Origin of the sequence: Iningainema tapete BLCC-T55 (assembly GCF_014698965.1) — a bacterium.
Lineage (GTDB): Bacteria > Cyanobacteriota > Cyanobacteriia > Cyanobacteriales > Nostocaceae > Iningainema > Iningainema tapete.
Genome location: NZ_JACXAE010000117.1, coordinates 1 through 56,986 on the forward strand (window position 1 = coordinate 1; position 56,986 = coordinate 56,986).

51 protein-coding genes, 1 tRNA gene and 2 pseudogenes are annotated in these 56,986 nt (G+C 41.9%); 29 read left to right on the top strand and 25 right to left on the bottom strand.

Features of this window, described 5'->3' with window-relative positions:
• The first annotated feature begins 46 nt into the window (after window positions 1-46).
• Window positions 47-331: a PIN domain-containing protein gene (locus tag ICL16_RS37990; protein ID WP_202895921.1), complete on the top strand. Its 285-nt coding sequence runs from the start codon at window positions 47-49 to the stop codon at window positions 329-331.
• 101 nt (window positions 332-432) lie between these two features.
• On the opposite strand, the pseudogene ICL16_RS37995 reads toward ICL16_RS37990, so the two are convergent.
• Window positions 433-1,709 (bottom strand): annotated as a pseudogene (locus tag ICL16_RS37995) (ISAs1 family transposase).
• Window positions 1,710-1,891: 182 nt separating this feature from the next.
• Window positions 1,892-2,344 carry an Hsp20/alpha crystallin family protein gene (locus tag ICL16_RS38000; RefSeq protein ID WP_190836754.1) on the bottom strand — a complete coding sequence of 151 codons (453 nt, stop codon included), beginning with the start codon at window positions 2,342-2,344 and terminating at the stop codon, window positions 1,892-1,894.
• Between the two features lie 371 nt (window positions 2,345-2,715).
• Between ICL16_RS38000 and mgtE the strand changes: the two are divergent.
• Window positions 2,716-3,689: pseudogene (gene mgtE / locus ICL16_RS38005) on the top strand (magnesium transporter); the annotation flags it as partial.
• Between the two features lie 85 nt (window positions 3,690-3,774).
• On the opposite strand, the gene ICL16_RS38010 reads toward mgtE, so the two are convergent.
• The 3 genes from ICL16_RS38010 to ICL16_RS38020 form a co-directional block, all read right to left on the bottom strand.
• Window positions 3,775-4,032 (bottom strand): hypothetical protein, encoded by a 258-nt coding sequence (locus tag ICL16_RS38010; RefSeq protein WP_190836755.1) that lies wholly within the window; start codon window positions 4,030-4,032, stop codon window positions 3,775-3,777.
• A gap of 119 nt (window positions 4,033-4,151) precedes the next feature.
• Window positions 4,152-5,432 (bottom strand): aminotransferase class I/II-fold pyridoxal phosphate-dependent enzyme, encoded by a 1,281-nt coding sequence (locus ICL16_RS38015; RefSeq protein ID WP_190836756.1) that lies wholly within the window; start codon window positions 5,430-5,432, stop codon window positions 4,152-4,154.
• A 13-nt stretch (window positions 5,433-5,445) separates the two neighbouring features.
• A complete protein-coding gene (locus tag ICL16_RS38020; RefSeq protein WP_190836757.1) occupies window positions 5,446-6,528 on the bottom strand; it encodes an aromatic ring-hydroxylating dioxygenase subunit alpha in 1,083 nt (360 codons plus the stop codon).
• Window positions 6,529-6,693: 165 nt separating this feature from the next.
• On the opposite strand from ICL16_RS38020, the gene ICL16_RS38025 reads away from it, so the two are divergent.
• Complete coding sequence (locus ICL16_RS38025; protein ID WP_190836758.1) at window positions 6,694-7,842, top strand: MFS transporter; 1,149 nt, start codon at window positions 6,694-6,696, stop codon at window positions 7,840-7,842.
• Window positions 7,843-7,863: 21 nt separating this feature from the next.
• On the opposite strand, the gene ICL16_RS38030 is transcribed toward ICL16_RS38025, so the two are convergent.
• Both ICL16_RS38030 and ICL16_RS38035 read right to left on the bottom strand, forming a co-directional pair.
• Window positions 7,864-8,802 (bottom strand): cupin-like domain-containing protein, encoded by a 939-nt coding sequence (locus ICL16_RS38030; protein ID WP_190836759.1) that lies wholly within the window; start codon window positions 8,800-8,802, stop codon window positions 7,864-7,866.
• A 171-nt stretch (window positions 8,803-8,973) separates the two neighbouring features.
• A complete protein-coding gene (locus tag ICL16_RS38035) occupies window positions 8,974-9,273 on the bottom strand; it encodes a 30S ribosomal protein PSRP-3 (RefSeq protein WP_190836760.1) in 300 nt (99 codons plus the stop codon).
• Between the two features lie 151 nt (window positions 9,274-9,424).
• Here ICL16_RS38035 and ICL16_RS38040 point away from each other — a divergent pair, with 151 nt between their 5' ends.
• On the top strand, window positions 9,425-10,258 hold the full coding sequence (locus ICL16_RS38040; RefSeq protein WP_190836761.1) for a TIGR01548 family HAD-type hydrolase: 834 nt from the start codon (window positions 9,425-9,427) through the stop codon (window positions 10,256-10,258).
• A 56-nt stretch (window positions 10,259-10,314) separates the two neighbouring features.
• Window positions 10,315-11,715 carry a cytochrome P450 gene (locus ICL16_RS38045; protein WP_190836762.1) on the top strand — a complete coding sequence of 467 codons (1,401 nt, stop codon included), beginning with the start codon at window positions 10,315-10,317 and terminating at the stop codon, window positions 11,713-11,715.
• Window positions 11,716-11,784: 69 nt separating this feature from the next.
• Here ICL16_RS38045 and ICL16_RS38050 read toward each other — a convergent pair whose 3' ends face one another.
• Complete coding sequence (locus tag ICL16_RS38050; RefSeq protein WP_190836763.1) at window positions 11,785-13,077, bottom strand: glycosyltransferase; 1,293 nt, start codon at window positions 13,075-13,077, stop codon at window positions 11,785-11,787.
• A 214-nt stretch (window positions 13,078-13,291) separates the two neighbouring features.
• Between ICL16_RS38050 and ICL16_RS38055 the strand changes: the two genes are divergently transcribed.
• Window positions 13,292-14,113 carry an FkbM family methyltransferase gene (locus tag ICL16_RS38055; RefSeq protein ID WP_190836764.1) on the top strand — a complete coding sequence of 274 codons (822 nt, stop codon included), beginning with the start codon at window positions 13,292-13,294 and terminating at the stop codon, window positions 14,111-14,113.
• 24 nt (window positions 14,114-14,137) lie between these two features.
• On the opposite strand, the gene ICL16_RS38060 is transcribed toward ICL16_RS38055, so the two are convergent.
• The 3 genes from ICL16_RS38060 to ruvB all read right to left on the bottom strand — a co-directional run bounded on the left by ICL16_RS38060 (window position 14,138) and on the right by ruvB (window position 17,457).
• Window positions 14,138-15,418 carry a glycosyltransferase gene (locus ICL16_RS38060; protein WP_190836765.1) on the bottom strand — a complete coding sequence of 427 codons (1,281 nt, stop codon included), beginning with the start codon at window positions 15,416-15,418 and terminating at the stop codon, window positions 14,138-14,140.
• Between the two features lie 73 nt (window positions 15,419-15,491).
• Window positions 15,492-16,295 (bottom strand): tetratricopeptide repeat protein, encoded by an 804-nt coding sequence (locus ICL16_RS38065; RefSeq protein WP_190836766.1) that lies wholly within the window; start codon window positions 16,293-16,295, stop codon window positions 15,492-15,494.
• 64 nt (window positions 16,296-16,359) lie between these two features.
• Window positions 16,360-17,457, bottom strand: a complete 1,098-nt coding sequence (ruvB, locus tag ICL16_RS38070; protein WP_190836767.1) for a Holliday junction branch migration DNA helicase RuvB — start codon at window positions 17,455-17,457, stop codon at window positions 16,360-16,362.
• A 187-nt stretch (window positions 17,458-17,644) separates the two neighbouring features.
• On the opposite strand from ruvB, the gene hisF reads away from it, so the two are divergent.
• From hisF to ICL16_RS38085, 3 genes are all read left to right on the top strand, one after another.
• A complete protein-coding gene (gene hisF / locus ICL16_RS38075) occupies window positions 17,645-18,418 on the top strand; it encodes an imidazole glycerol phosphate synthase subunit HisF (RefSeq protein WP_190836768.1) in 774 nt (257 codons plus the stop codon).
• A gap of 97 nt (window positions 18,419-18,515) precedes the next feature.
• On the top strand, window positions 18,516-18,707 hold the full coding sequence (locus ICL16_RS38080; RefSeq protein ID WP_190836769.1) for a hypothetical protein: 192 nt from the start codon (window positions 18,516-18,518) through the stop codon (window positions 18,705-18,707).
• 105 nt (window positions 18,708-18,812) lie between these two features.
• Window positions 18,813-18,885 (top strand) — tRNA-Ala (locus ICL16_RS38085).
• Window positions 18,886-18,956: 71 nt separating this feature from the next.
• Here the strand turns inward: ICL16_RS38085 and ICL16_RS38090 are convergent.
• Both ICL16_RS38090 and ICL16_RS38095 read right to left on the bottom strand, forming a co-directional pair.
• Entirely contained in the window at window positions 18,957-19,256 is a 300-nt protein-coding gene (locus ICL16_RS38090) for a hypothetical protein (RefSeq protein WP_190836770.1), read from the bottom strand.
• A gap of 95 nt (window positions 19,257-19,351) precedes the next feature.
• Window positions 19,352-19,663 carry a type II toxin-antitoxin system TacA family antitoxin gene (locus tag ICL16_RS38095; RefSeq protein WP_190836771.1) on the bottom strand — a complete coding sequence of 104 codons (312 nt, stop codon included), beginning with the start codon at window positions 19,661-19,663 and terminating at the stop codon, window positions 19,352-19,354.
• 108 nt (window positions 19,664-19,771) lie between these two features.
• Between ICL16_RS38095 and ICL16_RS38100 the strand changes: the two genes are divergently transcribed.
• Complete coding sequence (locus ICL16_RS38100; RefSeq protein ID WP_190836772.1) at window positions 19,772-20,032, top strand: hypothetical protein; 261 nt, start codon at window positions 19,772-19,774, stop codon at window positions 20,030-20,032.
• 180 nt (window positions 20,033-20,212) lie between these two features.
• Here the strand turns inward: ICL16_RS38100 and ICL16_RS38105 are convergent, their stop codons facing one another.
• Entirely contained in the window at window positions 20,213-23,125 is a 2,913-nt protein-coding gene (locus ICL16_RS38105) for a cation-translocating P-type ATPase (RefSeq protein ID WP_190836773.1), read from the bottom strand.
• A gap of 173 nt (window positions 23,126-23,298) precedes the next feature.
• On the opposite strand from ICL16_RS38105, the gene ICL16_RS38110 reads away from it, so the two are divergent.
• Complete coding sequence (locus ICL16_RS38110) at window positions 23,299-24,969, top strand: transglutaminase domain-containing protein (RefSeq protein ID WP_190836774.1); 1,671 nt, start codon at window positions 23,299-23,301, stop codon at window positions 24,967-24,969.
• A 42-nt stretch (window positions 24,970-25,011) separates the two neighbouring features.
• On the opposite strand, the gene ICL16_RS38115 is transcribed toward ICL16_RS38110, so the two are convergent.
• Window positions 25,012-25,827, bottom strand: a complete 816-nt coding sequence (locus ICL16_RS38115; RefSeq protein WP_190836775.1) for a PD-(D/E)XK nuclease family protein — start codon at window positions 25,825-25,827, stop codon at window positions 25,012-25,014.
• Between the two features lie 267 nt (window positions 25,828-26,094).
• Here ICL16_RS38115 and ICL16_RS38120 point away from each other — a divergent pair, with 267 nt between their 5' ends.
• Window positions 26,095-26,370 carry a LapA family protein gene (locus ICL16_RS38120; protein WP_190836776.1) on the top strand — a complete coding sequence of 92 codons (276 nt, stop codon included), beginning with the start codon at window positions 26,095-26,097 and terminating at the stop codon, window positions 26,368-26,370.
• A 90-nt stretch (window positions 26,371-26,460) separates the two neighbouring features.
• Entirely contained in the window at window positions 26,461-27,078 is a 618-nt protein-coding gene (locus ICL16_RS38125) for a methyltransferase domain-containing protein (protein WP_190836777.1), read from the top strand.
• 53 nt (window positions 27,079-27,131) lie between these two features.
• Here ICL16_RS38125 and polA read toward each other — a convergent pair whose 3' ends face one another.
• Both polA and ICL16_RS38135 read right to left on the bottom strand, forming a co-directional pair.
• Window positions 27,132-30,143: a DNA polymerase I gene (gene polA, locus ICL16_RS38130; protein ID WP_190836778.1), complete on the bottom strand. Its 3,012-nt coding sequence runs from the start codon at window positions 30,141-30,143 to the stop codon at window positions 27,132-27,134.
• Between the two features lie 51 nt (window positions 30,144-30,194).
• The gene (locus ICL16_RS38135) at window positions 30,195-31,058 is read right to left on the bottom strand and encodes a DUF4114 domain-containing protein (protein ID WP_190836779.1); all 864 of its coding nucleotides are present in this window, start codon (window positions 31,056-31,058) and stop codon (window positions 30,195-30,197) included.
• A gap of 527 nt (window positions 31,059-31,585) precedes the next feature.
• On the opposite strand from ICL16_RS38135, the gene ICL16_RS38140 reads away from it, so the two are divergent.
• Window positions 31,586-32,455, top strand: a complete 870-nt coding sequence (locus ICL16_RS38140) for a Cof-type HAD-IIB family hydrolase (protein ID WP_190836780.1) — start codon at window positions 31,586-31,588, stop codon at window positions 32,453-32,455.
• A 253-nt stretch (window positions 32,456-32,708) separates the two neighbouring features.
• Here the strand turns inward: ICL16_RS38140 and ICL16_RS38145 are convergent, their stop codons facing one another.
• Window positions 32,709-33,401, bottom strand: coding sequence for a DALR anticodon-binding domain-containing protein (locus tag ICL16_RS38145; protein ID WP_337907201.1), 693 nt, complete (start codon window positions 33,399-33,401; stop codon window positions 32,709-32,711).
• 479 nt (window positions 33,402-33,880) lie between these two features.
• Here ICL16_RS38145 and ICL16_RS38150 point away from each other — a divergent pair, with 479 nt between their 5' ends.
• Complete coding sequence (locus tag ICL16_RS38150) at window positions 33,881-34,600, top strand: Crp/Fnr family transcriptional regulator (RefSeq protein WP_190836803.1); 720 nt, start codon at window positions 33,881-33,883, stop codon at window positions 34,598-34,600.
• Between the two features lie 22 nt (window positions 34,601-34,622).
• On the opposite strand, the gene ICL16_RS38155 is transcribed toward ICL16_RS38150, so the two are convergent.
• From ICL16_RS38155 to ICL16_RS38175, 5 genes are all read right to left on the bottom strand, one after another.
• Entirely contained in the window at window positions 34,623-35,690 is a 1,068-nt protein-coding gene (locus tag ICL16_RS38155) for a PstS family phosphate ABC transporter substrate-binding protein (RefSeq protein WP_190836781.1), read from the bottom strand.
• 108 nt (window positions 35,691-35,798) lie between these two features.
• Window positions 35,799-36,833, bottom strand: a complete 1,035-nt coding sequence (locus ICL16_RS38160; protein ID WP_190836782.1) for a substrate-binding domain-containing protein — start codon at window positions 36,831-36,833, stop codon at window positions 35,799-35,801.
• A gap of 113 nt (window positions 36,834-36,946) precedes the next feature.
• A complete protein-coding gene (locus ICL16_RS38165) occupies window positions 36,947-38,341 on the bottom strand; it encodes a serine/threonine-protein kinase (protein WP_190836783.1) in 1,395 nt (464 codons plus the stop codon).
• A gap of 96 nt (window positions 38,342-38,437) precedes the next feature.
• A complete protein-coding gene (locus ICL16_RS38170; RefSeq protein ID WP_190836784.1) occupies window positions 38,438-39,448 on the bottom strand; it encodes a LysR family transcriptional regulator in 1,011 nt (336 codons plus the stop codon).
• A gap of 30 nt (window positions 39,449-39,478) precedes the next feature.
• On the bottom strand, window positions 39,479-39,649 hold the full coding sequence (locus tag ICL16_RS38175) for a hypothetical protein (protein ID WP_190836785.1): 171 nt from the start codon (window positions 39,647-39,649) through the stop codon (window positions 39,479-39,481).
• 160 nt (window positions 39,650-39,809) lie between these two features.
• On the opposite strand from ICL16_RS38175, the gene ICL16_RS38180 reads away from it, so the two are divergent.
• From ICL16_RS38180 to ICL16_RS38230, 11 genes are all read left to right on the top strand, one after another.
• Window positions 39,810-40,526: an NnrU family protein gene (locus ICL16_RS38180; protein ID WP_190836786.1), complete on the top strand. Its 717-nt coding sequence runs from the start codon at window positions 39,810-39,812 to the stop codon at window positions 40,524-40,526.
• Between the two features lie 177 nt (window positions 40,527-40,703).
• The gene (locus ICL16_RS38185; protein WP_190836787.1) at window positions 40,704-40,994 is read left to right on the top strand and encodes a hypothetical protein; all 291 of its coding nucleotides are present in this window, start codon (window positions 40,704-40,706) and stop codon (window positions 40,992-40,994) included.
• 48 nt (window positions 40,995-41,042) lie between these two features.
• Complete coding sequence (locus ICL16_RS38190) at window positions 41,043-41,411, top strand: thioredoxin family protein (protein WP_190836788.1); 369 nt, start codon at window positions 41,043-41,045, stop codon at window positions 41,409-41,411.
• Window positions 41,412-41,590: 179 nt separating this feature from the next.
• Window positions 41,591-43,690 (top strand): NAD(P)H-quinone oxidoreductase subunit 5, encoded by a 2,100-nt coding sequence (locus ICL16_RS38195; RefSeq protein WP_190836789.1) that lies wholly within the window; start codon window positions 41,591-41,593, stop codon window positions 43,688-43,690.
• A gap of 27 nt (window positions 43,691-43,717) precedes the next feature.
• Window positions 43,718-43,900, top strand: coding sequence for a hypothetical protein (locus tag ICL16_RS38200; protein WP_190836790.1), 183 nt, complete (start codon window positions 43,718-43,720; stop codon window positions 43,898-43,900).
• 42 nt (window positions 43,901-43,942) lie between these two features.
• Window positions 43,943-45,514 (top strand): photosynthetic/respiratory NAD(P)H-quinone oxidoreductase subunit D1, encoded by a 1,572-nt coding sequence (ndhD1, locus tag ICL16_RS38205; RefSeq protein WP_190836791.1) that lies wholly within the window; start codon window positions 43,943-43,945, stop codon window positions 45,512-45,514.
• A gap of 238 nt (window positions 45,515-45,752) precedes the next feature.
• Window positions 45,753-45,911 carry a hypothetical protein gene (locus ICL16_RS38210; RefSeq protein WP_190836792.1) on the top strand — a complete coding sequence of 53 codons (159 nt, stop codon included), beginning with the start codon at window positions 45,753-45,755 and terminating at the stop codon, window positions 45,909-45,911.
• A 123-nt stretch (window positions 45,912-46,034) separates the two neighbouring features.
• Window positions 46,035-46,817 (top strand): Uma2 family endonuclease, encoded by a 783-nt coding sequence (locus ICL16_RS38215; RefSeq protein ID WP_190836793.1) that lies wholly within the window; start codon window positions 46,035-46,037, stop codon window positions 46,815-46,817.
• 75 nt (window positions 46,818-46,892) lie between these two features.
• Complete coding sequence (locus ICL16_RS38220) at window positions 46,893-47,030, top strand: ATP-binding cassette domain-containing protein (RefSeq protein ID WP_273039909.1); 138 nt, start codon at window positions 46,893-46,895, stop codon at window positions 47,028-47,030.
• A 75-nt stretch (window positions 47,031-47,105) separates the two neighbouring features.
• Window positions 47,106-47,378 carry a hypothetical protein gene (locus ICL16_RS38225; RefSeq protein WP_190836794.1) on the top strand — a complete coding sequence of 91 codons (273 nt, stop codon included), beginning with the start codon at window positions 47,106-47,108 and terminating at the stop codon, window positions 47,376-47,378.
• Window positions 47,375-47,749: a clan AA aspartic protease gene (locus ICL16_RS38230; protein WP_190836795.1), complete on the top strand. Its 375-nt coding sequence runs from the start codon at window positions 47,375-47,377 to the stop codon at window positions 47,747-47,749. Before ICL16_RS38225 ends, ICL16_RS38230 begins: the two co-directional genes overlap by 4 nt.
• 149 nt (window positions 47,750-47,898) lie before the next feature.
• Here the strand turns inward: ICL16_RS38230 and ICL16_RS38235 are convergent, their stop codons facing one another.
• On the bottom strand, window positions 47,899-49,485 hold the full coding sequence (locus ICL16_RS38235) for an NB-ARC domain-containing protein (protein ID WP_190836796.1): 1,587 nt from the start codon (window positions 49,483-49,485) through the stop codon (window positions 47,899-47,901).
• Between the two features lie 814 nt (window positions 49,486-50,299).
• Between ICL16_RS38235 and ICL16_RS38240 the strand changes: the two genes are divergently transcribed.
• The gene (locus ICL16_RS38240) at window positions 50,300-50,836 is read left to right on the top strand and encodes a COP23 domain-containing protein (RefSeq protein WP_190836797.1); all 537 of its coding nucleotides are present in this window, start codon (window positions 50,300-50,302) and stop codon (window positions 50,834-50,836) included.
• 135 nt (window positions 50,837-50,971) lie between these two features.
• Window positions 50,972-54,184, top strand: coding sequence for a serine protease (locus ICL16_RS38245; RefSeq protein ID WP_190836798.1), 3,213 nt, complete (start codon window positions 50,972-50,974; stop codon window positions 54,182-54,184).
• 84 nt (window positions 54,185-54,268) lie between these two features.
• On the opposite strand, the gene ICL16_RS38250 is transcribed toward ICL16_RS38245, so the two are convergent.
• Window positions 54,269-56,176, bottom strand: coding sequence for a serine/threonine-protein kinase (locus tag ICL16_RS38250; protein ID WP_190836799.1), 1,908 nt, complete (start codon window positions 56,174-56,176; stop codon window positions 54,269-54,271).
• A 442-nt stretch (window positions 56,177-56,618) separates the two neighbouring features.
• Here ICL16_RS38250 and ICL16_RS38255 point away from each other — a divergent pair, with 442 nt between their 5' ends.
• Complete coding sequence (locus ICL16_RS38255) at window positions 56,619-56,927, top strand: helix-turn-helix domain-containing protein (protein ID WP_190836800.1); 309 nt, start codon at window positions 56,619-56,621, stop codon at window positions 56,925-56,927.
• The last annotated feature ends 59 nt before the right edge of the window (window positions 56,928-56,986 follow it).

Here is a 56,986-nt window from a genome sequence, read left to right on the forward strand (position 1 = left end):
TTTATCCTGACTCAGTACTAACATTAGCTGTGTTTGTCCTGACTATTTGAATGTTTCTGCCAAAACTGGATGCTCCCAATTGCTATCTTATCCAACCCTGACTTCAGATGAAGAAATACAAATCCGTGATTTCTTAACTAAGATTATAGTGTTGGAAATTAATAGTAACATCAAGACATTAGCCATTGCACTTCGCAAACAATATAAACTTAGGCTTCCTGACGCAATAATTGCCGCAACTGCAAAATCCCTAAATGCAACGTTGTTTACAAATGATGTCAAATTTGCAAATTTAACAGAAATTAATACTCAGTCAGTGCAAATTGTGTAACAAAGGGCATTGATTGCTTACTTTTTACCTATGCTAATTCTGTTTTGGCTAGAAAGGGCTTAAGATAGAAAAGCCCAGTTGCCAGGGTAAGAGCATCTCAATTAGGCTTGACACAAGGAGTCAGAAGAGTTTAATGTAGTGTCAAGAAAACAGGTTTGAAGAATTTGAAGCATATAGTCATTGTCCATAGCAGCGCGTTTACTTTTTTGACGAAGACTACGTTTGTAAGTTTGTTCGCGATTGAGAACGTTGAGAGCAAGGCGTCGGAGGAGAGAAAAATTACGAGGGCTGTGGAAAGAACGAATACGACAAGCATCTTCAAAAAAAGTACAATCGAGGGTCCAATGTGCTTCATTTTCAATCGCCCAATGTTTACGGATAGCCCGACCAATCAGTTGAGCATCACTGTGTAAAGAAGTCAAATAGAACTGAACTTCGCTCCTTTGTTTTATTCCAGAGATGACGCACACGAACAACCATAACTAGGCTTTGTAAGCCTGCCCATAATTTAGGTTGATAAAGCTGAGGAATAGAAGTTGCAGGTACAGTCCAACCGAAGCGAATTTCCGTGCGATGATGTCCTTACGAAGATGCGTTTGTCATAACTGAAATCAATCCCGGTAAAATTATCAGCTAATCGCATTTCAAACCATTGCTTAATTTGAGAGTAGAGAGTTGGATGATTGGCTTTAAGTGTCAGGACATAATCGGCTTTCTTGTCAATAATTTTTCTGGCAATTTCAGTTTGGGTTCCCATTGCATCAATAGTGATAATGGAACCAGCAATATCTAGTAACTCTAGTAATGCAGGAATAGCAGTGATTTCATTGGATTTATCATCCACTTTCAACTGTGCCAAAACCAAACGTTGTTCACTTGCCCAAGCACTAATGACATGAAGGGCTGATTTACCTTGATTACGATCATAGGAACCTCTAATTGTCTTGCCATCTATGGGGATAACCTCTCCTCCCATCTTTGTGACCAGAGTTTCTACCCATCGCAAAAAACATTGATTCAATGCCTCTGGGTCAATGAACTCAAACACCCGACGAAAAGTATCATCTGAGGGAATACCGTTTGGTAATTCCAAAAACTCTTCTCACCAAGTTTGCTTGCTAATACCGTAGTTCTCAATGTCTTCCCATCCTTGCGCTCCCCCAATTATTGCCAAAATCGCAATTACTAAAATATCTGTAAGTAGATGTTTTTTAGTTCGCTCTACTCTTGGGTCTTTGATGTCTCCAAAGTGCTTAACTAAACTCTGCTGAATAGCTTCAATTTCTGCGACTACATTTGGCTTCCGCTGATGACGAGAATTTTTGTTGGCAGAACTTTTGTTGGTATGAGCAGATTGACTTTCAAAGCCCTGAGACATTTGAGTATTCCTTGAGATTTTTCAAGTGGCATTGCTATCTGTCATCTCAATTACCATTTTAATTCTTATTTGTCAAGTACACATTATACTAAATTAGATGAGCTTACCCTGGCCCAGTTGCTAATTATAGCAACTGGGCTTTTCGTTAAATTACAGTTTTTGCATTAAAGAATAGGTTAATCTTATGCAGCGTTTTGCTCAAGATTAACTTTGACGACTTTGTTTTTTTCTTCAACAGTCTTGGGCAGTGTCAAATTCAAGATACCGTCTTTGTAATCGGCTGTAACATTGGTATTTTGAATCCGAGCAGGTAAAGGAATTACGCGCTGAAATTTACCATAGTGAAACTCACTCTTAGTAACGCCTTTTTCTTCAGTCTTTGTTTCAGACTTGCGCTCACCGCTAACGGCAACAGCTTTTTCTGTTACTTGGATATCTAAGTCTTTTGCTTCGATACCGGGAATTTCTAGCTTGAGATGAATGGCATCGTCTGTTTCAGATAGTTCAGCAGCAGGAACTCTATTGAAGCTTTTTGCTAATAATGTAGATGGCATAATTTCTTGATCTAACAAGCGATTGATTTGAGTGTGTAGGGTGTTAAATTCTTGCCAAGGATTTCTGCGAGCTAGTAACATAGTTGTTAGTTCCTCTGGGAATTGTTTTTAGTTGTTTCACTTACCTTATGTTTTTATATTATTAAAACTTAAATTAGTCTTTTGTTCGGTTCTTATCACATAAGTAGTTACAGATACCCGACTTCTTTAAGAAGTCGGGTATCTAACACTTAGCCTAAGCCTAAAGTATGAAAAATAGCTTTTTTGCGGTTTTGCTTTCCACTTTCTTTTAAACTAAGAGCAGCAACTCGATTCATGATCGCAAACCCCGCCCGATAAGAGTGGGGTTGTACATTTTTGCATCTCCCTCATTGTTATTTATGCATTCAATCAAAACAACCGCTACACCCCAGAATGTGTCATCTCAGGAATTGCGAGAAAGCGAGCTAACTCAACTACCAAGTTATGGTGCTGATACTGCAGGGAGGATCATGAAGCCGGAGTTGATTTCTCTCAAAGAAAATTTGACTGTGGCTGAAACTCTGGAGCAAATTCGCCGCTTAGTCAATGCTTGCGATATTTATTACCTTTACGTCACAGATGAGACTCGGCGCTTGACGGGAATTTTGTCTTTGCGCGAGTTAGTGACGGCTCAACCAGAGCAGATGATTGGCGTAATCATGACACAAGATGTGGTATTTGTCAAGACAGATACAGAGCAAGAAGAAGTAGCAAGATGTATACATATAACTTCTTGGCTGTACCTGTGGTAGACACAGAACAGCGTCTTGTCGGGATTGTTACAGTTGATGAGGTGATTGATATATTGGAAAAGGAAACTACTGCGGATATCTATGCTGTTGGTGGTGGTGTGCAGTCGGATGGTGACAACTACTTTCAGTTAGATTTATTTACTATTGCCCGCAAGCGAGTTGTGTGGTTGTTTGTATTACTGGTGACTAACACTGTCACGGGTACAATTATTAAATCGCAAGAAGATATTTTACAACAGGTGGTGTCGCTGGCAGCGTTTATCCCTTTGCTAACTGGTACTGGCGGTAATGTTGGTGCGCAATCTTCTACGGTGGTGATTCGTGGGATGAATACTGAAGAAATTCAGACAATGGGACCATTTCAAGTTATTGTCAAAGAAGCAATTGCGGGTGCAATACTGGGAGGAGTGTTAGGGATCGTTGCTACCGCGTGGGCAATATTTCTGCAAGGTAATATATCTGTGGCGATCGCCGTTGGATGCAGTCTTGTTGCTATTTCTATTTTAGCTTCTATCTCTGGTTCGGCACTACCATTTTTGTTTCGCTTACTCAAATTAGATCCAGCGTTGATGTCAGCACCATTTATCACCACAACAGTGGATGTACTTGGCGTGTTGATTTACTTCAATTTGGCACGATTAATTTTGATTTAGTAGAGACGTTCCGGCGGAACGTCTCGACAATGATTATAAATAATGCACGTTTAAATTCGGTCGATGTCAATTGAATCCAAAATCCTTACAGTTCTGATGCTGAGTCTGGGGCAACGATTTCGCCAGTACCCAAGTTCAATATCATATCTTGATCGGTAATTAGATCTGTGAGTTCTTTAGCTTGTAAATTCATTTGCTCACAAGCGAGGCGTAATTCTTTGGCAAAAGTATTAAGATCTTCTCCATAACCACATTGAAGAGCAGCGGTTTCAATTCCCTGTGGGGCGTTTGCTCTTGCACAATCTACTAATTCAGTACCTTTCAATGGTGTAGGGGATGCCATATCCGTGATGTTTTTATAAAATTGTTTGTTGTCAGATTATCAACTAAGAGGAAGGATCTCATCTTTCCAATGGTGTACAAAAAAAGAATTCGGAATTTGCAAATTCCGAATTCCGACTTCTAAGCACTAATTGTCGTTTTGTACAACAAGTTGCGAGTTGCTACCATGCCTGTAACTAACCTATCCATTTCCTCTTGGGTATGAAGGGCGTTAGCAGTAATCCGAATCCGAGGTTTGGCAATAAACCAAATTGGCGATACCCATATACCGTAATCTTTCATAATTTGTCTGCCAAAAATCTTCGGATTAATTTCTGGCGGTAAAATTACTGGTATAACATTGGTTTCGCCAATTGCCATAAAACCTTGTTCAACCAAGCGCGATCGCAAGTACTGAGTATTTTCCTGAAGTTTTTTTACTCGTTCTGGAAATTTGCGTACTTGACGAATACTTTCTAAAGCTGCTGCAGTTGCTGGTGGCGGTAAAGAAATTGTGCCTATTGAAGTAGGAGAAACATTTAACAGTGGTATTAACTCGGCAACATGGCTGCTAATTGCTGCTCCTGCTGAAGCGGCAAATTTAGAAAAAGTTGTCATTATTAGAGGCACAACACCTTGCTCAATTGCTTGCTGCGGTAATATCCCGAAATGTTCATAAATTCCTCTCCCCGTAGCCCCAATTGCTCCACTGGCATGAGCCTCATCCATAACTAGCACGCTGCCTTCGTATTTACGCATCACACTAAGCATATCTGGCAAAGGTGCAATATCGCCATCCATAGAGAATACTGCATCAGATATCACCATAATCCGCTCATCGGCGCGTGCATAGCGATACAGTTTGCGAGCCAAATCTTCCATATCGCAATGGCGGTAAGCCTTGACTCTCACACGAGGACTATGACTAAACACCTTACCAGAACGAGTTCCTGCATTGACAACTGCTGAGACAATACAGCCATGATTGAGAACATCAGTGAGAATCAAAGTCTCTCTGGTATTCTGAAAACCTGGTACAGGAATTGCCAAGTGACAGAAAGCGTCCATCAAAGCTTGCATTGCCATCCAGGCATTCATAAATAGCTGCGTGTGCGGCAGATGTTTAAAAGCGGAAATTTCCTCTTCTAGCTGTTTGTGTAGTTCAATCCGACCACTTAAAACGGAGGCAGAACTATTAGACGTTCCGTATTGTAGAATAGCATCAATAGCAGCTTGCTTGACGGCTTCTTCTTGAACTAGCCCCAAGACATCATTTGTGCAGAAAGTCAGAACGGTTTGACGTTTACCTGTCGCCGCTTCTGTAATCTCAACCAAATTACCCTGCTTTTGATGACAAATATACTCATCAGGCTCTAGTCCACTTTCGTACCAGCGCTGGACATACTCTTTGACAATTTGCACAAGTTTAGCCCTCTCACCTTATACCATTTCCCGTAGGGTTTTGGTTACTACATTTTTGCATGAATTGTTCGTATTGACGGATAACCAGTCGCTGGACGGCAATAATTGCCGGGTTAATTTCGACATAGCGCCGTTGGGGATTTTTTAGATAAGTTTGCTGCTCACTCTCCATCATTTCAATATCTTGGGCTAAAAATCTCAGCAGCACAAAGCGCTGGAGAAATATTCGCATTAGTGGTGCCATTGGTTTAAGTAACCATTTGGGCAGGCGGAGTTTGAAAAAGAAGAAGGCAACAGAGCGAGTTTCTGTTTGATTGATTGGTAGCCGCATTAAGTATAAAGTAGAAATTCCCTGTAGGGAACTGTAAAAGTTAGGATAGCGGTATTCGGTGGCAACAGGTAGAGTTGTCACTTGATCGGCTCTTTCGCTTAATCCCAAAAACTTAGCCATGTAACCTTTATAGGAAACTAAGTATTCGGTACGGACTGATGTTTCCGTTTCCTTTAAACTAATTAGCACAGGATCGAACCAGCCCTGCAACTTTTCGTGCAGAAAACCATGAAACACGTCCATCGAATTTTCGTTGCAGATGGTAAAGTGTGCCTTAATCCGGGCAGGGACTGGTACCATAAACCAATCGGGATGGTCAAATTCTGGGATGTCTGGTGGTTGTTGAGTAGAAGCTAAGGTAGGATCTCCGGGGAAAATCCAGATCAAATTGTATTTTTCTTGAACTGGATAACTGCGCACGGAGGCACGGGGAAGTTTTTGTTCTTCGGGAAGGTAAGGAATGCTGACGCAATTTCCTTCACCGTTAAACTCCCAGCCATGATAAGCACAAGCTAAGTTACACCCAAGTACTTTACCTTTATCCAAGGCTACTCCTTTGTGAGGGCAAACGTTCTCTAATGCATGTAGACTCCCTTGATCATCACGGTAAACAGCGATCGCTTCTCGCCAAATTATCACTGACTTAATCTCACCTACCTTAACTTGGTTTGCCCACCCCACCGCATACCAGTAATTTGGGTTAATCCCTACCTCGCGGACAAGGTTCTGAACTGTCTGACTTTTTAGGGTCGTGGCTAGTTCCATTTGATCGTACCTTTACCTGTTTCTGTTATAATACTTAAACTTATCGTATTTCTTAAGTCAATCATTTTATAGCTAGTGAATGCTCCCCACTACGCCCTACCAGTGCAACTTAATTGAATTTGTACGTCTACGTAATAGTAGACTAAAATTTCAGGTGTTTTATTGATGTTACGCGATCCTAAGCTGTTAGTGCTGCTCGTAGTAGGTTCCCTGACAACAATGGCAGGCGGAATTTTTGCGCCAATTTTGCCAGAAATGGTACAACAACTCCAAATCAATCCAGAGTTAGCAGGCATCCTCGTCAGTATGCATTGCTTAACCATTGCTCTGTTTAGCCCACTGCTGGGAATTTTAGCAGACTGGATTGGGCGGTTACGTGTTCTTTACCCCTCTCTGCTCATCTATGCTCTTGCCGGAACTTCAGGAGCTTTTTTACAAAGTTTTTGGCCTTTACTCTTGACACGTGGTTTACTTGGTGCTGCAAGTGGTGGAATTGCTGCCGCAAGTCTAGGTTTGCTGGGAAGTATGTATGAAGGAAAAAAGCGATCGCAGGCTTTAGCCTTAGCCACCACTACTTTGACAATCACTGGCATTACCGATCCCCTGCTTGGTGGTTGGGTGGGAAATAGTAGTTGGCAAAATACCTTCTACCTTTACGGACTAGCTCTACCTTATGCAATCTTACTAGCATTAATTTTCAAGGAACAATCACTACCAGCAAATAGTAACGGAAATGAAATAGGTGATAAACTATTTCACGTTTTAAGCTCTCGTCATGCCATCAAGTTACTTATCGCTCTAGGATTGACATCTGTGGCAATGTATGCTGTGGTAATTTATGCTCCTATCTATTTAAAAGCGACAATTGGCGCAGGACCGGTTTTAAATGGTATTGTTCTGGCATCACGAGCGATTGGTGCAGCATTTGTATCAGCCTTTGGGGCAAGCAAGTTGGCACAACGCTGTGGCGCAATGCAAGCAACAGCCCTGGGATTTGGATTAATGGCTGTAACATTGGCAACAATTCCCCTGTTAAAAGTACTAAGTTGGATTTTGTTGAGTGCAATTCTCTTTGGTGCTGGCTTTGGCATTGTTTTACCCAGTATATACAATGCCCTCGCCAATCTTGCTCCCTCTCAATTACGCTCTAGCGTGCTGTCAGCCGGAATAGGGGTAGGCTTTTTAGGACAGTTTACGTCTCCAATTTTACTAGGACCAGTACTTGGTCATATAGGTTTGTCAGCAGTTTTTTATACAGCAGCAGGAATTGTGGCGCTCGCCGGATTATTTCTGGTTGCGCCAAAACGCACGTAGAGACGTTCCGGCGGAACGTCTCTACAGCATCTGCCAAATTTTCCGGATTTTTTGTTTTCTGTCGCGGCTGAAAATGGCGATCGCTAAACTAAACAAAATATACGGTACTGCTAATAAAAATCCTAGTAATGTACGCCATTTACTCCAAGAAAACACAAATCGAGACACAGGACGTATACGCCAAAATCTATTTACAGAACATACCATTTCATCACCCAAAGCGGTTACCTCATGCCACCATCCTGAAGGAATATAAAGAATTTCGCCGCGATTCAGTATTACTTCAATTTTATATTTTAGTGCTTTTTCTAACTTAGGAAAAGATTGAAAATTTGGTTTTTCTGGGTAGACTTGACTAAACCAAGAACGTAACTTTAAGCCGTGACGCAAATGAATGTAAATCGGAAATGGGTAGAGATTAGACAATTGAGACGGAGGAAAAAGCACAACTTTTTTTGCTCCATGCAGTTGCATTAGTGTGCCATCCACGGGATCATAGTGTAAAGACTCAACATGACCAGATGGTCCGATCCAGATGTTCAAGTCACTCACAGGCTCATTCAAACCCAGTTTAGCTCCAAGATGGAAAGATTGTGTTTGAGCAAGAGGCGTATTTTGAATTGAACATTTGGCTAAATAGATATCCTTTTCATGAGCCTGACGGTTACGCAACATTTTTGCAAACTCAGTAAATGGTAGATTTTGCGCATCAACACCACTGCCAATATTTACCCATTGGCGTTTATCCTGCTGATACCTTTCCTTTCCGTAACTCCGTAAGAGAAACCTTTGCTCCCCTAAATTTTCACATAAATATTCTAAATCCCAATCACACTCCTGAATTAATCCCGTAATTACAACTGGTACTCCAGTTTTCTGATAGTCATGAAAAAATACTTCAGGCGTTAAAGATGCACCGTCTACACGCTGTATTTGAAAGTTCATTTCAAGGGCAGGCATGGAAAGTACCTTCATCCTCTAAACAAGAATTGAAAAACCGCCCATATAGTAACATTTCCTGTCATATATAGGCGGTTTCAACAGTTGTCTTTAGCGCTGATGGTAGAATCCTAGCAAGCAGTTCGTGAAGACAAAATTATTAAATTTTGGGATGTTGCTAAAAGAGCAACTTTATGCACTACCTGTAAAGGTAACTTCAGGAAATTTCAGCTGAGCTTCTCCCATTGGGCGGTTTCTGCCTTCTTCTTGCCAGTAGTTAATAACTTCTGTAGCTTTATTGAGCAACTCCACCCGATCCACTTCAGTAATCCAGTGTTTGGATTCTAACTCCTTTTTTAATTCTTCCCAGGCATCATTCCTGGGCCAGAAAAAGTACTTAGTCAAAGGACTTGTGCCTTTGCCTACTACTTGATCCACCGCTAAAGCGACGTTCTCATCTAACCACAGAATTTTCAGAATAAACTTGGTCAATCACACCTCCGGGAAATATCCGGGCAATACTTACTGTCTTTGCGATCGCTTATTCTAACGCAATACTCCCCTACTGACCAAACGCTTATTGCTAATTGCTCATGACTAATTGGACAATTATCTATAAGCCATGAGCAAAATCTAAAATTCCATGAGAGCAATTGTCGTTTTCGATATTGATGGTGTAGTGCGCGATGTCAGTGGTTCCTATCGGCGTGCGATCGCAGATACTGTAGAGCATTTTACTTTTTTAGAGTATCGCCCCACATCTGTGGAGATTGACCAACTCAAATCTGAAGGCATTTGGAATAACGATTGGGAAGCATCCCAAGAATTAATTTACCGCTACAAAGAAAACCAAACATCCCGCGAACAACTACAACTTAACTACAACTCCATTGTCGCCTTTTTTCAATCCCGTTACCGAGGAACAGATCCCCAAAATATGACAGGATATATTTGTGATGAACCATTATTGTTACAGCCAAGCTACCTAGAAGAACTAACACTAGCTGGAATTCCTTGGGGATTTTTCAGTGGTGCTACTCGCGCTTCTGCTAATTACGTTTTAGAAAAACGCCTGGGCTTAAAATCACCAGTGCTGATTGCAATGGAAGACGCACCCAGTAAGCCAGATCCCACCGGACTTTTTGCCACCGTTCGCCTCTTAGAATCTCCTCCTCGTCCCACTCGTTCCCAGGTTCCACCTGGGAATGCCTACACACCGGCTCCGCCGCTTGAAGGAATTGACAAACCACCCATAGTAGTATACGTAGGAGACACAGTAGCTGACATGTACACAGTAGAAAAAGCGCGACAACTCGAACCCAAGCGTACCTGGATTGGCGTAGGCGTATTACCCCCACACGTTCAAGAAACAGCAGCGCGTCGTGATGCCTATGCCGAGACACTGCTAAAAGCAGGAGCAGCAGTAGTTTTGAGTAATGTAGAAGAATTGACGATCGCCAAGATTCAAGAATGGTAGCATACACAAAAAGCTAGCGTAGTCTAATCTGATTTCCAATGATTGGGAGATGAAAAATGTCTGCACGGAAATTGCCTGAAGGACCCCAAACACTATCATCAATCCAGACGCTTCAGTGGCTAACTCATCCGCTAGAATATATGGAAGACTGTGCTAAACGCTATGGTGAGATCTTTACATTACGGATTGGTCCAGTTTTTACAAATCAAGTATTTGTTAGTAATCCTGAGGCGATCGCTCAGATTTTTACCACCGATCCAAAACAGTTGGACTCTGGTGAACCTGCGGGGATTAAATCACCTTTATTAGGGCGGCAATCAATGCTGGCGCTGGAGGGCAAACCTCACCAACGGCAAAGAAAGCTGTTAACACCCCCCTTGCATGGAGAACGGATGCTAGCTTATGGTGAGCTAATCCGCGACATCACCAAGCAAGTGACTAGTCAATGGAAGGTTGGCGAACCTTTTTCAATCCAGCCATCCATGCAAGAAATCTCTTTCCAAGTAATTTTAAAAGCTGTATTTGGTCTAGAGGACGGACCACGTTACAATCAACTAAAGCAGATGTTGATTGGGCTGCTGAATCCAAAAAGACCTTTATTGAGGTCATTGATATTTCTTTTCCCTTTAATGCGAAAAGATTTTGGTTCGTGGAGTCCTTGGGGAATATTCATACGCCAAATAAAACTTCTTGACGAACTCATCTACGCCGAGATTCAAGAACGTAAACAGCAACTAGATCCATCGCGCAATGATATCCTCTCATTAATGATGGCAACTCGCGATGAACAAGGGCAGCCGATGACGGATGTGGAAATACGTGATGAGTTAATGACTATGTTGGTGGCGGGTCACGAAACCACTGCAACTGCTTTATCATGGGCTTTGTACTGGATTCATCATCTGCCCCAAGTGCATGAGAAACTGCTCCAAGAATTGGATAGTTTGGGTGAAAAAGCAGATCTGAACCTTGTGTTGCGCTCGCCATATTTAAATGCCGTGTGTAGCGAAACACTCCGCCTCAACCCAGTGGCAATGTTAGCATTAAATCGAGTCGTCAAATCACCATTAGAAATTATGGGCTACCAGTTAGAGCCTGGTACATTAGTAGTTCCCTGTATTTATTTGACCCATCATCGAGAAGATTTATACCCTAATTCAAAGCAGTTTAAACCAGAGCGTTTTTTAGAGCGGCAATTTGCCCCCTATGAATATTTGCCCTTTGGTGGTGGGAACCGTCGCTGTATTGGGATGGCATTTGCCCTATTTGAGATGAAAATGGTTTTAGCGACAGTGCTGTCTGGTTGGCAAATGGAACTAGTTGACAGCAAACCAGTGCAGCCAGTACGTAGAGGTGCTTTACTGGGACCATCAGAAGGTGTGCGGATGGTGGTGACAAGTATACGCCATCAAAATCAGCCAATCTTGGAGACTAGCTCTAGTTCAGTTTCAAGCTAAAGAGTGTGGGGGCGATCGCGTCGCATCCCATTCGAGTTGTCTAATTTACCCTGCACTGCCTGGTACTAATTAGCTAATTCCTTCAGTGAGGGTAGATTCGACAATATCGGCAGCCCTATCCAGTCCTCCGGTGCTTTTAAATAGAACCGACATTCGACGAGCTGCATCAATGTAGTTTGGTTTACTAAGCAAGGCGTCCATTTTGCGGCGCACCTCAGTACTGTCAAAATGTTTCTTGTTCAGCTTTAAAGCAGCCCCTAAGTCCACAATACGTGCCGCATTGTAGTGCTGATCTCCAAAGAAAGGCAATGCTAGGATCGGTTTTTCCCAATGTAGAGCCTCGTTAATGCTGTTCATACCACAATGACTGATAAAGGCACGAACTATTGGATGAGAAAGGACTGCTTGTTGCGGAACAAAGTCTTCGATCCGGAACGAGGATGGTAGCGCAGGCAGAATATGTTGCTGACTCTTAGGTAAAGACCACAGTACCCGAAATTTAGGATCGCTAAGTCCGTCCACTAATGCTTGAGCTTGCCATGATTCGATAGTAGCAAGGGTACCAAAAGCGATATACACAATGGTCACTTCTGCGATCTCTTCCAACCATTTCCTTAAAGAAGGACTGAGAGGTTCAATTGTTTTTGGAAAAATCGGTCCAACCATTTGCACATGAGGAGGTAGTGGGCGTGGAATTTCAATGCCAAAAGCTGTGCCGACGATGATGGGACGTTGGCTAAAAGGATCTTTGATTTTTTTGCAGTTAGAACACTCACTGCGAACCTGATTGAGCTTTCTCATCACAGGCAAAAAATGAGGCATCAGCAAATAAGGTCGAAGGAAATTCACCAAGCGTTGCCATATATTCATTTCTACAGAATAGGATGTACCGAAGCGAGGGTACTTAGAACTGCTAGGGACAAAATTACCCAAGAATCGAGTTTGAATAATGTAGGGAATCTTCATTTGCTGGGCTAAGTCCATCGCTGGAATAACCGCACGATCAATCACTAATATATCTGGATTGTATTGCTGAAAAATAGCGAGCAGCGTTTTGTACATAGGAACATACAAATCAATCAGCCCATTCAACATCATTTTTTCACCACGCCAGATACTTTGTTCCTGAGAAGCTCTTTGCCACACACTCTTGTTTTTGTCATTAATACCTTCATCAGTTGTTTCCTGTCTTGGCTCCCATTGAATAAAATTAGCTCCGGTATTAGCAAGCCACTCCCTAGCCTCTTCAGCAATGGCAAAACTTACTTGGTAGCCTCTGCAAACCAACTCTTGAGCTAGGGCAATCATTTGATTTGTATGACCACGCAGAGGAAGTGAAACAAACATAATATGTTTTTTCATTTTTATTCATCCAAATTCGATATTCTTATGAGCGTCGCTAGATTGACCTGTTTTTGTGTACTCCGTTTACCCCTTGCTAGAAATATAATCTTTTCATTTGATATACCTGTAGAATGTATGTTAGGAGTTAGTAGATACTTGTGTGATTATTTCTCTGTAATTCTCAATTCTTCTGCTTTTCTCTGTTAATTACTATTTAGTTTATGGCAGAACTATGCAAATTACTCTTGCAGAAACTGTGTTGCCCAATGGGATGAAGATATTTTGTCTTCAAAAGAAGTTAGTACCAATAATTTATCAACAAGTTCAAGAGTACCTTAAGAATGGTATTGAGTTGCAAAAAGGCGACACTGTATTTGATATTGGGGCGAATATTGGTTTATTCTCTCTGTATTTGTATCAGTTATATCATAAAAATGTGAGCATCTATGCTTTTGAACCCATCCCAGCAATCTTTGAAGTGCTGCACCGCAACGCCCAACGCTTTGACCCAGAAACTATAAAGGTATTTTGCTGTGGGCTTTCTCAGGAGTCTAAAACCTTAAATTTCGGATATTATCCCAACGCTCCAGTGTTATCAACTGCCTATCCAGAGGATTCAAAAGAAGTAAGAGACAGATTAAAAAAAACTACACTTGACAATCTCAAAGACTTACCTTCAGCCTTTCGTTGGATTTCTTGGCTTCCTCCGTTTCTGAGGTCGCTAATTTTAGATCGGATATTAGAAAAAGCTTTTCAACAAGAGCAAGTTACCTGTCAAGTAAAAACAGTATCAGAGATTATACGCGAACACGATATTCAGCGGATCGACTTGCTCAAAGTAGATGTGGAAAAAAGCGAACTAGATGTGCTTTTGGGCATCGAAGAGCAAGACTGGTTAAAGATTAAGCAAATAGTTGTTGAAGTACACGATTTGGATCATCGAGTCGAGAAAATCACGTCTTTGCTTAAAAAAAACAGATTTAATGAGATGAAAGTGGAGCAAGAACAGGCGCGAAAAGGGACTAATGTTTTTAATATATATGCTGTGCAGTAGAAGCCCACGCAGCAAAAACCCTTATTACTGTGTTGGAGCCAGGACAGGCTTGCCTGTGGATACAGCTTGCTCGATAATATCACTGGCTCGACTCACTCCCCCTGCTCTACTAATGGCTTCTTGTAATCTAAGTGCATTCTTTTTGTAAGAATCTTCTTTCAGTACACGCTGTATGGCATCTCGCAGTTTGGGAACATTCACGCGGGCTACAGGTACAGCCTCACCACAACCAGTCCAAGCTATACGTGCAGCCACTCCTGGCTGATCGTTGGCAACCGGAATTGCTACCATCGGCACACCATTACTTAAAGATTCCAAAGTGGTATTCAAGCCCGCATGGGTGATGGTGAGTGTAGCTTTTTTCAGCAGTTTTAGTTGAGGCGCATAACCTACCACAAGGGGCGAACCTGGCAAATCTGAAAAAGTTTCTGGACTAGCCGAACCACCAAGAGAAATTACTAGCTGAGCATCCAAACCTACACAAGCTGAGGCAATATCACGGAAAATGTACTGTAGGCGATTTTGTACAGTTCCCATCGAAGCGTAAATCAGTGGTTGCCCTGTCAACTTTTCCAAAGGGAAATCAACTCTTGGTCGCCCTGTGAAATCATGATACGGTCCTGTAAAATGGAACCACTGGGGTAAATTTTGTCGAGGAAATTCAAATTCAGCTGGTTGTTGACTAATAATCGCTAGTTTGGAGTAAGACTCTCTAGGATGAGAGTGTATGGGCAATTTCCTCTCTTGACGATACTCATTGATCACCTGCTGGATTGGTTTGCGGATTCGACGCAGCTGAGAGTAAGCCACTTGATTGCGTAGACGCGCCCACCAAGCAGGATTATAGCTCCAATTGGTGAAAAATGGGGGAACGCTGTTTTCCTGATTCAGCACCACAGCACTGCACACGGTAACGAAGGGAATTTGCAAAAATTCTGCTACCGTACCTCCGCCTGATATAGTTTGGTCTACCAGCAATGCTTCTATACCAGCATCTTTGATTGCATCTGGGGCATATAGAAGTAATAGAGCAGTTGCCTGTGTAAAAAAAGTAATAGTATACCGTAATGCCGCCTGCCCATTGAGTTCCCCAAGCTGAGCTAATGATTGCGCTGTCGTTCCCACTGGAGACTCCGATTCAGCGATCGCTCGAAATTCAAAACCTGCCTCTAGTGCCTTAGATTGGACATCAAGTACTCCCACAAGTGTAACTCGATGACCACGTTTTTGTAGTTCACGTCCGATGGGAAACATCGTATTTAAGTGACCAGTTGAGGCAGGACAGATAATGCCAAAATGAGTCATGGTGTCGTTTCCTTCACTACCTGAACCTTACTAGTTGCAACTAAATGTGACTTATGCAGTTAAAAGTCCGCTGTTACTTTAGTGTCAAAAACTTATCCAAAGCTGTTACCATGCTAGGAGGCCAGCGACGGGTATTTTTTACCCAATTGATATCTTTATAGCGTCCATCCAATCCCACTGCTGATACCCAGTTACTTTCGGCTTCACCGATTTTTCCCTGTACCCAGTAAGCAGCAGTGAGGGCGGCACGTACATCGGCAAAGTTGGGATATTTACGGGTAATATTCCGCATCTGACGAATAGCTTCGTCTGTTTTGCCAATTTGATAAAGGGCTAAAGCGTAGTTAGCACGAGCAAAGGCAAAATTCGGCGCAGTATCAGCAGATTTTTTGTAATCAGCGATCGCCTCCTCCCATTTTCCCAAACCCGCCTGAGCATTACCCCGATTATTGTACGCCATAGCATCCTTGGGATCGAGTTCGAGAACGTGATTGTAATCTGCTATAGCATCTTCCCATCTTCCCAAACCTTCCAATGCCGTACCGCGATTCAAATAAGGGTCAGTGACATTTGGCGCAAGTTCTACAGCTTTGTTATAATCAGCCAACGCCTCAACCAACTTATTTTGACTAACTCTGGAATTTCCCCGATTACTCCAAACTGCGGCATTATCAGGAAATTGTTCGAGAATCTCCGTCCATAATTGCTCCGCTGTAGCAAAATCACCCTTATTCGTAGCCGCAAAAGCCTGAGTCGCCAACTCATCCCTTTGTCTTAACTGTTCTGGAGTAATATTAGATGACTCCGCAGCCATCACCGCCTTACCCCAGCCAAACAGCAACAACAAACTTAAAATAATCCCAATTAACTTCTTCATCTGTGTTTATCTGTGGTTCTAATCTAAAACGCGGTTGTAGAGACGCCCCACCGGGGCGTCTCTACTATTCAGGTAAAAAAGACAACTGTTGATTGGGTGCTTTAAAACCCATATGCTTATACGCTGCGGGTGTCGCCATCCTACCACGGTTCGTCCGCTGCAAATAACCAATTTGCATCAGATAAGGTTCGTAAACTTCCTCAATTGTTTGTGTATCTTCACCTGTTGCCGCCGCAATCGTCTCCAATCCCACCGGACCGCCATTAAACTGTTCAATAATTACACTTAACACGCGACGATCTGTCCAATCCAAACCGCAAGGATCTACTTGAAATAGTTGCAGTGCCTCTGCTGCAACTACTTCTGTGATTTCACCTGATTTTTTTACTTCAGTGTAATCACGTACACGCCTGAGTAATCTATTTGCTATTCTTGGTGTTCCCCTAGCTCGACGTGCTATTTCTGTTGCACCATCTTTATTAATGGGTGTTTGAAGTAACTCGGCACTGCGCAGTACGATCTGACTGAGTTCATCTACTTCATAAAATCTGAGTTTTTGAATTAAGCCAAAGCGATCGCGTAGTGGAGAAGAGAGCGCTCCCGCACGAGTTGTGGCTCCGACTAAAGTATACTTTGATAGTGGTAGACTGCGCGTTCGAGCGTGAGAACCTTTACCAATAGTAATATCTAAGCGATAATCCTCCATTGCCGGGTATAATAGTTCTTCCGTCATCCGGGACAGACGATGAATTTCATCGATAAACAGAACATCCCCAGGCTTGAGGTTTACCAGTAGTCCGACAATATCTCTAGGACGTTCTAAAGCTGGCGCACTAGTAATTTTGCAACTGACCCCCATTTCAGATGCTAAAATCATTGCCATTGTGGTTTTCCCCAAGCCAGGAGGACCATACAACAATAAGTGATCTAGTACTTCACCCCTCGACTTAGCTGCTTGAATGGCGATTTCCAGTACGTCTTTTAAATCTTTTTGCCCAATGTAATCAGCAAATCGCTGGGGACGAATACTCTCATCTTTCCCTTCATCAATGGTGGCTTCGGGTTGTAAAAGATTTTGCTTTTCTTCTTGGGTTGCTTCCTCCCGTTCTTGTTGTGGTTTATTTGGTTCTGGAGGCTGTTTTTTCGAGGAGATAATCGCCATATGCCGATTTTAGTTGTGGGATGAGTGGATTTTGAATTAGAGATTGAGAATCAATCTTGTGGTGGTAACGCTGTTACACACGACAGTAGTGAGCATAAATACGGATAAAAAAATTTTCGGTTCGGAATAACACTCTCCACTTTAAAATTTAAGTTCCGGACGTTTACTAAGGGGTGTAAAAGTTCTTATGTTGGCTAAAAGAATCTTACCTTGTCTAGATGTGAAGGCGGGACGAGTTGTAAAAGGAGTTAACTTTGTCAACCTCCAAGATGCGGGTGATCCGGTGGAATTGGCAAATGTTTACAATTGTGCCGGTGCAGATGAGTTAGTATTTCTTGATATTACAGCTACTCATGAAGACAGGGACACGATTATTGACGTGGTTTACCGTACTGCAGAGCAGGTGTTCATTCCGTTGACTGTGGGTGGTGGGATTCAATCCTTAGAAAATGTTAAAAATCTTTTACGAGCAGGGGCAGACAAGGTTAGTATTAATTCGGCGGCGGTACGCGATCCAGATTTTATTAATCGGGCAAGCGATCGCTTTGGTAATCAGTGCATAGTTGTGGCAATTGACGCCAGACGCAGAAACGATCCCAACAATCCAGGTTGGGACGTGTATGTGCGGGGTGGACGAGAAAATACTGGTTTGGATGCCTTAAATTGGGCGCAAGAAGTATCCAAGCGCGGCGCAGGAGAACTGTTAGTGACGAGTATGGATGCCGATGGAACTAAAGCAGGCTATGACTTAGAGCTAACGCGAGCGATCGCTGAGTTAGTAGAAGTTCCTGTGATTGCCTCTGGCGGTGCAGGAAATTGCGAACACATCCACGCTGCCCTTACCTCTGGTAAAGCCGAAGCTGCTCTACTCGCATCGCTTTTACATTTTGGTCAGTTAAGTGTAGCAGAAATCAAAAATTATTTGGGAGAACGTCAAGTTCCAGTGCGAATGTCTTCATGAGCAACAAATTTAGTCTTCTCCACAACTAGAGTAGTTATACACAGATTACAAAATAATGTTACGATTAGTTAAATACAATTAATAAATATAAAAAAATATGTTGATTCCTATTTTAGTTTTTGATGTAGCACTGGTAGCATGGTCGCTCCACTTAATGGAAAAAGCTGTTGCGAATAAAGAATTTTCTCTCATGTTGGCAGGTGCGCTAGTGGCGATCGCTGCTGCTGCCATGTTAGTAGTATACTTCCTCATGGGACACTGCATGAGCTATTTGCTACAAGTATCGTGAATTGCTAATTGTTTTCAGCTATTAGCCATCAACCATTAGCAATTAGCAGTCTTTAGTATTGACAAACTTCTACCTTGTAAGGTATGATAGAAAACGCATAATATCGGGGTTATAGCTCAGTTGGTAGAGCACCTCAATGGCATTGAGGGGGTCAGCGGTTCGAATCCGCTTAGCTCCATAAACTTTCTGTTTGCTCTAAATTAGCTAAAGTATCCCTAGCTTCAGTTGAATATTGCAGGCTGAATTGCATTAATCATCAATCTCCAAGTCTGCATATTGAGCAAAAGAACCTAAGTCGTGAACTTCTCCTGCAGCAGCTTGTTGTAAACCTCTTTGTACCATCGCCATCGCTTCAGAATTTTGCCACAGCCATCGTTGGTCTTCAGGAATTTTTTCGATATCCACAGGGTCTAGCAGAATTTGTCCTGCATCATTGATCAGTACTCGATAAACTTTTGCCTTGGCTGCTTCTCCTAATGTTAAGTCACCTTGCTCATTTGTTATGATAGCTTTTTTAATTACATAAAAATTTTGATTGGTAATTATCATTATTAAATTGTCAAAAACATACAACTTCTGATTATAAATTAAAATCTAAATTATCATTTCCACAAGCAAATATTGAGCGATTATGCCTTTTACTATCAAGCAACTCCATCGTTAACACCATTCTTTTGTATCACTTGTTTGTAACGTAAAGCAGCTGCGATGAGAGCATCATTTGGCTTTTGTGGGTGCTTCAAAGCTTCTACAAAAGCTTCAGCGTCTTCTAAACTAAGCTTAAGTGTTTGATGCCGCTCTATAACTTTGTAAGCTGCTTCCTGAAGGCTTGCAATGACAAAATCTATTAAGGTGACTCCCTGTAAGTCAGCCGCTTTTTGCCATAAAGCTTTGCTTTCAGAATTAACACGAGCTTCTAATCTAGTTATTTGTTTCGAGGTGTTGGTGTCACTCATAAAACACAAACGTAACTCTACATTTCAATTCTAAACGGTAATATGCCGGATAGCTCAAGAAATCATCAATTTGTGAGCTAAAATCAAAAAAAAGGAGAATAAATTTAAATGCATCAACTCCCTAAAGAACTGCAGGAATTAATGAAGCAAGCAGACAGACTGGCACCTGAAGACCAATTGAGGTTGGCTTCCTATCTCCTAGAAAAAATTAGCCATTGCGAGATAAAACCCAAGCCTCGCTACAATGTCAAAGAATTTCGTGGCATTGCTCCTAATCATATGTCTGGAATGGATGCTCAAGAGTATGTCAATCGCATCAGACGAGGAGAATTCCCAGAATTGGAAATTGAATATAGGAATGAAGTGTGAATATTGAAGAAAGCTCCAAATTGCTGTTGCTCTAGCAACAAATTGTGAGGCATTTTTGACTAATGATGCTAAGCTGTTGCGCATTACAGAAATACAAGTTTTGGTATTGGATGATTTTGATTCAGATATCTAAATGTAGAGACGTTACATGTAACGTCTCTACAAAATTGTACGGTGGTATTAAACGCTCTTCTTGCCCATCAAACGGAGGAACAACTTCTCCAATTCAATCCAAACAAACATGAGGGCGCTGAAGCCAAAACAAATTCCTAACTCTTGGAGACTGAGGAAATGAGTACCAAAGAAAGCTCGCAGAGGTGGAACGTAAACTAGCATTAACTGTAAAATTGTTGTTAAGACAACAGCACCAAGTACAAAGGGATTGGAAAAGGGATTCATTTCAATCGTTAAGCGGGTGTTGGAACGAATAGCGATCGCATGTCCCATTTGGGCTAAACATAAGGTAGTGAATACCATAGTCTGCCACCTTTGTGGATCAAGTCCTGCACCTGTAACCACTTTCACATGATTGTAAGCCCACACCATGAGAATAATGGAAATGATGGCGAAGATAATCCCAATCCGAATCATATAGGAACCTAAACCACGAGCAAAAATACTTTCGCGGGGACTAAAAGGTGGACGTTTCATCACATCTGGTTCAGGAGGTTCTACAGCTAATGCCAACGCGGGTAAACCATCTGTAACCAAGTTCATCCACAAAATTTGCAGTGGCGTGAGGGGAACACCGCCCAAACCCAATATAGGCGCAGCAGCGATCGTAATTACTTCACCAATGTTACTACCGAGAATGTACTTAATAAAACGGCGAATATTTGTATAAACTACTCTACCCTCTTTTGTAGCGGTAACAATTGTAGCAAAGTTGTCATCTAATAACACCATATCGCTGGCTTCTTTACTTACATCCGTGCCAGTGATACCCATCGCAATACCAATGTCAGCTTGTTTAAGGGCTGGTGCATCGTTTACACCATCACCTGTCATGGCAACAAATCTACCCCGGCGTTGTAGTGCTTGAACAATTCGCAGTTTGTGTTCTGGGGCAACCCTAGCGTAAATGCTCACCAAGTCTACATTTTGTTCTAGTTCTTGGTCACTCATGCGCTGCAATTCTTGACCTACTAGCACGCGATCGCCTGCTTGCGCAATACCTAAATCAGTAGCGATCGCTCTTGCTGTCAACTGGTGATCTCCAGTAATCATGACTGGGCGAATACCTGCTTCTCGGCACTCTTGCACAGCTGCCCTGACTTCTGGGCGGGGTGCATCTAACATTGCTACCAATCCCAGCCACACCATGTCTTGCTCATAGATTTCATCCGATCCTTCGGGCGGAAGTTCTGTGAGAGGTTTGTAGGCAAAACCTAGCACGCGCAAGCCATTACCTGCCATCTGATCGTTTTGTGCAAGAATTTGCTTACGTTGTTCATCGCTTAAAGAAATTGAACCACTACCTACATAAATGCGAGTACAACGTGCCAAGATTAACTCTGGGGAACCTTTAGAGAACATTAAGTAACTTTCAGATTTTACCAAGTTACTGATTACAGGATCGACAGATGACAAAGGCGAGACACCCGTCTGTACTTGCTCCACCTTACAGATTACGCTCATCCGCTTACGTTCTGAGGAGAAAGGGAACTCACCAACCCTTGGTAACTTACTATTCCATTGGTCTTTTTCAATTCCTCCCTTTGCCGCCACTGTTACCAATGCGCCTTCTGTCGGATCTCCCAAAATTCGCCATTCACCTTGTTGCTGTTGCAACTCCGAATCATTACAAAGGGCGCAAGCGACTAGAATTGCTTGGAGTTCTGGACTTTCTTGGGGTTCAATTTTGTTGCCTTGGAGTTCAAAATCGCCGGATGGTGCGTAACCAGTACCTGTAACACTCAAAGATTGATTATTAGTACTTTGTTGAGATTGATGTACATTATTAACATTTTGTGAAGTAGAAACATTTGTATAAACAGATTGCACCACCATCTTATTTTGAGTTAGGGTGCCAGTTTTATCTGAGCAAATGGTAGTTACGGAACCCAAAGTTTCTACTGCGGGTAGTTTGCGAATCAAGGCATTTTGCCGTACCATGCGTTGGGTTCCTAATGCCAAGGTAACGGTAATAACTGCGGGTAAGCCTTCTGGTACAACAGCCACTGCCATACTCAAAGAAACTTCGACGAGATCTTTTAAATTGCTAAAACCTCTGGCTTGGATTACCCCAGCGATAATGACAAGTGCGACTAAAACTAAAGAACCCGATACAAGCACGTTGCCAAGTTGAGTCATCCGTTGCTGCAAGGGGGTAGGTTCATTTTCCACCGACTGCAACAAAGCGGCAATTTTGCCTAGTTCTGTTTTCATCCCAGTGTTGGTTACCAGAACTTTGCCTCTTCCTTGAACAACTTCTGTACCTTGAAATACCAGATTAATGCGATCGCCCAAGGAAGTTTCTTCTGGCAATGCCATTTTTGCCCGCTTGTTGACAGCTTCCGCTTCACCTGTCAATGCCGACTCTCGTATTTGTAGGTTTGACTCTTCAAGCAAGCGTCCATCTGCTGCCACCTGTACCCCTGCTTCTAGCAGCATCACATCTCCAGGAACCAGCTCTTTTGCTGCTACTTCCTCCAGTCTGCCACTGCGCATAACTCGCACATTGGGAGATGATAGTTTTTTCAGGGCGGCAAGAGCTTTTTCTGCACGACTTTCTTGGACGTAGCCCAGGATGCCGTTAAGGATGACAATTGCTAAGATGGCGATCGTATCTTTAAAAGGCATTTCGCCAGCTTGTAACTTTTCTCGCCAATCTAGCAGATCGATACCCCCAGAAATTAGGGCAACGGCAATCAGCATCAACAACATAATGTTCTTGAACTGATCTACCAGAATCTCCCAAGCACTGCGTCCACTGGTTTCCTCTAGTTCGTTAGGACCGTATTTTTGCAATCGCTGTTCTACTTCTTGAGGAGATATGCCAGTGTCTGCATTACTGGAAAGCAGTTCTAGAGCTTTATCAACTTCTAAACTATGCCAAACGGTAGCTGAATCAGGAAGAGAATTAGCAGACATTATATAGCTCACAGGAAACGGTTACAGAATTCGATCATAATTGAGTGATGGCTGGAAAAGCACGTTTCTGTAGATATTGGTTATCATGCGTAATAAAATTAAAAGTTATACCACTTAGGATATTTTAAAATTACCTCCAGGTGTGCTAAACCATTGAGTAAATTTAGCTTAATATGACATATGCACTCCCCAGTTTGACGACTAGCCAGATGTTTGGGCAAAGGACAATTCGACCGCTGGGTGCTGCCTCCCTATGTGGCATCGCCTTTATTCAAGATCATCTCATTGCTATTGACAGTGACAAAGGGCATCTGCTAGAAATTGACCCTTTATCTGACAACACCAAAATTCTGAATCCTCACCAAGTGAGGGAGTTTACAGATGTCACTGGTTTGGCAGTCTGGGAAGATACTCTCTGGGTTACGCGAGGTAATAGTGTTTATTTATGCAAACTAGGTTCTTTAGGTCTAGAGCATTTTGTCACCTTACCCTGCACGGCTGATGGCATTGCTGTATGGAATTCTACCATATATATCAGTTGTGAACGACTAGGAAATATACTAATTTTTGATCGGGATACACGCAAAGAAATTACCAAGTTCTATGCCCCAGGAGTAGGGTTAGAAAATTTGACAGTAAGCGAGGAAACTCTTTGGGTTTGCGACAAAGTTGAACAAACAGTGTACTGCATTGACAGAGCTACAGGAGAAGTTCAATTTAGCTTATTAACACCGTTTGACTCTCCTTCAGGCATAGCAATACACAAAAATGCCACAACTGGCAAAGAAACAATCTATGTCGCTTATGCTTCAGAAGAACCTTACATCCGGGATAACCCAAACGCTGACCCCAATTATGAGTTATCATACCGCGACAGAACTTTTATTCACCCACTACAATATCATTACGACCCAGAAAAACGCTACGCTCTTTCTAACGGCTATCTCGTGGAAATGTCCTATGCTGAAGAAATTTCACCCTTAGAAGAGGCCTATTTACCAGAAGTAGAATGGCGTATTGCCCTACCCTCAGAAACTTATCGCCAGAAGGTAAGGCACGTTGAACCAATTGGGTTACCTTTTACAGAAGAAATCATTGATGGGCAACGTGTGGCAGTATTTAAATTTGATGCCCTCGCCCCCGGCGAAAGACACCTGTTTGGATGGAAAGCAATTTTGGAAGTGAGGGGAATTAAGTATCGCCTCACCCCAAAAGATGTGGAAGACATAGAAGAAGTACCATCAGAATACCAAGCTCGCTACTTAGTTGATGATGACGACTTGGCAATGGATAGTAACATTGTCCGCCGTGCTGGTAGAGAAGCAGTGGGTACAGAAACTAATCTGTTGCGGAAAATGTACAACATCCGTAATTATGTTTATGATGAGTTATCTTATGGAATTAAACCTCACATAGACACTCCAGATGTGGTGTTAGAACGTGGTGTTGGTTCCTGCGGAGAATATGTAGGCGTCTTGCTAGCTTTATGCCGTTTAAATGGTATCCCATGTCGCACTGTTGGGCGTTATAAATGTCCCCCCTATGGCGAACATCAGCGTGTTCCTCTACAGCCAGATTACAACCATGTTTGGTTAGAATTTTATATCCCAGGTTTTGGCTGGTTGCCAATGGAATCAAATCCTGATGATATAGGTAAAGATGGACCATATCCTACTCGGTTTTTTATGGGCTTAAGCTGGTTTCATATTGAAATTGGCAAAGGACTCCCTTTTGAAACTTTGACTAGTAAAGGTTCACGCCTAACAAAAGAAGATCTCTCAATTGGTGAGTTAGCTATTAATCACATTCGGTTTACGATTCTTGAAGAGTTACCACCGTTTTAGGAAAACAATATCGTAGAGACGTTCCGCCGGAACGTCTCTACTTTACGGTTGATATGCAGAAAACTCGCAAATTGAATGAAATGGGCAAAAACGACAGTTGCTTCCTGGATTAGGGGGAAAGATTTTGCTAAAATTACTATTGTGTTGTTGATATTTTTGTAAATCTTGCTGGTGCTTTTGCGCAATATTTGCTAAGTCGAATTCTATTGAATCTAATTCGTTTTTAGTTACACTAATTAGTTCAGATTCTTTGCGCAATTCTAAATTATAAAATGAAGCTACTGCTTGGTATCGAGGGTAAAGATATCTAGCTGCTAACAAATAGACTAATGCTTGTCTTCTGTCAAAAGCAGATTTTCCTGTTTTGAAATCTAAAATATGCAATCTGCTATCAGAATCAACAAAAACACAATCCATTGCTGCGTATAAACGGAAGCAGTAATCGTTATGTTCAATCAAAATAGGTTTGGGAAAACCTTCATCACCTCTGCTTAATAAAATAATGCGTTTGTCTGACAGCAATGGCGCATTGTGGTAGTTTGTTAAAATTTGTAGTACGCGGTGCTGAACTTCTGTAGTTGAATTGTGTAATTTCAGCAGTTGTGCAACTTTTTCTACACCATCTGATTGGTTTAATAAGTGTCGATTGTAATGAAACTCGTAAACGCCTTTTTGTGCCAGCAAGCCAATGCGCTGGGATGCATTAATTTTTGTCGAAAGCGCCCTGACTTGTGGTTCATTCTGCCGCGCCTTTACAAACCCCCTTCTCATTTGGCAATGCCAGCGCTGCTGCCAGGGAGCTGGGGCAATTAAAGACCAAAGGTGATAACTGGCAAAAGGTGAGTCGGGGGTTGACATTGCTGAAAATCAGTGCGAAAAATACGATGGGGACAAGTATCCGCTTCGGAGCGATCGCCACCACTTGGCTCAGGCTTTGAGATTAACTATATAGTTATGATCTAGCATCATACTATGGGCTGAAATATATCCCTAACGTCTTTGACTGCGCTACTCCTGAGATACTGATACTATTGTGGCAAATATTTTCGGTAATTCGGACACTCAAGCAAAGAGCAAAAACGCCAAAATAAAGAAAAACGATCTTTTGGTGTCAAGATAAAACAAATGAAAACACTTGCTACTCTACTTACATCCATTGTTGTAGCTGTCTGGGTATTGGCGATCGCTATCCTCTCTGTGCAAAATGCTGAACCTGTATCTTTAAAATTTCTCACCTTCGTATCAATTCAAATCCCAGTAGGTTTACTACTAGCTTTTTGCGCCTGTGTAGGGATAATTGGTACAGCACTTCTTGTGCCTATGTGGGGTATAGCTGGTTCTACACAGCGTAATCCTCGTTCAAATGAGGATGCTGAGTTTTTTGTTGATGAAGATTTTTAAAAGATAATCTCTTCTTAAACTTTTGTTAATTTAATTAGACTATGGTGAGGATGTGTTGAAAAATACAACTGACCAAAGTAATAAGCAAACATGCTCGCAACCAAAGAGATTCTTAACAATTTAAAAAACCCAGACATGATTGCTAGGGGTTTAAAAGTAATAACATACACAATTTTGGGCAAGGATATGCCCTTAGAAACACATGACCGATATATATTAGAGAAAAAAATTATTCCTTACTTTGTTCATCAACAAGAATTTACTAAAGTCCTATTTGTAGGATGTGGATCATATACAAAACACTATGAAAAATGGTTTAAACACAAAAAGTATTGGACTATAGATATCAATCCAATGAAAAAGATTTATGGAGCTAAAGACCACATTATTGGCTCCATGAGTGATTTAAACCTTCACTTCCAAGAAAATTATTTAGATTTAATCATCTGCAACGGCGTCTTTGGGTGGGGATTAAACGACAGGAATGATGTGGAAAAAGCATTTGGGACATGCTATCAATGCTTGCGCACTGGTGGTGTCTTAGTAATTGGATGGGATGATGTTCCCGAAAAGAAACCTTTTCCACTAGAAGCATGTGAAAGTTTAAATCAATTTAAACCCTACTTTTTCCCACCTTTATCAACTTCACAATACACTAACCCTACAGATAAATCTGACAAACATACATTTAATTTTTATGTGAAGTAAGAAACCCGACTTCTTTAAGAAGTCGGGTTTCTAAAAAGTCTGGTTTCTGATTGTTATTTCGTATCCATCCAATTTTCACCTACACGCACATCAACTACCAAAGGGACAGTCAAAGATACTGCGTCTTCCATTACTAACTTAATTTGCGGTTGTAATTCTTCCCACTCTTGTGGGGGAACTTCCAACACCAATTCATCGTGAACCTGTAACAATAATTTAGCTTGATAATTCTGCAAAACTGATTGCAGTTTTACCATCGCAACTTTAATAATATCCGCACTAGAACCTTGTATTGGTGCATTAGCCGCAGCCCTTAGTAACCCAGCATCAAAAGCACCGATATTTTTGAGTTTACTCAGATCGATATCGGCTGGTTTATTACCCTTAAACCTTCTCAAGGAGTCAGTTGTAAATTCAAAATAGCGCCGCCGCCCAAGGATAGTTTCTACATAGCCAAAAGCGATCGCTTGTTTCTTCACCGACTCTAAATATTCAAACACTTTTGGATAGCGTTGGTTAAAACGTTTAATAAACTCCGATGCATCAGCTTTATCTACACCAGTGGAGCGGGAAAACCTGAGAGAACCCATCCCATAAATCACGCCAAAATTGATTGTTTTCGCGAGTCGGCGCTCCTCTGATGTTACCTGCTCTTTTTCAAAAATTAATCGTGCCGTTACCGTGTGAATATCCTCGTTATTCTGGTATGCTTCAACCAACACTGGCTCTTGACTCAAGTGAGCTAAAATCCGCAACTCAATTTGAGAGTAATCAGCAGCCACCATCAACCAACCTGGTTCTGGTAAAAAAGCTTTGCGAATTTGGCGACTAAAAGCAGTACGTATAGGAATATTTTGTAAATTTGGTTCAGAAGAAGACAACCTACCAGTTGATGTCGCCGTCTGATTAAAATTAGTATGCACCCGCCCTGTATCTGGACGTACCAATGTTGGTAATGAGTCCACATATGTAGACTTCAACTTAGACAAAGTACGATACTCAATAATTGCTTCAATTACACCAGTTTCATCAACTTCTCGCAACTTTTCTAATGTTGCAGCATCTGTAGAATAACCAGTTTGGATTTTCCGAGAATATTTTTTTTCTAACTTCAACTTTTCAAACAATATATTGCTCAATTGTTTGGGAGAACCCAGGTTAAATTTTTCTCCTGCATTTTCATAAACCTGCTGTTCATGCTTAGCTAAATCTATTTCTAACTGTTGAGAAAGTTGTTGCAGGTAAGCTGTATCTATGCGAATTCCCTGGAATTCCATCTCCGCTAAAACAGGTTCTAGAGGTTGTTCCACTTCCACTAAAAGCTGATGTAAATTGGGAATTTTATTCAATTCCTCACGTACTTTTGGTACAAGTTGGAACGTGGCATAGACATCCATACCACAGTAATCCGCTACGATGGGAATATCCAAGTCGCCGATGGTTTTACCTTTAGGAACTAAATCGGCATAATTCTTCATTGTCAATTCCAAGTAACGCTGAGCCAAGCTACTCAAACTATGATTCCCATCTGGATTAAGTAAGTAACTTGCCAGCATGGGGTCAAACACTACCCCATCTAGCTTAATTCCTTGACACCTGAGCATCAAGCGGTCAAACTTAGCATTTTGTAAAGTTTTAGGATACTTAGGACTTTCTAAAATTGGGCGTAGCGCAGTCAAAGCATCTTCTAAATTTAGATTATCCCCTACTTTATGACCCAAAGGAATATATGCTATTTCATCTAAGTCAGTTCCCCAACAGCAACCAATTCCTACCAAATAAGCGTCCCTTGGTTCTAAATCACTAGTTTCCGTATCCCAAGCAACAGGTGTCTCTGGATTAGTAAATTTCTCCAAAAGCTCAACTAATTCAGTTAGTTTAGCTTGCGTATCAATAATACGTGGTTGAATTGAAGAAGTAGATTGCTGTTGAAATGCGGCTGTATCAGCAGCACTGAAAAACCACAAATCCTCACCTTGATTTAATGGATTAATTACATCATCCGTTTCATTCGTTCCGGCATTAATTGCCTCATCCGTTGCCGTAATATTAATTGCGTCATCTGTAGAGACGCCCCGGTGGGGCGTCTCCACCTCAACCGTGCCACCCAACAATTGCTGAATCTCGTTGATTTTACCCAAAAAAGATTTAAATTCTAATTTCTCCAGTATCGGCACAATATCACTAGTATTAAAACCTTTCAATTGACAATCTTCTAAATCAACTTCTAATGGTACATCTGTAACTAAAGAAGCTAGATAACGAGAGTTTTCAGCGTCTTCTTTCCCAGCTTCAAGTTTTTTCTGAGTTGCTCCTTTAATCTCACCTAATGAGGCGTAAATTTGTGCAAGAGAACCGTAATCATTAAGCAACTGTACTGCTGTTTTGTCGCCTATACCTTTGACACCAGGAATATTATCTGATTTATCACCGCAAAGAGCTTTATAATCAACAACTTGAGATGGCAAAATACCAAGTTTTTCTTTTACTTGTTCTACACCAATTTCCGCGATACTATTTGTAGAACGCTTCAGCGCTTCTGGACTAAAATACAAAACACCAATTTCTTTTTCTGGGTCGATTAGTTGAAATAAATCGCGATCGCCTGTGAGAATTCTCACTCTATACCCAGCGCTATTTGCTTTTTGTGCTAAAGTTCCTAAAACATCGTCTGCTTCATAACCTGGAGCCGTGACAACTTTTATATTTAACGCATCTAGCAACTCTTGCAAATTTTTGAGATCGGGAACGAAATCTTCTGGTGTCCCAGGACGATCCGCTTTATAGGTATCATCTGCTTCATGACGAAAAGTTGGCAATCCTAAATCAAAAGCGATCGCCATAGAAGAAGGTTGTTGAGTAGCGATGACTTCAAGTAAAGATTTGAGAAAGCCAAAACAAACACTTGTGGGAATTCCTGTTTTTGTACGAAGTCCCCCGTCTCGTCCTTTAGCTAAAGCGAAGTAAGAACGAAAGGCGAGGGAATGTCCATCTACTAGGATGAAAGTGGGGTGTGTTGTTAAGGAATCGGAAGCCAACTGAGTTATACTAATATCTTGGGACATAGTACTATTTTAGCCAGAAGCTTCCGTCTTGCCATCAGTCAGTAGGATAAATTAAGCTGTTTCTTCGATTTTGGTTTGGCGACGACGACGCGATTTCACCATCCCAAATGCACCTACGCCCAGTAGAGCAGCTACAGTAGCAGGTTCTGGTACAGAAGCGATGTTGTCTTTACCAACATCAACCACAAAAACTAAGTCGTTAAAGTCACGATCTGATCCAATACCGTTGTTTCCATTACCTGTCCAACCTTTTGTGCCAAACAAATCCTCGAAACCTATCAATAAATAACCGTCAAAATCATAAGCAGCAATTACGTGTTCCATTGTATCGGGGTTTTGCGTGGCGTCAGCACCGTAAATATTTTTAGTGTTGGTTGTCGGATCAGTTCCATCCACCGCTTTTGGGCTAGCTCCATTCGCTTTCAACCAGAAGTTTAGTAGCGTGCCTGCGGATAGATTACCCAGGTCAACATAATCACCAACATTCAATTTACCATCGCTACTGGGTTTCTCGCATTGATTTCCATCTTGACAAGAAGCATCTTTAAAAATCATTCCTTTTTGATAACTAGAACCATTAATCGCTTCAAAAGCTAATTGGTTTTTATAGGCAGCACCTTCGTTAAGGAACCAAACGCGAACATTGTGATCGCTTTTTAGCTGTAGCTTGGTGGGGTCTAACTTTGTTAATTTGTTCTCTGGAATAGCAATTCCTTCTTTTTGTACGTATTGTTGAAAGTTGGGAATCAAAGCTTGAAATCCGGAATTGTCAGTTGATTTGCTGTTTACTTGGTGTTGGGTGAGATTGTTCCACTCATCGGCATTTTTTAGTGAAGCTGCATTTGCCGAACCCATTACAGATATACCAGTTAAAGTAACAGCAGCAAATAGTCCGCTTAAGAGTTTCTTATTCATCAATTTCCTTTTAATTTCTTGTACTCAACGGATGGTGTTATTCACCCCATGTACTTGGTTACTGGTTTGTAACGAAGTGTTTCATGTGTGCATATTTACTTGATATCTCAGTAATCAGTTTAGTGTCTACATTTACAAGCTATCTTTTTCAATGCTTCAAATAATTTGTATTTTTTTATACTTAAATTATTTAAAATAATACTGTTTTGACCTATCGAGTTTTTTTTGTAAACCCTCTCTATTCAAGAAATTAGTAGGATTACTGAATAAATTACTAAAGGAGCCTGAACTAAAAATCTACAACTGTATTTATCGTTAAAAATTATTTTTTGAGTAGTTATTTATACATTAAATCATTAATAATATAAATGTGATTTCCTGTGAGTAGACTGTTAATAACAATTCTCCTTGTCGAGGCAACAAATTGATCGCCCCGATGAATTTGGGAGGTTGGGGGGATCTTATGTAGCCAGTTTTTAGCGAAACGGTATAACCTTTGATGTGGGACTTGATTGAAGTGGAAATTTATGCAAGAATCTACAGTTCAACAGAGATCAACAGTCGCTCCAAAAACTACCTTGGACATTCGACTGCTGGTAGTAGATATTGACGGTACGATCGCTGGAGAATCCAACAGTATTAGCCCCGCAGTAAAACAGGCAATTACCGCAGCACAACAAAAGGGTATTAGAGTGGCGATTGCCACAGGCAGGATGTATCGTTCCGCGTTGCGCTTTCATCAGGAAATTGGTGCTAATTTACCGTTGTTAGCTTATCAAGGCGCTTGGATTCAAGATCCGGCAACTGACACAATCCATCGCCATTTAACTGTTTCTTTTGAAATGGCACACAAGCTACTTGATTATTTTGAACAACCAGAACTGCGTAAGCTGTTATCCGTCCACTTCTACATCAATGACGATCTTTATGTTCGGGAGTTAACCACAGAAACAGAAATTTATGCTCAACGTTCTGGCATTACCCCCATTCCTGTTGGCGACTTACGCCAGATGACAGATAATGAACCAACAAAAGTTTTGGCGTTGTGTGATGACAAAGATGTGATCGATCAGTTACTGGGGAACTTACGCCGCCAATACACTCCGGCGGATCTGTACCTTACCAAATCTGTTGCTACTTTTTTTGAAGCAACTAATCCCTTTGTTAACAAAGGAGCTGGAGTGCGTTACCTCGCTGAAGAACTGCTAGGACTACAACCAACTAATGTCATGACTATTGGTGATAACTTTAATGATGTAGAAATGTTAGAGTATGCTGGCTTGGGTGTGGCTATGGGCAACGCACCACCACAAGTTCAAGCGATCGCCCAATGGGTAGCTCCCAATGTTGAGCAAGATGGAGTGGCTGTGGCAATTGAAAAATTTTTGCTATGCTAGGGTAGTAAAGGCGTTTTCTCGAACGTCTCTAATCTAATGCGATTATTAATTGTTTAGTAATCATGCTTTGAAATACAAATAATGTAGAGACGTTCCAACGGAACATCTCTACTAATCAAATCAGAAAGGACACCGACGACTGGCCGTGTTTCGTCTCGGTGTCCTTGCTGGTTCGCTCCTCACACACTTGATAATATACTCGAAGTTTTTTGGTTAGTCAACAACTGATACAAAACTTAATTATTTGTGGGGATCATAATTCATTCAAGGCAGAAATGCCTAGTTTTTCTTCTAGTAGAAAACTTAATACAGATTGAGTAGCCATAACTAAGCCTAGTCGGGATTGGGCTAATTCTGGGAACTCAGTTCTGGTTTCGCCCCAAATACGACAATTATCCCAGAAACAAAGAAAAGCTTGAGCCAAGCTCAGAGTTACCTTTTCCCACGCCGTTGGAGAACGAGGGCAAGAAAACTCTAAGTCCACAACTTCTACTAATTTTGAAATCAAACCCCAACTAGCCGGGTGATTAAATCGAAGGTGCTCTTCACAAAGCCAAGGAATAGGCTGGAGTCGGCTTTTAATTAATCCCTCTTGATGTGCTAGCCGCAGTAATGAACAACAACGGGCATGAGCGTATTGGGCGGTGAAGAGAGTTTGTGAGTTTGTGAGTGAGGGAGAAAGGGAGTCAGGGAGTGGGGGAGAATTTAAATTCATCATCTCCCCTGCTCCCCTATTCCCCTGCTCAAGAGTTCGCCTACCCCCCTGCTCCCCGACTTCTTCAACAAGTCCTTGTAACCAAGCGGCTAAGAAAGGGTGAGTTAATTCAAAATGAATCCAACCTGGGGAAACAATTTGGAGTTGGAATTCTTTGTTAAAGTTTCTTGATATATGAGAAGCGATAGCGTTAGCTATCTCTAAAGCCAAAATTTTTTCAGATTTTGCCAATCGCAGTGCAATTCCCGAAATATATAGAATTCGCTCAATATCTCTACCTTTGTGTAGAGGAATTTCTTCATTTACTATGCATATCGCTTGTTTTAGCTCAGTATTTATGCTGGTTGCTGGAATGATATAACTGTATATTAGCTGTCTAATTGCTGTATACTTACTTAAAAGTATTTTTTTTTACACATTTATCACTAGATTTTTTTTCTTCATGCAAACTAAGGGTTTTAGCACATCTATCTTAAGAGATAAAATATTCTATACAGAGGAAAAATGAGAATTTTGCAAATTTTTCTTGAAACTGAGTAAATTTTACTACCATCATTGTACAGTAAGAGTATAACAATGATAGTAGGACTTTAGTTTCTACCTTTGGATGGCTGGCAGTGTTGGGTGTTGAGCCTAACTTGCCAACACAAAGACACTCCTTGCACCCAATTATTACGTCTTTGTCTTCAGCCGAACGCTCTTTGTTACCTATGCAATCTCCATCCTCCTTTTCTGAGGCCTCACGTCCTTTTCTAACTTGGCAACGCATTATCGATTGGGCACAGGAACACTACCGGTGCCGCACTTTCAGCAAAGATGAGCGCATTCCAGCAAGACCTGGATTGCTATATCTGGTGCAAAGGGGTGCGATCCGCATGGTAGGAACAGCCCAAGTGAGTGCCACCGCCAGTCAACTAACGTCTCGACGCATTAACAGAACACCCGAAGAAGCTTTCTTAGGGTTTGTTGGCGCTGGACAACCATTTGAAATTGTGGCTCAGTCACCATTCACACTTCAGGCATACGCCCACGTTGATCAAACAGCGGTGTTGTGGATGTACTGGCACGACCTAGATAACTGGCCTCACTTCCGCCGCGAAGTAATGGACGCCTTTAGATACCAGCACCAGCGCAAGCTGCTGTGGCTGAGTGCTCTAGGACAACGGCGCACAATTGACCGACTCTTAGGATTCCTCACATTATTGATTGAGGAATATGGAGAGCCGGCAATGAGCGAAACCGATCCAGACGTAATTCGCGGTTATTGTCTACCCTTCCCTCTCACTCATGCCCAAATCGGCAGTGCGATCGGTTCGACTCGTGTCACCGTCACCCGTCTAATGGGTAAGCTACGTCAACGCGGCTTAATCCTAACTCAGGGGGATAATTTGATTTGCTTGCCCGCCGAGTCGATTAACAGAGCCAGCTAAACTATAAGGCGATCGCCATTCGTCAGCGAATTTTGACAAACCCGGCTTGGGAAATCATTTCCTGTCCTTGTTCAGTTAAAAGAAAGTTGGCGTAAGCAGAACCTGCAAGTTGTTCGCTTTGACCATTCTGTTTGACCACCACAAACAGATTGCGAGTAATTGGGTAATTTCCAGATTGGAAAGCCTCGATGTTCAGTTTGTTCCGTTTACCAGGGCATAAATTCGGGAGGACAAATGGTTCTTGGTAGGGAGCAACATACTGCCCTTGTGTCCGCCCCAACGGCAAGGGCTTGATTGAACATTGGGGAACAACCTCCGGGGCAGAAGCGAAATAGATACCACCAGGACTACCAGCCACTTTTTTTAGTGCTTGGGTGGTAGTGGAAACAAATTCCACATTGGGCGAGAAAGCTTGACCACCCAATATGTCTTGGACAAAAAGTTCTACAGTGCCACCGTCACTAAGGCGGCGCGAATATGCTTGGATCGGAACATCTGGACCACCCAGTTGATTCCAATTTGTCGTCTTACCCGTATAAATCGACCGTAACTGCTCGATAGTTAGTCCGGGAATATTTAGGTTAGGGTTAACTGCTACCCCTAAGCCATCAATTGCTACGGGAATTTGTTGAAGAGTAAACCCACGTTGCCTTGCACGGCTTAACTCTTGGTCTTGGATGGGTCGTGAAGATTGAGCAAACGCTAGTTGACCATCAATTAAAGACTGTATACCAGTACCAGAACCAGGACTACTGCTACTAGGTTCAACATAACGCAGTCGAAACTCTGGTCTTGCCGCTTGGATTGCTGAATCAACAGAAAGCCGAATTGGTGCCCAAGAAGTACTGCCGCCATAATTAAATAATCCAGTAGGCACATTTTGTACAGAAGTAAAATTACTTCCTTGTTGTCCTGACGAAGGTCGATTTCCCGTGTCATTACTACTAGAACTAGGATTATTCGATTGACCAGTGATTTTACTCAAATCCACAGAAGACTTTCTCGTAAACCACCACAAACCACCAGCGATCAAAGCAAGTGTAATTAGTAAAGATAAGACCAGAATTGGTGTTTCATTTTTTTGTGACATAACAAATTACCATTGAAAATAATCATTAAGTAGGTAAGCGTAAATAAAAGGCTTGTAGTAAGGGCTTTAGCCCTAAGCAGCCCTGAACGCTCTCACGCTACTACGAAATTAACGAATTCTCACAAACCCAGCTTTAGCAATTAAATCTTGACCTTGATTTGTCAGCAGCAAATTAGCGTAAGCCTCTCCTGCCTTTTCGTCTATTTGACCATTTTGTTTAACAATCACAAATAAACGTCGGGTAATCGGATATTCACCACTTTGAAAAGTAGCTGTATTAAGTTGGTTACGTTTTTGCGGACAATCACTCAGCGGCACAAAAGGCTGCTGGTAAGGCGAAATTAATTGCTCTGGTTTACGTCCCAATGGGATCGGCTTAACAGTACATTGTCCAACTACTTCCGGTGCTGAGGCGTAATAAATTCCGCTCCGGTTTTTTGCTACTTGTCCTAAAGCTTGTGTCGTAGTCGGAATAAATTGTACATTTGCCCCAAACTTTTCTTTCTCTAAAACATTCTCGACAAAAAATTCGATAGTACCTCCTTCTTCCAAACGGCGAGAAAATGGTACTATTGTTAAATTAGGACCACCAACCTGTTGCCAATTAGTAATTTTACCAGTGTAAATTTCTTTAAGCTGGGAAAGAGTTAAACCGGGAATGTTAAGATTGGGATTTACTGCGACTGCGATCCCATCGATCGCTACCGGAATTTCTTTTAAAGTAAAGCTTTGCTGTTGTGCCTGCTGGTATTCTTCAGGTTTAACTGAACGCGATGACTGAGCAAAGGCTAGCTGGTTATTCAACAGCATCTTGATGCCAGTGCCAGAACCAGGAGCGCCTGTAGTGGGATCAGTGTATCGTAGTTGAAATTGAGGTAATGCCGTTTGCATGGCTGAATCAACTTCTTTACGAATCGGCGCCCATGTGGTACTACCTCCATAGCTAAATAATCCGGAGGGAACATTGGCAACGCTGGTAAAATTATCACTATTTGATTGCCCTTGTAGTTGAGTTTGATTGTTGCTCAAAAAACCTAAATTAATACCAGATTTACTAGCTAACCACCAAGCTACTCCACCCACTAACCCTACAGTAATCAGTAGGGCTAGAACCAAAACTGCTGTTTCGTTTTTTTGCGACATAGCCGTTTTTCGGTTAATGTTTTTTATTTAATTCTGACAAATCCAGCCTTTTCAATTAGCTCTTGCCCTTATGGGGTGAGCAGCCAAGGCTAGTAGCGCCGAAAAGAGTAGATTTATAAAAATAGAGATAACAATTTGTAAATTAAACGGAATAAAGCTGTAAGTGCGATCGCTATTAAACCAGCCGCAACACATAACATGACAACATCTGGAAAACTTAAACCACCGCGCAAAAAGGGTAAAAAATAGATTAAAGCCACCTCCACTGCTGCTATAATTAGCATCTCAGTTTTTTCAATCCATCGTCGCCTTTGACCAAAAATCAGTACTGAGACAATCACCACCGCAGCAGCCAAGGTAATTAATGGGACTTTGAGTACACTGTAGGCGGAGATCGCAATCCATCCGCCTTCAAAACCACTAAACCCAGCACCCACTAGAGTTTCCAGTAGAGAAAATTGCGGTACCGAGGGAGTACGCACGGGAGGAGGCTGTTTTTTTTGTGCTGGTTGTGGTTGGCGGGGATTAACTTGTGTGGGGGCTATTGGTTTGGCAGGAGAATTAAGTGCATCCAACACTTCTTGGGCTGATTGATAGCGTGCAGCTGCTGCTGGGAGAAGCATTTTATCTAAAACATCAGCAACGTGAGGGTTAACATTTACGTACTGACGCCATTTCCACTGGTTACTATAAGCGTCAAATAGATGAGCGATCTCCTGCTGACCTGTTAGTAACATGACGATAGTTACTGCCAAGGCGTACAAGTCAGTGGAGGGAAATACTTGACTACCAGCCATTTGTTCTGGTGGTGCGAATCCCAAAGAAAAAATTCCGGTGGAAGAAGCCGTTGCCCCTGGTGGAGAAGATGCCACTTGCTTAACTGCACCAAAATCGAGCAAGTAGAGTTTGCCATTGCGATGGCGCATAATATTCGAGGGTTTAATATCTCGATGAATAATGCCTTGATCGTGAACAAACTTGAGAATCTTGAGAATTTCTTGCAGGACGAACATTGCTTCAGATTCAGAGAACTTGCCCTTTTGAGCTAATTCTTCCTCTAAATTTTGTCCGTCAATGTATTCTTGTACTAAGTAAAAAAACTGGTCTTGAATTCCTCCTTGTAAGCTAGGAACGATCACAGGAAAGAAAGCAAACAAGTCAGGAATTTGCTCGTGTTGATGACCGATATCTTCTAAAACTACTGCTTCACGTTCAAACAAATCTTGTGCCAGTTGCATTTGAGTCGGACTCAAATCTCCTGCTGGCTGAAATTGTTTAACCACGCAGTAACGCATTCCTGGGGTATAGCGATCGCGTGCTAAAAATGCTGCCCCAAATCCACCCCGCCCCAGTAGCTTTGTTGGTAGATAGCGCCCGACTAAAATTAGCGGCATTCCACAGGTGGTACAGAATTTTTGTTGTACCGTTCTGAGAGTGCGAACATCATCTAAATCCGAGAAATGATTTTGTGGGCGAGGGCAACGTGGACGAGTGCAGTAAATTTCCATGTTTATTCTTCGTCAAGCATCAAGAGTCTTTTGTCACTTGTCAAGAGTCTTTTACTAATGACAAATGACTAATGACTAATGACCAATGACAAAACTTTAGTCTTCATCAGAGTCGGGCATTCCTGCATCCAATGCATTAAGTGCCAAGCTTTTATGTGATGACTTTAACACATCTAAATTCCATCCGGGGGTAGCAAATTGAGGCAAAATTTCTCGGCTGAAAGCTTCTGCCGCCTTAGATTTATAGCGATTGGGATTAAAAATTAACCACAATGTCCGCTTGACGATCACACCTTCAATGGGAGCACAATGTAGCACACCCATTTGTAACTCTTTAGCAATTGCCGAAGTAGAGACAAAGGCAGCGCCCAAACCTGACTGCACAGCATTCTTAATTGCTTCGATGGAATTTAGTTCCATTTCTATTCTAAAACGTCGTGTATCTATGTCAGAGCGGGAGAGTACTTGGTCAATCACCTTGCGGATAGTTGATTGGGAGTCAAGAGCGATAAACTGTAGTTTATAAAGATCTTCTCTGTGAATTGCCTCTAGTTTGGCAAAGGGATGTAACACAGGGATAATCAGCGCTAGCTCATCTTCTGCATAAGGGATAATTTCCAAGGATTCCGCCAGTTCTCCTGGGATCTCACCTCCAATAATTGCTAAATCAACCTGTCCATTGGCTACACTCCAAGCAGTTCTGCGTGTAGAGTGGACGTGCAGTTGCACTGCCACATCTGGGTATTTTTGCCGAAACATGCCAATCATTCGGGGGAGAAGATAAGTACCGGTGGTTTGAGAAGCACCGACAATCAAAGTACCACCTTGAAGATTTTGTAGATCTTCAATCGCACGACAGGTTTCTTGGCATAGACTCAGGATTTTTTCCCCGTAGCTGAGGAGTAAATGTCCGGCTTCGGTTAGTTGGGCACGACGCCCACCGCGATCAAATAACGGGACATCTAATTGCCGCTCGAGATTTTGCACTTGCAAACTCACAGCAGGTTGGGAGACATAGAGGCTATCAGCAGCACGCTTGAAGCTCCCTTCTGCAGCGATCGCTTTGAGGATACGTAACTGATCTAAAGTGAAAGGAAGGTCAGACATAAGGCTAAACCCACAAACAAGAAAGGAGCATCATTGAGGCATACGTACCAACGCACCATCTTCTGAACGCAGCCACACCCCGGATCTCTCCTGAGGTGAACAAGCGCGACTTAAAAGGAGCGTTGCTTTCAATCCATAAGAAATTCTCACATTGGATGTGTTCTGAGTTGTTTGTTTGTCAAAAACAAACCAGCAATTCATAGTTTTGTGATTGAGCCGCGTCATTTATTGCATCTTAAACTTGGAGGCTTTACTCGAAAAAGACAGTAGCACAACATCTTGACTAAAGTCCCCCTTTGAATAGTTTGTGGTATAGATTGTACTGTGTTAAGTTTTCCTTAAATTACTTCTATGAGTGTATATGATGCTGCCGACTTGGTTAACTTCTAGCCATTTTGTCATGCTGGGACTACAATTGGGTTTTGTGATTGTTCATAGTGGCGGCGCTGCTGTGCGCCCTTGGGCAGAAAAATATATTGGTAGTAGGCTTTATCGCGTGTTGTTTGCGGTTGTCAGTCTTCCGTTTGCTGCCATTTTAATTATTTACTTTTTTAACCATCGCTATGATGGTCTGCGGCTTTGGCAGCTTGGGGGCATACCAGGAGTGCAGGAATTAGTTTGGGTACTGTCGGCAATTTCATTTTTGTTTTTGTATCCTGCTACATTCAATCTACTAGAAATCGCTGCTATTCAAAAGCCCTCTGTTCATTTGTACGAAACTGGAATTATTCGCATTACCCGTCATCCACAGATGGTGGGACAGGTAATTTGGTGTTTTGCCCATACTCTTTGGCTGGGAACCTCTTTTACCCTTGTCACCTCAATTGGATTGGTTTTACACCATTTATTTGGCGTGTGGCATGGCGATCGCCGTCTGTTGCATCGTTATGGTGAAGCTTTTGCACAAGTAAGACAGCGTACTTCCGTCATTCCCTTTGCCGCTATTCTCGACGGTCGTCAATCTATCAAATGGCAGGAATTTTTGCGTCCCGCTTACTTGGGTGTCGCCATCTTTGTGCTACTACTGTGGTGGTCCCATCCTCTGTTGCTTACGGCAACTAGTAGAGTAAGATTATAAGTCTAGGCTGATCCCAATTGACAGCAAACCATAACAAACATATTAAGAATTAAACTCATCTATTGCTACCAAATCAATGTAGGATCAATACAAATGGCTGTTAGTGGGGGTGCACTTTGTCGATTTAAAATTTTATTTTTGTAGTTGCAAGTAAGGTTGTCTTTATGTGCTTTGTAAATGGCAAGTCGCTCTAATTTCACCAAAAGGCAGGGGCAATTAGGAGTAAAAAATTCACAGAAAGCCACCGTGATTGCGCTGGCTTTTTTGTCAGCACCACAATTAAAGCCAACTAAAGTAGCCTGCGTTTTTGAAACAAAAGTTATTGCCTATATGAACACAAGAACAACAATTGCTTGCAACACCCTAGCACCGCTACGCGGAGGTCACGCATTCAAAAGTCAAAAGACTTCTCTAGTGAGCTTTTGTGCCATTTTGAATGGTAGCTTTATTTCCGCCGTTACGTACTAGTAACTGATGGCTAGTTTGATATGAAAACCCTGTAATTTAAGAGGCATCATGGTGTTGTCGGTAAGTGAGCGGACATTTACTCAAGAAGTTTTAGAATCTCCAATTCCCGTTTTAGTTAATTTTGAAGCACCTTGGTGCGGCTTATGTCGCATCATTCACCCATTGTTATTACAGTTTCATTCTCAATCCAGTGAGCAAATTAAGTTAGTTGGGGTGAATGCAGATGATAATTTTAAACTGTCAACTACCTATAGACTGAAATCACTGCCAACCTTACTACTGATTGAAAATGGCATTGTCAAAGAGCGTTTGGAAGGTTTTCGCGGTAGAGAAGATTTACTTCTTGCCTTAGCAGAAATTAAAGTCAAATATACCAATCGCTCACAGACTTACATGCCGGTAACAGCAAGGGTGTAGATTCCCAAATCTAAAACCAAACTTAATAACCCCACCTGATTACTGTCAAGTGGGGTATTTTATGCTTGGAGGTGTGTGTCACAATTGTTAACAGTTCCGAGGCGGACAGTTGTTTGTGGTTCAAACTATCCGCAGCACAGTCCAAAATTAGTGAAGAATTATAAAAATAGGCGTCAGTGATGGAAGCAATCTATCAAAATGCCTGGCTGATTCCGGTCTTACCTCTTCTTGGGGCAATGCTGGTCGGTCTAGGGCTAATATCATTAAATCAGGTGACGAATCGCCTGCGGCAGCTAAATGCGGTCTTGATTATCTCGTTGATGGGAATCGCCTGCGGGATGTCAATCGCCTTGCTGGTGAGTCAAATTCAAGGACACGCCCCCTATATCAACACCATAGAATGGGCAGCAGCAGGTAATTTCCACTTGAGCATGGGCTACACTGTTGACCACCTAACAGCTATGATGCTGGTGATTGTGACCACAGTAGCACTCTTGGTCATGATTTACACAGATGGCTACATGTCTCACGATCCCAGCTATGTCCGGTTTTACGCCTATCTCAGCTTGTTTGGTTCCTCCATGTTGGGTTTGGTCGTAAGTCCCAATCTGGTACAGATTTATATCTTCTGGGAACTAGTTGGGATGTGCTCGTACTTGCTGGTAGGTTTTTGGTACGATCGCTCAACAGCTGCAGATGCAGCGCAAAAAGCATTTGTCACCAACCGTGTCGGTGACTTTGGTTTGCTGTTAGGCATTTTGGGTCTTTTTTGGGCAACAGGAAGCTTTGATTTCGGTGAGATCGGCTCTCGCCTCGCAGAACTTGTGCAAACAGGTTCCCTCAGCAACGTTATCGCCATTGTGTTTGCGATTTTAGTGTTCTTAGGTCCGGTGGCTAAATCAGCCCAATTCCCCCTGCATGTCTGGCTACCAGATGCAATGGAAGGTCCCACCCCCATCTCAGCATTAATTCATGCGGCAACGATGGTGGCAGCCGGAGTTTTCTTGGTTGCCCGGATGTACCCGGTGTTTGAACACGTTCCGGCAGCAATGAACGTAATTGCCTTTACTGGGGCATTTACAGCGTTTTTGGGAGCAACGATTGCCATTACTCAAAACGACATTAAAAAAGGTTTAGCTTACTCCACCATTTCCCAACTCGGCTATATGGTGATGGCAATGGGAGTAGGCGCTTACAGTGCTGGTCTGTTCCACCTGATGACCCACGCCTACTTTAAAGCAATGTTGTTCCTTGGTTCTGGTTCCGTAATTCACGGTATGGAAGCAGTCGTCGGTCACGATCCGGCTTTAGCTCAGGATATGCGTTTAATGGGAGGACTGCGGAAATACATGCCCGTAACAGCGATTACCTTCTTCATCGGTTGCGTGGCAATTTCTGGTATCCCTCCCTTTGCTGGATTCTGGTCAAAAGATGAAATTCTTGGTCAAACGTTTGCCGCTAACCCCTTTCTTTGGTTTATTGGTTGGCTAACCGCTGGAATTACCGCTTTTTACATGTTCCGGATGTATTTCACCACTTTTGAAGGTAAATTCCGGGGTAATCAGCGCCAACTATGGCAGAAACTGAAGTCTTTTGAGGGCATGGCAATTGTCACAGGTTTTGAAGCTGTTCCAGCTTTTGGTCCTGGTGCAATGACAAAGGGAGAACTCGAAGCTACTGCACACGAACATCATGATGACCACGATCATGGTCATGGTCATAGTGAGTATCCTCATGAGTCACCGTGGACGATGACTCTGCCATTAGCACTGTTGGCAATTCCTTCTATGGTAATTGGTTTAGTGGGAACACCCTTTGCCAACTATTTTGAGGAGTTTATCTATTCTCCTACCGAAACCTTAGAGGAAGTGGTAGAAGCTGCTGCTTTATTTGACCCAAATGAATTTTATGTCATGGCAGGCGCTTCTGTGGGAATTTCTTTGATTGGGATTACCATCGCTTCGCTCATCTACTTGTGGGGTAAGATCAACCCGGTGGCGATCGCTACTAAAATCAAATCACTTTACGAGCTATCCCTCAACAAGTGGTACTTTGATGACATTTACCATCGCGTGTTTGTTGTGGGATTGCGTAGAGTTGCCAGACAAGTGATGGAAGTTGACTTCCGCGTCGTTGATGGTGCTGTTAACCTCACAGGTATTTTCACTCTAGTTAGTGGCGAAGGGTTGAAATACCTGGAAAACGGTCGCGCCCAGTTCTACGCCTTGATTATTTTTGCGGCTGTGTTGGGCTTGGTGATTGTTTTTGGTGTGACTTGATTGAAATGGAACCACAGATGGACACAGATGGACACAGATAAAAGAGATTCATCTGTGTTTATCGGTGTTAATCTGTGGTTTTTTACAATTCTTGCTTTGCCAAAGGATGAAGGCAGAGGATACTTTACTTTCCTTCATCCTTCTTTATGTTTATTAAATAAACTTGAGAATGAAGACGAAGTTCTCGAAAAACTGCTAGTAAGTAGCTAGTAGTTGATAGCCGAAAAACATTATTGCTTACTTAAGAGTTCAATGAATACAGCTAATTTTCCCTGGCTGACGACGATTATTCTGTTGCCGATCGCGGCGTCACTGCTGATCCCTTTTTTACCAGATAAAGACGGTAAAACAGTGCGTTGGTATGCCTTAATCGTAGGGCTGATTGATTTTGCACTGATTGTTTACGCTTTTTATACTGGTTACGATTTCTCTAATCCCAATTTGCAACTGGTGGAAAGTTACCCTTGGGTTCCACAGCTGGATTTAAATTGGTCGGTAGGGGCAGATGGCTTGTCCATGCCTTTAATTATTTTGACTGGTTTCATTACTACGCTGGCAATTCTAGCCGCATGGCCTGTGACACTAAAGCCCAGGCTATTTTACTTTTTGATCCTAGCGATGTATGGCGGTCAAATTGCCGTGTTCGCTGTCCAAGATATGCTGTTGTTTTTCTTGGCGTGGGAACTGGAACTAGTGCCAATTTACATTCTGCTTTCCATTTGGGGCGGGAAAAAGCGGCAGTATGCAGCAACTAAGTTCATTTTGTACACGGCGATCGGTTCGCTGTTTATTTTGCTAGCGGGTTTGGCGATGGCGTTTTATGGTGATAACGTCACCTTTGATATGCGCTCTCTCGCCCTGAAAGAATACGCCCTCAATATCCAACTTTGGCTTTACGCAGCTTTCCTCATCGCCTACGCCGTCAAGTTGCCGATCATTCCCTTGCACACCTGGTTACCCGATGCTCATGGTGAAGCTACAGCCCCCGTACACATGTTGCTGGCAGGTATTCTCTTGAAAATGGGCGGTTACGCTCTCATTCGGATGAATGCCCAAATGCTTCCCGATGCGCACGCTTTTTTTGCGCCGGCGTTGGTAATTTTGGGGATTGTTAATATTATTTACGCTGCCTTGACATCTTTTGCCCAGCGCAACCTCAAGCGGAAGATTGCTTATTCTTCAATTTCCCACATGGGCTTTGTCACCATTGGTATAGCTTCCTTCACAGATTTAGGCTTGAATGGAGCAATGCTGCAAATGGTTTCCCACGGGTTAATTGGGGCAAGTTTGTTCTTCCTTGTGGGTGCGACTTACGACCGAACACACACCCTCATGTTAGATGAAATGGGTGGTGTTGGTAAGAAGATGGGTAAAATCTTCGCCATGTTTACAACTTGTTCGATGGCGTCTTTGGCTTTGCCCGGAATGAGTGGTTTTGTTGCCGAGTTAATGGTATTCGTTGGCTTTTCTACTAGCGATGCCTATAGTCCCACCTTCAAACTCATTGTTGTATTCTTGATGGCAGTGGGAGTAATTTTAACTCCAATTTATCTGCTATCAATGCTGCGAGAAATTTTCTACGGTCAAGAGAACGAAGAATTAGTTTCTCACCAGAAATTAATTGATGCTGAACCCCGCGAGATTTTTATCATCGCCTGTTTGTTAGTGCCGATTATTGGTATTGGTTTGTATCCTAAAATGCTGACTCAGGTGTACGACTCAACAACTGTACAGCTAACAGCCAGGTTACGTGATTCTGTGCCAACACTAGCACAGCGCAAAACACCTTCGGTATCTTTAAGTGCGCCGAATCTTGGCAATTAAAACTAAATCTATTAGACACCCGGTTTCTTAAAGAAACTGGGTTTCTCACTCATATGGTAGGGGCGGGTAAAAACCTGCCCTTTTTTGTTTTCTAAGATACATATTGATAAGACACTCCTTGCATTCCCTTATATTAAAGTATAATCTGCTGCTTTGCTTACCATCTTCCGCAGAATTACCTGATGAAGACACAAGAGTGGTAAGGAATACTGGCATGCATATCAGGAGGAACAGAAAGATGAGCAGTAGATTAAGAAAGCATGATGAATTGGTAATTGATGAGTTACAAAATCCCGAAATGGTAAAATCCTACCTGGGAGTTGCTTTAGAAGAATATGAGCTTGATGGCGATTTATCGTTCTTCCTTGAAGCACTGCGCAATGTCGCAGAAGCTTAGGGAGGGATGACTTTACTTGCTTCAAAAACATTCGTGTTGATCATCCATGTAGTTCGTGGTTTTGGATCTGCCCTTTTTTGTTTCCTAGAATTTATGTAGAAACAATTGAGATTGCTTTTACTTATGTTAAAGTATAATCCGCTGCATTGCTTGCCATCTTCCGAAGAACTACCAGACTCAGACGATACCCCAGTGGATAATGAACTGCTTGATTTGATCCCAGGCTTACTCAAAGCTATACTCGCGCTATTGTGGGCAAATCGTTGGGATTGGTTCTTTGGCGTGGACATGGGAATATACTATGACCCAGACAAACCAGCGATAGTCCCCGATGGATTTCTCAGCATTGGAGTAGAGCGTTTGATTGACGAGGAATTGCGTCTGTCTTATGTGCTGTGGGAAGAAAACGTCGTACCAATTTTTGTTTTGGAAGTTGTCTCCAAAAAGTATCGGGGAGAATACACCAAGAAAAAACGAAAGTACGCTGAAATGGGTGTATTATTCTACGCTGTGTATTCTTCCCGTCGGCGTAGGAAACCACGTTTGGAAGTGTATCGGTTAGTGAATGGTAGTTATGAGTTACTGCCAGGAAATCCTGTTTGGCTCCCAGAGATTGGTTTAGCAATTGGTTTTGAAAGAGGAACTTATCAAGGCATACTACGAGAGTGGTTGTACTGGTATGACGAGCAAGGACAACGCTTGCTTACACCAGAAGAACGTATTACTCAGGCTGAAGAACTAGCAACTGTTGAGCGGCAGCGCCGTCAGCAAGAACAACAGCGCCGCATTGAAGCAGAGCGGCAGCGCATTGAAGCAGAGCAGCAGCGCATTGAAGCTCAAAGGCGTGAGCAACTGCTTGCAGAAAGGTTAAAGGCGCTAGGTGTCGATCCTGAAACTTTGCTTTAAGATTATATTGATTTTTCTCAAAGACTTTATAAATCGCGATCGCACTAGGCAGTTACTGTTGTAGGTAAGATAAAAGTGAGTAAAGTTGTAATTCGGACAGAGTTTTTATGCAAATCTTTTGGTATTGACGTACTTAAAGATATTTCTACGGAAATTTATCAAGGTGAAGTTGTTGCGATTCTTGGTCCTTCTGGTTCGGGTAAGTTTATGTAGAATCTAACGGATTATAGCTTTTGTTTTATAATCAAGATAAAAGTCTACAGAATTAACGCTCTTGATATTAGCTGTATGTCCAAGCCCAAACTTAGTGACTCAGAAATTACCCAACGTGGCAAAGAACTCTACGAAAATAGTATCCGTCCTCAAGTTGAAACACCAGAAAATATTGGCAAAATTGTTTCTATTAATGTTGAGACGGGTGAATATGAAATAGGTGATGATTTACTTGTAACGAGTCTGCGGTTAAGAGCTAAACAAGCTGATGCAGCGCTTTGGGCTGAAAGAATAGGTTTTAATGCTGTCTACGCTGTTGGTGGCACATTGTTTAGGACGGCACAGTGATAAATGGAACTGTAGTTGGGCTTCAAGCTCAAATAGGTATAATTTTGTGTCTTCCAAGAAGTCCAAACATAGAAATTAAGTGCGTTGTAGATACAGGATTTGAAGGTTTTTTGACATTACCACCTGCGGCAATAGCCAAACTTGGATTAACATATGTTACCAGAATCAACGCCAACCTTGCTGATAACTCAAACGTTGCAACTAACGTTTATCTAGCGACTATTTTATGGAATGGCTTAGAGCGCAATGTAGCAGTTTTGGCTATGGGTCGTCGTCCACTTATCGGAACTGCACTACTTCAAGATTATCATCTCAGTATTGATTTTTACGAAGGTGGTACAGTTCTGGTTGATGAAATTTTGTCATCTTGAGTTTTCCCAATGAGAGTGAGCGGGAAACAAAAATCATGAGCGTAAATTTATGGTTTACCGTCACCACAAATATCTGTGCCTATCTTGATGGATTAATATTTGCTTTTCTCCTCCAGCTTGAGTAGGCAATATAACTAGATTTTATTAGATTATGAGAGTAAACTCAAAATATTTTGACGTGCATAACCTGCTGATATATCTCTTTGTTGCAAGATAGATAGAATTTTCTTGAGTTCCTCCTCAAGTCGCTGTTTGTCCCGTAACTCAGCATATAACTTTTCTTGAATTGGTTTAACAATCCGTCTAATTTGCTCTTGGCAAAGTAGCTCATATTGAGGAATTTCTGTGATAAAACTATGACTAATAAAAAGCTCAGAACCTTGAAGAATTTGACTTTTAATTATTTGAAAAATCTGGTGATAATTATCTTCAACAAATCTATTGGTTATATATTTCAAAATTACCGGATCTAACGTATAGAGTATGGGAATTTCTTCTAAGTTTTTCTCAACTAGAGAACGCCCCTGTATTAAATTATCCAGAGTGTAGAATAGCTGATTATAAGATAATAATTGATGTGTATCTTGTACTAGTTGCTCCCATGAAGCTGTGTTACGTCTGATAGCAATCCAATAAATAACATTTTTTCCTGAATCTGATAGTTGTTGAAATTGCCGATCTAAAAAATCAGTAATATCATCATCCACAAATATTGATGTCCCTTGAACAAAACCTGAGACTTCACCCGCAAATACTCCTTTAACCATCTGCGCAATTTTCTTAAGTATCCAGGGGTTACTATAGCGCCTGCTAAACTCTTCCAGTTCATCTTCTTGACCAAAAAGACCTTCTGCTTTTAATATTTCTTTTGCATCTTCGCAGTTCAAACCTCCCAGTTGTTTAAAGCGAGTTAATTGTCCTTCCCAAGTTGCAGTATTTTTGGGTTTTTCTCGACTGAGCAGCAATACACTGCTTTGATGGGCTTCTCTTGTAACTCGTCTTAACAATTCACAGTAATCGCTATAATCCTCACTATTACTGCCCATAATCTCTTCCCAATCTTCCAGTACAAGTAAACATCGGTGCTGGCGTAAAGACTGTATTAGTAATGAGATACCCACATTTTCTTGTCCTCTGGATAAGAATTGCACTACTTCTGTCAGGATTGTTTGAAAAGGTGGTGCAGAATTTAAAGAACGCCAGATTATATAATCATATTTATCAGCGATTTTTTCTACTAACTGACGAGCCAAGGCGGCTTTTCCAATTTTCCCCATCCCGTGGATGACGACTAATCGACAACGTTCCTGAATGAGCCATTGCTGAAGTTCGGTTAACTCTTGTGTGCGACCATAAAAACTAGATGGAGGAGGTGCTTGGCTCAAGTCTCTGCTGCGATCTACTTCATTTTCCGCTATATCCTGCCAGTTTAAGTCCAAAATCTCACAGAAAACCTTGAAAGTCTCAGGATTGATAGCTTCTCTCGCTTCTCGAAACCGCTTCCAAGTAGCTAATGATACAAAGTAGTGTTCTTCTGATTCGATGTTATCCCAGTTTTTATTTGGTTCTAGGATTTGACTTGCTTCCCTAAGAAATATTTGATCAATATTCCAACCCTTTTTAATTTTGCCTCGCTGCTCAATTATTTCCCTCTTCGCTTGCTCAATCTTTTCAATTCTGGCTTGCTTAATTCTGATTTTTCCTTGTTCGGAAGCTTTTAAAGTTGTACGCGGCATGAATTGTCTACTTAGTCAAATGTATTATTTTTACTTAAATTCTACAAACTGAGGCTCCTCATCCGAGTTTTCTCCTCGCTAGGATGTGACAATTTTGCGTGCTTGTCCTCAAGCATTAGGGTATACAACAACACACATAGGTTAGCTGACAATTCCTGTTTCAGCCCGTTTGTTGTTGCACTCACAGATTAACTTGCCAATACTTAAGTTTCTTCTAGATTACGCCTACTTCCTCCAAATTATTACTTAAGTACAAATTTTTAAACAAAGTCAACACTTTGGCAAGAGGCAAAAAGTATTCTAGGTTACATATAGCCACAGCTACGGGTTCAGCTTGAAGAGTTTGCTCATAAAGTATCAGAGGTAACTCATTTTATATCGTAAATTTCATCTGTATATTCAACCATTAAGTTCAAAATATTCAACATCTTCAGCTTATTCACTCAATTTATTCAAGGTATCAAATTATTTCACCAATCTAGGTTAAGCTCGCTACGAGGAGTAATTTCCAGCTAACCGATGGGCACTGAAAAAATATTGGAACTCATAAGAGCGGCGAACGATCTGGTTCGCCCCAAAACAAGAAGGTCTTCGACAGATGTTCAAAAGTGTATCCTTCAGCAAATTGCCGATTTATTCTTTTCACATCTAAATTACAAATCTTAATAAGCACCACTTGTGAAGATACAGAAAACACGGAATAATAATTTAACTGCTATTTTTAAGTAAAAATACTTCCGTATTTTACTTTTAAAAGCATTAATTATTCTCCGGTTGTAGTGAATATAGAAGAGTTAGAAAGGATGACATCACCATGCAACACAGATTATTTTCGAGTATCTTAGCTGCAAGCGCGATCGCCCTAAGCAGCATTACAACTATCAGTCAGCCCAGCAATGCTCAAACTAATACCTACTTTTGTGGCAACAGTAAAGACGGCGTACCAACTACATTTGCCCGGACAGCAGCAGGGGATAAGATAGCAGTAATTCGCTGGGAAAGAAAAAGAAAAATCGGCGGTTATACCCCTCAAGAGCGTTGTCAGGAGGTTTCTCGTAGATTTCAGAGTGCCTCTGAAGATGGTGTCTTGAATTACCTAACCACTGATATCAAGAACAGTCAAAAGGTTCTGTGTGCTGCTAAAAGATACGGAGAATCTTGCAGTCACTTACTGCTCACACTTGTACAAGATGATGCTAGTAAAGCAGATGATGATGCTAGTAAGGCAATCGAAAATTTGAGACTACTTGGTTTTGGCGCAGCAGGTCCCTTAATTCAATCTTCCGATGGCTCTCCTCGAACCTTTATCGATATGTATAAGTTACTACGCGAAGCACCAAGAGAAAAGTAGAACTAAGCAGCTGTATTCAAAATAGAAAATACACCCCTAGTCCCAAACTCCCTGCCTGGGTAAATGGGTTGTACGGGAATTAGGGGTAATCATAGTCAGACATAATGGCAAACATAATACCCGTAGAACTGTAAGATGAGAAAAGAACAAAAGAATCATCGCTCACTAGCTTTGGTTGCTTGGATGAGCAGCTTGTTGATGCTACCAATGTTGGGTTTTTACCTCAGTGTTTCTGCGCCCAACGCTGTCGCACAACAGCAAGCCTCCCAGTCTGAAGAGCAATTGAAAAAGCTAGCTAAGTCCATAACTGTCAGAATTATCTCTGGAGATAGGGGCGGTTCTGGTATATTGCTGATGAAGCAAGGTTCGCTGTTTACACTTATCACCAACAAGCACGTTTTGGAAGCAGGCAAACCACATCTCATTCAGACAGCCGATAGTCGAAATTATAAAGGCGAGGTAGTCAAGGGAGTCAATTTTGGTAATCGGGATTTGGTTTTATTGCAGTTTCGCGCTAATGTTAATTACCCTGTAGCATCCTTGGGAAACTCAGCCTTAAAAGAAGGTGATAAAGTGTTTGCTGCTGGCTTCCCATTTAAGGATAATCCGTCTGAGGCAAGGCAGTTTGACTTTAGAACCGGGCAAGTTTCGATTTTGTTAGAAAAAAAATTACAGGGTGGGTATCAGATTGGATACACCAATAAAGTGGAAAAGGGTATGAGCGGAGGACCTCTGCTAAATATCCAAGGTCAGCTAGTTGGCATAAATGGCATCCACGCTCAACCGCTCTGGGGCAATCCCTATGTATATGATGATAGTACTCAACCTAATGATACACTGCGGCAGCGGATGAAAAGCTCCAGTTGGGGAGTACCCATTCAGATATTGGCACAGTTAGCTCCCCAATTCGTCCCAGCAGAGATAGCACAACAGTGGCGGACTGAAGTTAAAGCAGATACTGTACCTGTACCTCAGTTGACAAATCGGGTTGACAGTATTGCCAAAGAGATTACAGTGCTGATCGATTCATTAACTGACAAGGGTTCGGGAGTGATTGTCGCCCATAAAGGCAATACCTATTATGTTCTCACTGCTGGACATGTAACAAGAGGCAAGGGACAGATTAAAGTGTTTACCCCAGACGGGAAGGAATATCCGGTAGACATTAGCAAAGTCAAAACTTGGGGGGATGGTATAGACCTAGCGTTGTTGCAGTTCACTAGCAATGAAAGATATCAAGTAGCTACTTTGGGAAACTATGGCTTGGACTTTGAAGACCAAGTAATTTTTGTCTCTGGGTTTCCTAAGTCAAAACAAGCAAATGTCAAATCCAGCCGTGAGTTCAGCGCTGGGTTTCTTTTCGGTTGGAGTAGAGCTGCCAACCACGCCAGGGATGACCGCTCTTTGTCTAGCGGATATGAGCTTGTATACACCAACATCACCGCAGAAGGCATGAGTGGCGGACCTGTGTTAGATATTGAGGGACGCTTGATTGGGATTCATACAGCAGCAGAAGCTGTTAAAGGAGAAAAACTAAGTCCAATCCCAGAAAAAACAACTCAGAAACCCAAACTCGAACTAGGTTATAGCTTGGGTATCCCGATTCGCACATTTTTAGCAAAGATAAAGCAAGAAAACACTGCTCTTAACTTCACACAAAAGAGTTCTCCACCAGAGCCACTTACTGCTTCACAACAAGATGAAATCGTCAGAGCTTCTCTAAATTTAAAACAACCGGAAAGTAGCTCTGATGAAATTGAATGGCTAAATTTTGGTAATAAACTGTGGCGATTACGTCGGTACGAACAAGCAGAGCAAGCTTTTGAAAAAGCAATTAATATAAAGCGGGATTTTGATGAGGCTTGGTACGCACATGGTATGGCGCTGATACGTCAAGAAAAATATAAACAAGCCATTGCATCATTTAAAACAGCCATTAATCACAATCAAAAGTCCGATCAAGCTTGGCGTCAGCTTAGTGATGCATTTTTTTACTCAGGGGAATACGAAGAAGCACGCAAAGCCATTGAGAAAGCGATTGACTTGAGACCTGATGATTTTATCCTTTACAATTGGCTAGCTAGTGCACTAAATGGGTTAGGGCGTTACCCAGAAGCGCTGGAGGCGGGCAAAAAATCTATTGGAATTAATCCCAATAGTTCTGAGAGTTACATCCGGCTCGGTCAAACTCGTGAGTACTTAAATGACTACTCTGGAGCAATTGACGAGGTAAACAAAGCCTTGGCACTTCAGCCAGACTTAACCTTTGGCTATCACCTTCGAGGTAATCTCCGCTCTTTGCAGAAGGAGTATACTGAAGCGCTTACTGATTTAAAGAAAGCTATAGACTTACAGCCGAAATATTTTGCTGCCTACATCACCCGTGGAACAGTCTACGCCAGAATGGGAAACCGTCAAAAATTTGATGAGGATTTTAAGCAAGCTCTGCGCCTCAAGCCTGACAGTGCAGAGATTTACTCCGAACGGGGTTATGCTTACTCGCTGCTGGGAGAAACTCAGAAAGCAATTGACGATTACACGCAAGCCATACGCCTCTCTCCTCAATTCGCCTACCAGTTCTACACAGAGCGGGGGATTGTCCGTTCCACGAAGGAAGACCATCAAGGGGCAATAAACGACTACACCGAGGCTTTGAAATCCCGACCAACCTATGTCCCAGCATATATGTATAGAGGTTATGCTTACGCTAAAATAGGGAAACGACAGGAATCCATTCGGGATTTCGATAAAGCTGTGAGCCTCCAACCTCAAAATGCCTGGGTTTACACAAACAGGGGATATGCGCGATTTGTCTTGAAAGATAATAAGGGCGGAATGGAAGATTATAACACAGCCATCAAAATCGCTCCAGACCTAACACATTTAATCTACGCTGCTCGGGCTTATGCTAGAAAGGAGCAGAAAGACTATGAAGGAGCGATTGAGGATTATAGCCAAGCGATTAAACTCAAACCCAATAACGCGGAACTTTATCAAAAGCGGGCTAGTGTCAGATCAGAGCAGAAAGACTATGAAGGAGCGATTGAGGATTATAGCCAAGCGATTAAACTCAAACCTAATAACGCGGAACTTTATAGCAACCGGGCTTATGCCAGATATGAGCAGGAAGACTATCAAGGAGCGATTGAGGATTACAGTCAAGTGATTAAACTGAAACCTGACGATGGTTATGCTTATGGCTTTAGGGGTTTGGCTTATAGAGAGTTAAAAAACAAACAAAATGCGATTAATGATTTACAGAAAGCTGCCCAAATCTTTCGTGAAGGAAATAATATGAAAAGTTACAATTCAGCACAGGACGCAATCCGTAGACTTCAACAACAGTAAAACTACAAGAATGCATCTTGAGGCATGCACCCTGCCTGCGTAATAATAGCACCAGCCGACACATCACTCTCCCCCACAATAAAATCAAGGATACACCCGCCAAATTTTAACAGTCTGATCCACGCTGCCACTAGCTAAGGTATTACCATCAGGACTAAAGGCTATAGAGGTAACTTCTTTGGTATGCCCTTGTAGGGTGCGGATTTGCTGTCCACTTGCGGTATTCCACAGTTTTACTGTGTGGTCGGCGCTACCACTAGCAAGTATCGTCCCATCAGGGCTGAAGGCGATCGCATTCACTGCATAGGAGTGACCTTTTAGAGTTTGGCTTTCTTGTCCGCTTGGGAGATTCCACATTTTTATAGTCTTGTCAGCACTACCGCTGGCAAGAATTATTCCATCTGGGCTAATGGCGATTGCGTTCACTGAAGACGAATGCCCTGAAAGGGTGCGGTTCTGTCCGCTTATTATATTCCACAGTTTAATGCTGTTATCACCACTACCACTGACCAAAGTTTTTCCATCGGAACTGATAGCAACTGATTTTACCTGTTGGGAGTGCCCTTGGAGAGTTTTGATTTCCTGTCGGGTTGACAAATTCCACACTTTGATGCTGCCATCAAAATTACCACTGACAAGAGTTTGTCCATCTTGACTGAAGGTGATGGATTTAACTGCGTTACTATGACCTTGGAGAATGCCAAGCTCCTGTTTAGTTACAAGATTCCATAATTTGATGGTGTTTTGACCACTTCCACTAGCAACCGTATTGCCATCTGAACTGATGGAAACGGTATAAAGCCGCCCAGAATTCCCTTCTAGAGTGTTAAGTTTCTTGCCAGTCGCTAAATCCCACAGTTGAAGTGTGGTGTCCCAACTGCCACTGGCAAGAGTTTTTCCATCTGGGCTAAGGGCGACGGAAGTAACAACGTTGGAATGTCCACTCAAAGTTTTCAGCAGACTGGAGTTATCAATGACAGGGATTACAGGGGGGCGAGATGAGTGAGATTTCCACCAATATAGACCCCCAATACCCAAAATTAGTATGGCACCACCAACCAGCAGTGGATTTTTGCGCTTGTTATTATTGACTGGCGTTGGCTGAGGAATCAAGTCTTTAATTACTTCATCCGCTGATTGATAGCGCTCCTGGATGTTTATTTTCAAGAGTTTATCGAGAACATTTGCCAAATCACTACTAATTGGACTTGTCAAGTATTGTTGCCAATTAGGAATCCAGCTATAACCTTGCATTGTCCACAGTTGAAAAGAAGAAACCCCAGTCAGCAGATGAAAGCAGGTAGCTCCCAAAGCAAACAAATCACTAGCTGGGTAAGCTTCTCCATTCCGTATCTGTTCTATAGGACTGTAGCCATTTGTGCCAATAGTCGTTCCTGGTTTGCTCTGCACTGTTTCGCTTAGTTCCTTGGATGCACCAAAATCAATCAGCACCAAACGCCCATCACTGTTTCGGTGCATTATATTCTCTGGCTTGATATCCCGATGAATCACTTGGCGCTGGTGAATAAACTTGAGTACAGGCAACAAGTCTAGTAAAAACTCCCGAATTTCCTTTTCGTTATACTTTTTCCGTTGTTGCAAATCCTTGAGTAAATTCTGCCCATCGATAAACTGTTGCACTAAATACAAATTGTTATCTTGCTCAAAGTAAGCCAACAAAGTTGGAATTTGCGGATTTTCACCCAACTGTTGCAGTAGTTTTGCCTCTGCTTCAAATAGTTGCTTTGCCTTAGAAAGCACTCTAGCAGTCTGAACTTTAGGAGCTAATTGCTTGACTACACAGATTTCGTTCAGTTTATCTATATCTTCTGCCAGATAGGTTCTACCAAAGCCACCGTCCTTGGAAAGCAATCTAGTCACGCGATAGCGTCCCCTCAGTAGAGGAATCAGTGGTGTCTGGCAACTTTGGCAAATATTGTTACCATCAGGATTTTCAGGGTTTGGACAATCGGGATTCAGGCAACAAATCATATGCCTTATGACGCTTTAATTAGATTTAGTTTATAGTAATTTTTGCTCCGCCACCCAGATTATACTTAAGAAACAAGCTAAAAATATTGTTTGATATCAACTTTACTATTACTGACACTTATTACTTTTTTGTATTTTATTTACATTGATACTTACGTGATTTATGGTAAGAGCGGATTTATACATCCGGAAAATGTCACGAAATTTAACTACTCCTTGATAGCAAGAAGATTATTTATAATGTAGTATAGGGCGTTGCAAGGCTTTAGTTATAAAGTATCGGATATATCATTCATTTTGTGCTGTAAATTTCATCTGTATATTCAGCTGTTAGTTCAAAATCTTCAACATTTTCAGCTTGTTCACTCAATTTATTCAATGTATAAAATTATTTCAGCTATCTAGGTTAAGCTCCTTAAAAGGAGTAATTGACAATTAACCGATGGACAGAGAAAAAATATTGGAACTCATAACAGTAGCAAACAATTTAGTGGACTCTCAAACAGGAAATTCTTTGACAAATGTTCAAAAGTCTATCCTTCAACAAGTTTTGTCAGGTAAGAAGCTCAAAGATGTTCAGGTTATAGGGTACTCTGACAGTACCGTGCAGCGAGTCTTTTGTCCAAAACTTTGGGAACTATTGTCAGAAGCTACAAAAGAAAAAGTACGTATTAATACTATTAGATTAGTGTTAGATAAGATAACAAACACGCAGCAAGACAGTAGTAATAATGCTGACTTTTCCCGTTAAGTCTCTATAGCAAGCTGCCAACCCTCGCAGAGGTCGTGTAATTTTAACCAACCTCGCCA

What these genes read in the sequence shown, in the direction of transcription:
- ICL16_RS38235 (WP_190836796.1), bottom strand. Translation starts at nt 49,485, where the DNA reads ATGCCGCGTACAACTTTAAAAGCTTCCGAACAAGGAAAAATCAGAATT.
- ICL16_RS38240 (WP_190836797.1), top strand. Translation starts at nt 50,300, where the DNA reads ATGCAACACAGATTATTTTCGAGTATCTTAGCTGCAAGCGCGATCGCC.
- ICL16_RS38125 (WP_190836777.1), top strand. Translation starts at nt 26,461, where the DNA reads ATGCTCGCAACCAAAGAGATTCTTAACAATTTAAAAAACCCAGACATG.
- ICL16_RS38105 (WP_190836773.1), bottom strand. Translation starts at nt 23,125, where the DNA reads ATGTCTGCTAATTCTCTTCCTGATTCAGCTACCGTTTGGCATAGTTTA.
- ICL16_RS38190 (WP_190836788.1), top strand. Translation starts at nt 41,043, where the DNA reads ATGGTGTTGTCGGTAAGTGAGCGGACATTTACTCAAGAAGTTTTAGAA.
- ICL16_RS38020 (WP_190836757.1), bottom strand. Translation starts at nt 6,528, where the DNA reads ATGGAACTAGCCACGACCCTAAAAAGTCAGACAGTTCAGAACCTTGTC.
- ICL16_RS38045 (WP_190836762.1), top strand. Translation starts at nt 10,315, where the DNA reads ATGTCTGCACGGAAATTGCCTGAAGGACCCCAAACACTATCATCAATC.
- ICL16_RS38040 (WP_190836761.1), top strand. Translation starts at nt 9,425, where the DNA reads ATGAGAGCAATTGTCGTTTTCGATATTGATGGTGTAGTGCGCGATGTC.
- ICL16_RS38010 (WP_190836755.1), bottom strand. Translation starts at nt 4,032, where the DNA reads ATGGCATCCCCTACACCATTGAAAGGTACTGAATTAGTAGATTGTGCA.
- ndhD1 (WP_190836791.1), top strand. Translation starts at nt 43,943, where the DNA reads ATGAATACAGCTAATTTTCCCTGGCTGACGACGATTATTCTGTTGCCG.
- ICL16_RS38195 (WP_190836789.1), top strand. Translation starts at nt 41,591, where the DNA reads ATGGAAGCAATCTATCAAAATGCCTGGCTGATTCCGGTCTTACCTCTT.
- ICL16_RS38200 (WP_190836790.1), top strand. Translation starts at nt 43,718, where the DNA reads ATGGACACAGATAAAAGAGATTCATCTGTGTTTATCGGTGTTAATCTG.
- ICL16_RS38030 (WP_190836759.1), bottom strand. Translation starts at nt 8,802, where the DNA reads ATGCCTGCCCTTGAAATGAACTTTCAAATACAGCGTGTAGACGGTGCA.
- ruvB (WP_190836767.1), bottom strand. Translation starts at nt 17,457, where the DNA reads ATGGCGATTATCTCCTCGAAAAAACAGCCTCCAGAACCAAATAAACCA.
- ICL16_RS38210 (WP_190836792.1), top strand. Translation starts at nt 45,753, where the DNA reads ATGAGCAGTAGATTAAGAAAGCATGATGAATTGGTAATTGATGAGTTA.
- ICL16_RS38175 (WP_190836785.1), bottom strand. Translation starts at nt 39,649, where the DNA reads ATGAATTGCTGGTTTGTTTTTGACAAACAAACAACTCAGAACACATCC.
- ICL16_RS38100 (WP_190836772.1), top strand. Translation starts at nt 19,772, where the DNA reads ATGCATCAACTCCCTAAAGAACTGCAGGAATTAATGAAGCAAGCAGAC.
- ICL16_RS38055 (WP_190836764.1), top strand. Translation starts at nt 13,292, where the DNA reads ATGCAAATTACTCTTGCAGAAACTGTGTTGCCCAATGGGATGAAGATA.
- ICL16_RS38110 (WP_190836774.1), top strand. Translation starts at nt 23,299, where the DNA reads ATGACATATGCACTCCCCAGTTTGACGACTAGCCAGATGTTTGGGCAA.
- ICL16_RS38250 (WP_190836799.1), bottom strand. Translation starts at nt 56,176, where the DNA reads ATGATTTGTTGCCTGAATCCCGATTGTCCAAACCCTGAAAATCCTGAT.
- ICL16_RS38165 (WP_190836783.1), bottom strand. Translation starts at nt 38,341, where the DNA reads ATGGAAATTTACTGCACTCGTCCACGTTGCCCTCGCCCACAAAATCAT.
- ICL16_RS38245 (WP_190836798.1), top strand. Translation starts at nt 50,972, where the DNA reads ATGAGAAAAGAACAAAAGAATCATCGCTCACTAGCTTTGGTTGCTTGG.
- ICL16_RS38120 (WP_190836776.1), top strand. Translation starts at nt 26,095, where the DNA reads ATGAAAACACTTGCTACTCTACTTACATCCATTGTTGTAGCTGTCTGG.
- ICL16_RS38025 (WP_190836758.1), top strand. Translation starts at nt 6,694, where the DNA reads ATGTTACGCGATCCTAAGCTGTTAGTGCTGCTCGTAGTAGGTTCCCTG.
- ICL16_RS38095 (WP_190836771.1), bottom strand. Translation starts at nt 19,663, where the DNA reads ATGAGTGACACCAACACCTCGAAACAAATAACTAGATTAGAAGCTCGT.
- ICL16_RS38155 (WP_190836781.1), bottom strand. Translation starts at nt 35,690, where the DNA reads ATGTCACAAAAAAATGAAACACCAATTCTGGTCTTATCTTTACTAATT.
- ICL16_RS38170 (WP_190836784.1), bottom strand. Translation starts at nt 39,448, where the DNA reads ATGTCTGACCTTCCTTTCACTTTAGATCAGTTACGTATCCTCAAAGCG.
- hisF (WP_190836768.1), top strand. Translation starts at nt 17,645, where the DNA reads ATGTTGGCTAAAAGAATCTTACCTTGTCTAGATGTGAAGGCGGGACGA.
- ICL16_RS38065 (WP_190836766.1), bottom strand. Translation starts at nt 16,295, where the DNA reads ATGAAGAAGTTAATTGGGATTATTTTAAGTTTGTTGTTGCTGTTTGGC.
- ICL16_RS38150 (WP_190836803.1), top strand. Translation starts at nt 33,881, where the DNA reads ATGCAATCTCCATCCTCCTTTTCTGAGGCCTCACGTCCTTTTCTAACT.
- ICL16_RS38255 (WP_190836800.1), top strand. Translation starts at nt 56,619, where the DNA reads ATGGACAGAGAAAAAATATTGGAACTCATAACAGTAGCAAACAATTTA.
- ICL16_RS38140 (WP_190836780.1), top strand. Translation starts at nt 31,586, where the DNA reads ATGCAAGAATCTACAGTTCAACAGAGATCAACAGTCGCTCCAAAAACT.
- ICL16_RS38050 (WP_190836763.1), bottom strand. Translation starts at nt 13,077, where the DNA reads ATGAAAAAACATATTATGTTTGTTTCACTTCCTCTGCGTGGTCATACA.
- ICL16_RS38160 (WP_190836782.1), bottom strand. Translation starts at nt 36,833, where the DNA reads ATGTCGCAAAAAAACGAAACAGCAGTTTTGGTTCTAGCCCTACTGATT.
- polA (WP_190836778.1), bottom strand. Translation starts at nt 30,143, where the DNA reads ATGTCCCAAGATATTAGTATAACTCAGTTGGCTTCCGATTCCTTAACA.
- ICL16_RS38225 (WP_190836794.1), top strand. Translation starts at nt 47,106, where the DNA reads ATGTCCAAGCCCAAACTTAGTGACTCAGAAATTACCCAACGTGGCAAA.
- ICL16_RS38185 (WP_190836787.1), top strand. Translation starts at nt 40,704, where the DNA reads ATGGCAAGTCGCTCTAATTTCACCAAAAGGCAGGGGCAATTAGGAGTA.
- ICL16_RS38215 (WP_190836793.1), top strand. Translation starts at nt 46,035, where the DNA reads ATGTTAAAGTATAATCCGCTGCATTGCTTGCCATCTTCCGAAGAACTA.
- ICL16_RS38090 (WP_190836770.1), bottom strand. Translation starts at nt 19,256, where the DNA reads ATGATAATTACCAATCAAAATTTTTATGTAATTAAAAAAGCTATCATA.
- ICL16_RS38180 (WP_190836786.1), top strand. Translation starts at nt 39,810, where the DNA reads ATGATGCTGCCGACTTGGTTAACTTCTAGCCATTTTGTCATGCTGGGA.
- ICL16_RS38115 (WP_190836775.1), bottom strand. Translation starts at nt 25,827, where the DNA reads ATGTCAACCCCCGACTCACCTTTTGCCAGTTATCACCTTTGGTCTTTA.
- ICL16_RS38060 (WP_190836765.1), bottom strand. Translation starts at nt 15,418, where the DNA reads ATGACTCATTTTGGCATTATCTGTCCTGCCTCAACTGGTCACTTAAAT.
- ICL16_RS38000 (WP_190836754.1), bottom strand. Translation starts at nt 2,344, where the DNA reads ATGTTACTAGCTCGCAGAAATCCTTGGCAAGAATTTAACACCCTACAC.
- ICL16_RS38135 (WP_190836779.1), bottom strand. Translation starts at nt 31,058, where the DNA reads ATGAATAAGAAACTCTTAAGCGGACTATTTGCTGCTGTTACTTTAACT.
- ICL16_RS38080 (WP_190836769.1), top strand. Translation starts at nt 18,516, where the DNA reads ATGTTGATTCCTATTTTAGTTTTTGATGTAGCACTGGTAGCATGGTCG.